Origin of the sequence: Bacteroides sp. ET71, assembly GCF_023336905.1 — a bacterium.
In the GTDB taxonomy this organism is placed as follows: Bacteria; Bacteroidota; Bacteroidia; order Bacteroidales; family Bacteroidaceae; genus Bacteroides.
On record NZ_JAMBLS010000006.1, the window covers coordinates 1 to 57671 of the forward strand.

At 48.9% G+C, this 57671-nt stretch carries 48 protein-coding genes and 2 pseudogenes (1 of these 50 running past the window's edge); 28 read left to right on the forward strand and 22 right to left on the reverse strand.

The features are described 5' to 3' along the window. Positions 1-173: pseudogene (locus M3090_RS05105) on the forward strand (IS256 family transposase); the annotation flags it as partial. Here M3090_RS05105 and M3090_RS05110 read toward each other — a convergent pair. The 9 genes and pseudogenes from M3090_RS05110 to M3090_RS05150 form a co-directional block, all read right to left on the reverse strand. After that, positions 172-841, reverse strand: a pseudogene (locus tag M3090_RS05110) (phage integrase SAM-like domain-containing protein); the annotation flags it as partial. The pseudogenes M3090_RS05105 and M3090_RS05110 sit on opposite strands and share 2 nt — an antisense overlap. A gap of 810 nt (positions 842-1651) precedes the next feature. Further along, positions 1652-2686, reverse strand: a complete 1035-nt coding sequence (galE, locus tag M3090_RS05115; RefSeq protein WP_249054333.1) for a UDP-glucose 4-epimerase GalE — start codon at positions 2684-2686, stop codon at positions 1652-1654. 97 nt (positions 2687-2783) lie between these two features. Next, positions 2784-3383, reverse strand: coding sequence for an electron transport complex subunit RsxA (rsxA, locus tag M3090_RS05120; protein WP_249054334.1), 600 nt, complete (start codon positions 3381-3383; stop codon positions 2784-2786). A gap of 78 nt (positions 3384-3461) precedes the next feature. Beyond that, positions 3462-4058, reverse strand: coding sequence for an electron transport complex subunit RsxE (gene rsxE, locus M3090_RS05125; protein WP_249054336.1), 597 nt, complete (start codon positions 4056-4058; stop codon positions 3462-3464). Between the two features lie 2 nt (positions 4059-4060). After that, positions 4061-4690, reverse strand: a complete 630-nt coding sequence (locus tag M3090_RS05130; RefSeq protein WP_249054339.1) for an RnfABCDGE type electron transport complex subunit G — start codon at positions 4688-4690, stop codon at positions 4061-4063. Continuing rightward, entirely contained in the window at positions 4687-5679 is a 993-nt protein-coding gene (locus tag M3090_RS05135) for an RnfABCDGE type electron transport complex subunit D (RefSeq protein ID WP_249054342.1), read from the reverse strand. Before M3090_RS05135 ends, M3090_RS05130 begins: the two co-directional genes overlap by 4 nt. Positions 5680-5845: 166 nt before the next feature. Next, the gene (gene rsxC, locus M3090_RS05140) at positions 5846-7180 is read right to left on the reverse strand and encodes an electron transport complex subunit RsxC (protein WP_249054343.1); all 1335 of its coding nucleotides are present in this window, start codon (positions 7178-7180) and stop codon (positions 5846-5848) included. A 37-nt stretch (positions 7181-7217) separates the two neighbouring features. Further along, the gene (locus M3090_RS05145; RefSeq protein WP_249054453.1) at positions 7218-8087 is read right to left on the reverse strand and encodes a Fe-S cluster domain-containing protein; all 870 of its coding nucleotides are present in this window, start codon (positions 8085-8087) and stop codon (positions 7218-7220) included. A gap of 76 nt (positions 8088-8163) precedes the next feature. After that, complete coding sequence (locus M3090_RS05150) at positions 8164-8586, reverse strand: SoxR reducing system RseC family protein (RefSeq protein ID WP_249054454.1); 423 nt, start codon at positions 8584-8586, stop codon at positions 8164-8166. A 148-nt stretch (positions 8587-8734) separates the two neighbouring features. Between M3090_RS05150 and M3090_RS05155 the strand changes: the two genes are divergently transcribed. Then, on the forward strand, positions 8735-11704 hold the full coding sequence (locus tag M3090_RS05155; protein WP_249054344.1) for an AsmA-like C-terminal region-containing protein: 2970 nt from the start codon (positions 8735-8737) through the stop codon (positions 11702-11704). Between the two features lie 125 nt (positions 11705-11829). Beyond that, a complete protein-coding gene (locus tag M3090_RS05160) occupies positions 11830-13011 on the forward strand; it encodes an iron-containing alcohol dehydrogenase (RefSeq protein WP_249054348.1) in 1182 nt (393 codons plus the stop codon). Positions 13012-13149: 138 nt separating this feature from the next. Here M3090_RS05160 and M3090_RS05165 read toward each other — a convergent pair whose 3' ends face one another. The 9 genes from M3090_RS05165 to M3090_RS05205 all read right to left on the reverse strand — a co-directional run bounded on the left by M3090_RS05165 (position 13150) and on the right by M3090_RS05205 (position 30007). Further along, a complete protein-coding gene (locus M3090_RS05165; RefSeq protein ID WP_249054349.1) occupies positions 13150-15888 on the reverse strand; it encodes a substrate-binding domain-containing protein in 2739 nt (912 codons plus the stop codon). Positions 15889-16014: 126 nt separating this feature from the next. Further along, entirely contained in the window at positions 16015-16896 is an 882-nt protein-coding gene (locus M3090_RS05170) for a carbohydrate kinase family protein (protein WP_249054350.1), read from the reverse strand. A 422-nt stretch (positions 16897-17318) separates the two neighbouring features. After that, on the reverse strand, positions 17319-18479 hold the full coding sequence (locus tag M3090_RS05175; RefSeq protein ID WP_249054352.1) for an MFS transporter: 1161 nt from the start codon (positions 18477-18479) through the stop codon (positions 17319-17321). Between the two features lie 162 nt (positions 18480-18641). Continuing rightward, entirely contained in the window at positions 18642-20468 is a 1827-nt protein-coding gene (locus M3090_RS05180; protein ID WP_249054353.1) for a GH32 C-terminal domain-containing protein, read from the reverse strand. Positions 20469-21115: 647 nt separating this feature from the next. Further along, positions 21116-21976 carry a DUF4469 domain-containing protein gene (locus tag M3090_RS05185; protein ID WP_249054354.1) on the reverse strand — a complete coding sequence of 287 codons (861 nt, stop codon included), beginning with the start codon at positions 21974-21976 and terminating at the stop codon, positions 21116-21118. Positions 21977-22103: 127 nt separating this feature from the next. Then, positions 22104-23687 carry a glycoside hydrolase family 32 protein gene (locus M3090_RS05190; protein ID WP_249054355.1) on the reverse strand — a complete coding sequence of 528 codons (1584 nt, stop codon included), beginning with the start codon at positions 23685-23687 and terminating at the stop codon, positions 22104-22106. A gap of 18 nt (positions 23688-23705) precedes the next feature. Next, complete coding sequence (locus M3090_RS05195) at positions 23706-25103, reverse strand: DUF4960 domain-containing protein (RefSeq protein WP_249054356.1); 1398 nt, start codon at positions 25101-25103, stop codon at positions 23706-23708. Positions 25104-25134: 31 nt separating this feature from the next. Beyond that, on the reverse strand, positions 25135-26871 hold the full coding sequence (locus tag M3090_RS05200; RefSeq protein WP_249054358.1) for a RagB/SusD family nutrient uptake outer membrane protein: 1737 nt from the start codon (positions 26869-26871) through the stop codon (positions 25135-25137). Between the two features lie 28 nt (positions 26872-26899). Further along, positions 26900-30007 (reverse strand): SusC/RagA family TonB-linked outer membrane protein, encoded by a 3108-nt coding sequence (locus tag M3090_RS05205; protein ID WP_249054456.1) that lies wholly within the window; start codon positions 30005-30007, stop codon positions 26900-26902. Between the two features lie 303 nt (positions 30008-30310). On the opposite strand from M3090_RS05205, the gene M3090_RS05210 reads away from it, so the two are divergent. The 10 genes from M3090_RS05210 to M3090_RS05255 all read left to right on the forward strand — a co-directional run bounded on the left by M3090_RS05210 (position 30311) and on the right by M3090_RS05255 (position 41079). After that, positions 30311-30559, forward strand: coding sequence for a surface protein (locus M3090_RS05210; protein ID WP_249054360.1), 249 nt, complete (start codon positions 30311-30313; stop codon positions 30557-30559). Continuing rightward, positions 30549-30890 carry a type II toxin-antitoxin system RelE/ParE family toxin gene (locus M3090_RS05215; RefSeq protein ID WP_249054361.1) on the forward strand — a complete coding sequence of 114 codons (342 nt, stop codon included), beginning with the start codon at positions 30549-30551 and terminating at the stop codon, positions 30888-30890. Before M3090_RS05210 ends, M3090_RS05215 begins: the two co-directional genes overlap by 11 nt. A 91-nt stretch (positions 30891-30981) precedes the next feature. After that, on the forward strand, positions 30982-32166 hold the full coding sequence (locus tag M3090_RS05220; RefSeq protein WP_249054457.1) for an aminopeptidase C: 1185 nt from the start codon (positions 30982-30984) through the stop codon (positions 32164-32166). Positions 32167-32254: 88 nt separating this feature from the next. Next, on the forward strand, positions 32255-34159 hold the full coding sequence (locus M3090_RS05225; RefSeq protein ID WP_249054362.1) for a fimbrillin family protein: 1905 nt from the start codon (positions 32255-32257) through the stop codon (positions 34157-34159). Between the two features lie 133 nt (positions 34160-34292). After that, complete coding sequence (locus M3090_RS05230; protein WP_249054363.1) at positions 34293-35186, forward strand: electron transfer flavoprotein subunit beta/FixA family protein; 894 nt, start codon at positions 34293-34295, stop codon at positions 35184-35186. Between the two features lie 111 nt (positions 35187-35297). Then, a complete protein-coding gene (locus M3090_RS05235; protein ID WP_249054364.1) occupies positions 35298-36317 on the forward strand; it encodes an electron transfer flavoprotein subunit alpha/FixB family protein in 1020 nt (339 codons plus the stop codon). A gap of 2 nt (positions 36318-36319) precedes the next feature. Beyond that, complete coding sequence (locus tag M3090_RS05240) at positions 36320-38026, forward strand: acyl-CoA dehydrogenase family protein (protein ID WP_249054365.1); 1707 nt, start codon at positions 36320-36322, stop codon at positions 38024-38026. A gap of 309 nt (positions 38027-38335) precedes the next feature. Next, complete coding sequence (locus M3090_RS05245) at positions 38336-39184, forward strand: aldo/keto reductase (protein ID WP_249054367.1); 849 nt, start codon at positions 38336-38338, stop codon at positions 39182-39184. 18 nt (positions 39185-39202) lie between these two features. Next, entirely contained in the window at positions 39203-40114 is a 912-nt protein-coding gene (locus M3090_RS05250; protein WP_249054368.1) for an EFR1 family ferrodoxin, read from the forward strand. A 17-nt stretch (positions 40115-40131) separates the two neighbouring features. Continuing rightward, positions 40132-41079, forward strand: coding sequence for an aldo/keto reductase (locus M3090_RS05255; RefSeq protein ID WP_249054369.1), 948 nt, complete (start codon positions 40132-40134; stop codon positions 41077-41079). Between the two features lie 122 nt (positions 41080-41201). Here M3090_RS05255 and M3090_RS05260 read toward each other — a convergent pair whose 3' ends face one another. Further along, positions 41202-41564: a winged helix-turn-helix transcriptional regulator gene (locus tag M3090_RS05260; RefSeq protein WP_249054370.1), complete on the reverse strand. Its 363-nt coding sequence runs from the start codon at positions 41562-41564 to the stop codon at positions 41202-41204. Between the two features lie 136 nt (positions 41565-41700). On the opposite strand from M3090_RS05260, the gene M3090_RS05265 reads away from it, so the two are divergent. Continuing rightward, positions 41701-42165, forward strand: coding sequence for a TIGR04076 family protein (locus tag M3090_RS05265; RefSeq protein ID WP_249054371.1), 465 nt, complete (start codon positions 41701-41703; stop codon positions 42163-42165). A gap of 48 nt (positions 42166-42213) precedes the next feature. On the opposite strand, the gene M3090_RS05270 is transcribed toward M3090_RS05265, so the two are convergent. Together M3090_RS05270 and M3090_RS05275 are read right to left on the reverse strand one after the other, a co-directional pair. Further along, the gene (locus M3090_RS05270; RefSeq protein ID WP_249054372.1) at positions 42214-42615 is read right to left on the reverse strand and encodes a hypothetical protein; all 402 of its coding nucleotides are present in this window, start codon (positions 42613-42615) and stop codon (positions 42214-42216) included. Positions 42616-42639: 24 nt separating this feature from the next. Further along, positions 42640-43539, reverse strand: a complete 900-nt coding sequence (locus M3090_RS05275; RefSeq protein WP_249054373.1) for a helix-turn-helix domain-containing protein — start codon at positions 43537-43539, stop codon at positions 42640-42642. Positions 43540-43671: 132 nt separating this feature from the next. On the opposite strand from M3090_RS05275, the gene M3090_RS05280 reads away from it, so the two are divergent. The 4 genes from M3090_RS05280 to M3090_RS05295 all read left to right on the forward strand — a co-directional run bounded on the left by M3090_RS05280 (position 43672) and on the right by M3090_RS05295 (position 46692). Then, complete coding sequence (locus M3090_RS05280; RefSeq protein ID WP_087331844.1) at positions 43672-44574, forward strand: SIR2 family NAD-dependent protein deacylase; 903 nt, start codon at positions 43672-43674, stop codon at positions 44572-44574. Positions 44575-44665: 91 nt separating this feature from the next. Beyond that, positions 44666-45433, forward strand: coding sequence for a hypothetical protein (locus M3090_RS05285; RefSeq protein ID WP_249054374.1), 768 nt, complete (start codon positions 44666-44668; stop codon positions 45431-45433). 13 nt (positions 45434-45446) lie between these two features. Then, the gene (locus M3090_RS05290) at positions 45447-46220 is read left to right on the forward strand and encodes an MBL fold metallo-hydrolase (protein WP_262918838.1); all 774 of its coding nucleotides are present in this window, start codon (positions 45447-45449) and stop codon (positions 46218-46220) included. A 22-nt stretch (positions 46221-46242) separates the two neighbouring features. Next, on the forward strand, positions 46243-46692 hold the full coding sequence (locus tag M3090_RS05295; RefSeq protein WP_249054377.1) for a cupin domain-containing protein: 450 nt from the start codon (positions 46243-46245) through the stop codon (positions 46690-46692). A 229-nt stretch (positions 46693-46921) separates the two neighbouring features. Here the strand turns inward: M3090_RS05295 and M3090_RS05300 are convergent, their stop codons facing one another. Further along, on the reverse strand, positions 46922-48334 hold the full coding sequence (locus M3090_RS05300; RefSeq protein ID WP_249054378.1) for a PLP-dependent aminotransferase family protein: 1413 nt from the start codon (positions 48332-48334) through the stop codon (positions 46922-46924). A gap of 90 nt (positions 48335-48424) precedes the next feature. Here M3090_RS05300 and M3090_RS05305 point away from each other — a divergent pair, with 90 nt between their 5' ends. The 10 genes from M3090_RS05305 to M3090_RS05350 form a co-directional block, all read left to right on the forward strand. Continuing rightward, the gene (locus tag M3090_RS05305; protein WP_087340542.1) at positions 48425-49558 is read left to right on the forward strand and encodes an aspartate aminotransferase family protein; all 1134 of its coding nucleotides are present in this window, start codon (positions 48425-48427) and stop codon (positions 49556-49558) included. Between the two features lie 24 nt (positions 49559-49582). Continuing rightward, positions 49583-50071 carry a pyridoxamine 5'-phosphate oxidase family protein gene (locus M3090_RS05310; protein ID WP_087340543.1) on the forward strand — a complete coding sequence of 163 codons (489 nt, stop codon included), beginning with the start codon at positions 49583-49585 and terminating at the stop codon, positions 50069-50071. Positions 50072-50073: 2 nt separating this feature from the next. Continuing rightward, positions 50074-50904, forward strand: coding sequence for a hydroxymethylpyrimidine/phosphomethylpyrimidine kinase (locus M3090_RS05315; RefSeq protein WP_249054380.1), 831 nt, complete (start codon positions 50074-50076; stop codon positions 50902-50904). Positions 50905-51164: 260 nt separating this feature from the next. Beyond that, on the forward strand, positions 51165-51632 hold the full coding sequence (locus M3090_RS05320; protein WP_249054382.1) for an HU family DNA-binding protein: 468 nt from the start codon (positions 51165-51167) through the stop codon (positions 51630-51632). Positions 51633-51869: 237 nt separating this feature from the next. Further along, on the forward strand, positions 51870-52904 hold the full coding sequence (pheS, locus tag M3090_RS05325) for a phenylalanine--tRNA ligase subunit alpha (protein ID WP_249054383.1): 1035 nt from the start codon (positions 51870-51872) through the stop codon (positions 52902-52904). Between the two features lie 118 nt (positions 52905-53022). After that, positions 53023-54219 carry an MFS transporter gene (locus tag M3090_RS05330; protein WP_249054384.1) on the forward strand — a complete coding sequence of 399 codons (1197 nt, stop codon included), beginning with the start codon at positions 53023-53025 and terminating at the stop codon, positions 54217-54219. Further along, positions 54216-54890 carry an endonuclease III gene (nth, locus tag M3090_RS05335; protein WP_249054385.1) on the forward strand — a complete coding sequence of 225 codons (675 nt, stop codon included), beginning with the start codon at positions 54216-54218 and terminating at the stop codon, positions 54888-54890. The genes M3090_RS05330 and nth overlap by 4 nt, the downstream gene beginning before the upstream one ends. Positions 54891-54992: 102 nt before the next feature. Continuing rightward, a complete protein-coding gene (locus tag M3090_RS05340) occupies positions 54993-56249 on the forward strand; it encodes a phosphoglycerate kinase (protein WP_249054386.1) in 1257 nt (418 codons plus the stop codon). A 75-nt stretch (positions 56250-56324) separates the two neighbouring features. Then, the gene (locus M3090_RS05345) at positions 56325-57362 is read left to right on the forward strand and encodes a porin (protein ID WP_249054387.1); all 1038 of its coding nucleotides are present in this window, start codon (positions 56325-56327) and stop codon (positions 57360-57362) included. A gap of 33 nt (positions 57363-57395) precedes the next feature. Beyond that, a protein-coding gene (locus M3090_RS05350; protein WP_249054459.1) for a tetratricopeptide repeat protein crosses the window boundary here: on the forward strand, positions 57396-57671 show its 5' end (the start). Its footprint extends 1920 nt past the window's final position; only the first 276 of its 2196 coding nucleotides appear in the window; it begins with the start codon at positions 57396-57398; the stop codon falls past the right edge of the window.

The window sequence follows — 57671 nt, forward strand, 5'->3', positions numbered from 1 at the left end:
AAATCAGAAAGTACACCAAATCAAAGCTTTCATTCCCCTCAGATGATGCCGTCAAAAAGACCGTGTATCTTTCACTTATGGAGATTGAGAAGAAATGGACGATGCCTATTTCAAACTGGGGATTGATTATGAACCAGTTTATGCTTATCTTTGAAAACAGAATACAGATATAAGAAACTCACGCTCCTTGACATTCGGGCTGATGTAAAACTGCGCAAACGGGCTTCTCGGTATCAGTCCGTTGAAGTGCACACGTATCACCACGCCTTTCAGCCACATGCACTTCTCCCATATCGTGCCGTTGCGCAATCCCGCTTCCGTGGAGAAATAAACCGCAAACTCCTTGATGAAGTCGGGCGTAAGCTCCAGCATCGACATGTCGCTGCGCTTGTAGAATGAGTTGATGAATGCCGCCACATAGCTCCTTGCCCTACTCTTGATTGATAGGTCGCCATCTTCCTGTCCTTGTCGACACGTTTCTTGAATACTTCCTCTCACGATCGAAGGCCTTGAGCAGCGTTTCATACTCGCCGCCTATGCCCTGATAGGCGTTGCGCACCATCTCTGCCGTCACAAACGCCTCACGGTCGGATATGCGTTGGTAGTGCTTGATGATTTGCGCCTTAATGTTGTCGAGCGCAAGGTTCGTTTCCCTCGCCTCCACGTTCTTGCTCTTGACACGGTTTCCCTTTGCGTCCCCATAATATCTTTGGGATGCCCACTTGCAACTGAACTGCGCCACCGTCCCGTTGATTGTAACCCGTCCCATGATGGGGACAATTCCGTTCTTTTCCTTGCTGCCGTTCGCATAGAACAGCACACGAAATGTGCTCCTTGCCATACTCGTTCTTTTTGGGTTGTAAAACTATAAATCAACGAGTTAAACCTTGATAAGTAAATCTACGCAGAGCACAGCAAATAAAACGGCGACTGTTAAATCTGCACTTTCGTCGGGTAATGACTTGGAAACCGTCTTTCTGCTTCAATCCGCTTAGAAACGGTTTTCACCCTTTTCCCAACTTCCGTAATTTTCTCCTAACTACTTAATTCACAGATCATATTGCGTTAATCTGCCATAATTCGTCGGATATTCCACAGATTCTCCGTAACTTTAGTCTCTGAGAACATAGTGGTAATCGCTTAAATGCTATAATTGGACAATATAAATTTAAAGATTTTATCGCTATGTTACTAATTCTCAAACGAATAATTTTAATCTTTATATCGAACTCACGTTAATTTGAAAGAAAAAATTATTTCTCCCTTTCCGTAAAAATGATTCTTTTCAATTTGTAGACTTAAATCTCAGAGAAGTTGCTAACAAGAAATTCTTCTTATTCCGTATTGCAAACTTATATGCTTATCCCCACTAAAAATCTACTGCCCCAGAATATCCGCTGCCCTCAAAAGGTTACGTTCAAACGAAAACAAAAAAAATAAGCTCTGTCTCTCGACAAAGCTTATTCACAACACAAACACAAAATAAAACACGACAAAACTACTATGCAAATTACCTGTTTTTGCCATGGGGCAAAATGCATGCAATGGATATTCACATAGGCATCGCACACTCAGGTTTGCATATAAACCAACAAATGCGGGGAAGCATTTGTTCGGTATTTCTTCTTATTTTACTAAAAATATTTTCCAATTACTGTATGCCTCTTTCACGAAGCTTCAGTTGCCACTTCCAAGCAGAGAGCAAAGTGTCTTCAATGCTCGTATCGGCTTTCCACCCCAGCTCTGTATTGGCCAGTGTAGGATCGGCCCAGACTTTTTCAATATCACCAGCACGACGGGGCGCCATCTGATAGTTCAGCTTTACACCTGTGGCTTTCTCGAAAGCCTGTACTAACTGAAGCACCGAAAGGCCATGACCCGTACCGATATTGAATACTTCTACCTTGGATTTTTGTTTCTTTTCCAAGATACGGGCAATGGCTACAACATGCGCCTTAGCCAAATCTACTACATTTATATAATCGCGGATACACGTTCCGTCCGGCGTATCATAGTCATTGCCGAATATGCTCAATTTCTCGCGGATACCGATAGCGGTCTGTACGATGTAAGGCACCAGATTTTGTGGCACTCCATTGGGCAGTTCTCCCAACAGAGCTGACGGATGTGCCCCTATCGGATTAAAATAGCGCAGCAGAATAGCACTGATAGGTGATCCGGAAGCAATGGTATCTTGTATAATCTCTTCATTAATCTGTTTCGTATTGCCATAAGGCGACTCTGCTTTCTTAATCGGCGCTTGTTCGGTAACCGGAAGTTTGTCCGGCTGACCGTAAACCGTACAAGACGAAGAGAACACAATGCCTTCTACTCCATATTTCGGCATCAATTCAAGCAGGTTGATCAACGAAACGATGTTATTACGGTAGTAAAGCAACGGTTTCTGTACAGATTCGCCCACAGCCTTGCTGGCAGCGAAATGAATGATGGCCTTGATTCCGGCATATTTGGCAAATACGCCTTCCAAACCTGCATAATCCAAGCAATCCAGTCTCTCGAAAGCGGGACGGATACCGGAAACGGCTTCTATATTATCAACCACATCTGCACTGGAATTGGACAAGTTATCAACGATAACCACCTCATAACCTGCATTCTGAAGTTCTACCACAGTGTGCGAACCTATATAGCCCGTACCCCCTGTAACCAAGATTCTTTCTTTCATACGCTATGTTATATCTTTTCTTTGTCTCAACGTATTGACGGCACAAATGTAAGGATTTAAATTCACAATCTATCTAAAATTTGAAAAAAATCGCGATTTATAAGCCAAACAAAGCCGATAATCCTTTATCCACTCCTGAAAAACCCATAAATGCCATGGCCAACAACCCGGCTGTCAGCAAGGCTATGGGAGTGCCTTGCATACTTTTTGGAATAGCGGAAAAGCGCATTTGTTCGCGCAGACCGGCAAAGAGTACCAACGCCAAGCCGAATCCCAGCGCCGTAGAAAAGGCGTAAATGACCCCTGTCAACAAATCGAAGTTTTTCTGAATGACAAGGATGGCCACACCCAAAATACAGCAATTGGTGGTAATCAGAGGCAGAAAGACGCCCAAAGCCCGATAAAGTGCCGGAGACACTTTCTTCAGGATAATCTCTACCAATTGTACCAGCCCCGCAATGACTAAAATAAAAGTAATGGTCTGCAAATAGGCAAGGCCAAAAGCATCCAACACAAATTTCTGGATGACGTATGTAACCAAGGTGGACAATGTAAGCACAAAGGCTACCGCAGCCGACATGCCCAAAGCCGTATCGATTTTCTTGGAAACTCCTAAAAACGGGCAGATGCCCAAGAACTGAGACAGAACTATGTTGTTGACAAAGATGGCCGAAATAAAGATTAATAGGTATTCCATAATATCATTTTTGTTTTTAACCGAAAATCAGAAAAGGCAAAATCCTGCACTCGCAAACGGCAAACAGTCATCTGCCATTTATCGCTTTGCTTCATTACGCTTAAGCTTATTGACAATAGCTATCAAATAGCCCAATGCAATGAAGGCACCCGGTGCCAGGATAAAGAACAAGACTCCATAATCTTCGGGGAAAAGGGTGAAACCAAAAACTTTGCCGGTGCCCAACAGCTCACGCACGCTGCCCAACAGGGTCAAAGCGATAGTAAATCCCAGCCCAATGCCCAAACCGTCGAAAAATGCAGGCAGAGGACTGTTTTTGGCTGCGAAGGCTTCGGCCCGCCCCAAAACAATGCAATTGACTACAATAAGGGGGATGAACAGTCCCAACGTTTTGTAGAGCGACGGCACATAAGCCTGCATCACCATCTGGAGCAGCGTGACGAAAGAGGCTATGACCACTATGTACGAAGGGATACGCACCATGTCCGGTATCAGGTTCTTGATGGCCGAGATGGCTACGTTGGAACATACCAGCACGAACATCGTGGCCAGTCCCATGCCCATGCCGTTGATGGCGGACGAAGTAGTGCCCAGCGTGGGACACATGCCCAACAAGAGCACAAAGGTGGGATTTTCACGTACAATCCCGTTTATCAGTACTTTCATGTTATTCATAATCAATCCTCCTCTGTATGATGTTCTACATGCTGCGAAGCCCCCGTGGCCCCGTCTGCCGTTTCTTGTCCCGCGTAAGCTGCATAGGCTGCATTAACGGCCGCCAGAAAGGCCCGCGTCGTGATGGTAGAAGCGGTAATGGCATCGACCTGCCCGCCATCTTTCGTGACAGCCAGCGGCGCATGCCCCGGGTTCATCCCGGTAATGTCTCCCTTGTGGCCGGTCTTGAACCAATCTGCCGCCTTCGAGCCCAGTCCTGGCGTTTCGGAATGTGACAAGAGTGAATAGTCCAAGATGTTTCCCTCGGCATCAAAACCTACCAAAACACGCAATTCTCCACCAAACCCCATTGCAGAAGCTTCTACAGCCGCACCTATATAGGTTTCTCCTTGCATGGCTGGATAGACTGCATATTCAACGCCGTCTACTGTCTGCACTTTCTTTTCGGCTATAGGGTCATTGTCGAAACCTGGAACTACTGCATTTACGGCGTCACTCAACGCCTGCGCCTCGGCCCGTGCGATAGGCCCGGCCGTAAGCTGGTTCACATAAGCCAACAGCGCCACGGACACGATGGTCACCCCTGTCAGCACCAGCAACATGTTCTTTAAAGACGATTCGAGTTTTTTCATCTTTTTTTCGCTACCTCCCCAAAGCGTTTTGGTTTTACATAGGTATTAATCAACGGAGTAAAAGCGTTCATGATAAGAATGGCGAACGACATGCCTTCCGGATAGGAGCCAAAAAGACGGATGACAACCGTCAGCAGGCCAATGCAGACGCCATACAACAACATGCCGCGATGATTCATGGGCGAAGTGACGTAGTCAGTAGCCATAAAAACGGCTCCCAACAACAAGCCTCCCGTCAAGAGGTGTGTGATGCCATCGGCATATTTCATCGGGTCGACCCAATGCATGGCTTGCGTCAATACAAACACCGTGACAAGGATGGAGACCGGAATATGCCACGTGATTATCTTCTTCCACAACAAATAGGCAAAACCCAATAAGAGAGCCAACGCACTGACCTCGCCGATGCAACCGGGATTGTTGCCCAAGAACAGGCCGAAAGAAGCCGGCAATTGGTCTAACGACATGCCGGGAACTCCGCCGGCAGCACCTTTCATCACAGCCAGAGGAGTAGCGGTTGTCACTGCATCGGCATAGGTCAGCCACTGTCCGGGAGCCGGCCAACTGGTCATCTGTGCCGGGAACGACAACAGCAGGAAGGCACGTCCGGCCAAGGCCGGATTAAACAAGTTACACCCCAATCCGCCAAACGACATCTTTACGACACCGATGGCAAACAGTGCCCCGACCATGACAATCCACACAGGCAGGTTGGAAGGCAGATTGAAAGCCAACAGCACACCCGTTATGATGGCAGACCCATCGGCTATGGTAGTATGCGCTTGTTTCAAAATGTATTTTCCTATGACCCATTCAAAAAACACACAAGCAGCTACCGAAGTAAGCGTTACGACAAGTGCCCCTATCCCGAAAAAAAGCAGCGATGCCAGGAATGCCGGCAACAAAGCCAACAGCACGCCATACATATTTCTCTTCACGCTGTCCTTTCCGTGAACATGAGGCGACAGGGATACAACAAACTTTTCCATATAAGACTTTGCATAATTAAGTTCAAACAAACGCGCAAACGCGATTTAATCCAAAAATCATTCCCGAAACACGGCCTCATTCCTCGACATCCGGTAAGTCCGCGGCCCGTGCCCGGGGAAAGCATCCTTCGTGTCCGAAAGAAAGACGGCCCTTGTCCGGAAGGCATCAGCCTTTTTTCCGAGCCCGTATCATGGCACCAACTTTTGCCTTGCCCAACCGGACATAATCCAAGATAGGACGATGGGAAGGGCAAGTGAACTGACACGAACCGCACTCGATGCACGACAGGATGTTTTCATTCTCCGCCCGCTCGAAATCGCCGTGAGCCGACACGGTTGCCAGCAAATAAGGTTCCAACCCCATCGGGCAAACGGCCACACATTTGGCACAACGGATGCAGGGCTGTACAGCCGACCGGCGGGCTTCCTGCCCACCCATCAACAAGATGCCCGAAGTGCCTTTGCTGACGGGAACATCCAGATTGACCAAAGCCTTTCCCATCATGGGGCCACCGCATATCACCTTGCACGTGTCTTCGGGCAGTCCCCCGCAGGTTTCCACCAACTGGCGAACCGGAGTGCCCATCCGTACACACAGGTTAGACGGATTGCTCAACCCATCGCCAGTGACTGTCACGACACGCTCGAACAAAGGCTTGTTTTTCTGCACAGCCTGATAGACAGCAAACACGGTAGATACATTTTGCACGACAGCCCCCACAGAAACCGGCAAGGCACCGGCCGGCACCTGCCTCCCCATGATGGCCTCAATCAACTGCTTTTCCCCGCCCTGCGGATATTTCATTTGCAACGGTACGATTTCAATGCCGACATAAGCAGCAGCCACCTTTTTCATCAGGCGGATGGCATCCGGCTTATTATTCTCGATGCCGACAAAAGCTTTGTTAACCCTTATTGCCTTCATCAAGATAAAGACACCCACCATAATTTCTTCGGCATGTTCCAACATCAACTGGTGATCGGCCGTCAGAAAAGGTTCGCACTCCACGCCATTGACAATAAGACATTCCGGACGACAAGTAGAAGGAGGGCATAGCTTGACATGAGTGGGGAAACAGGCTCCTCCCATGCCCACGATACCGGCATCGGCAATCTTCCCTACGATTTCATCTGCCGTAAGGTTACATTCTTTAACCAACGTATCGCTCCGGTCGATACCTTCTTCCCATTCGTCTCCCTCCACATCAATGAACACCGCAGGTTTGGGATAACCACTGGCATCGATCACAGCATCTATCTTGTTCACACAACCGCTGACCGACGAATGTATGGCGGCAGACACCACCCCCACCGGTTCGGCAATCTTGGTACCTACTTTCACCCTGTCGCCTTTGGACACCAAAGGTTTGGCAGGCGCCCCGATGTGCTGCCCCAACAAAATGGCCACTTGCCCGGAAGGCAACACAGGCATTATGGGACGGTCGGCTGAAAGTTTCTTTTCGTGTGGATGGATTCCACCGATTGAAAAAGTCTTCCACATATAGTTTATACTGATTCGTTTATTTCTTCTTTACGTCTCAAGCTTCCATTTCTGATAATTCCTTGGCCGGCTCCGCTTCTCTCGGTTTGCGCGGCGGGAAATGAAGGGCAGCAATGGCACCTTGTGGACAAACATCTTCGCATTTACGACACAGCTTACACTTGTGCGGGTCAATATAAGCCAGGTTATGCTCCATGCTGATAGCCTCAAACGGACAGGCCTTTACACATTTTCCACATCCGATGCAAGCCACCGCGCAAACTTTACGAGCCACACTCCCCTTGTCCTGATTAAGACAACGAACATAAACACGACGGTCATTCTTCCCGCGAGGACGAATTTCAATAATGTTACGCGGACAGGCCTTGGCACATGCTCCGCAAGCAGTACACACAGACTCGTCTACTTCGGGAAGCCCCGTGTCCGGATTCATGTGAAGCCCGCCAAAACTGCAGGCATCCACACAATCGCCACCCCCCAAACAACCATAACTGCATCCCGTCTCACCTTCGTACAAAGAGGACATGATGGCACAAGTGCGCGCTCCGTCGTAAACATTCAATTGCGAACGATTGGCACAAGTCCCATTGCAACGGACCACAGCCACCAGTGGTTCACTCTCCTCTGCCTTCAATCCCAGAATAGCAGCGACCTGGTCCATCACAGGCTGGCCACCGACCGGACATCGCTTTCCATCCAATGAAGCACCCTTTACACAAGCAGCAGCGAAACCGTTGCAACCGGGATAGCCACACCCCCCACAATTAGCTTGAGGCAACACCGCCGCTACCTGGGCTATACGAGGATCTTCGTACACAGCAAACTTTTTGGAAGCAACATACAATATTGCCCCCAGTATCATGGCTATAACGCCCAATGATATTACAGCTATCAGAATTGCATTCATCATGAATTTGAAGATTAAGATTCGAACAATGGATATCAGTAAAGGATAAGAAACGGGAGTACTCGGAATAGCAGAATCAAGGAGAAAAAGGCTGTATCGAGAAAGAGAACTGCCTTTCCAGCCGTTTTCGGAAAAGCCACATTATATAATAATATGGGACTAACAAAAGCAATGAAAATACGGCCGCCAACAACTCACCCCAATCCAACGACAAAAATAAACAAAGAGACAGTAATAAAATCAGGAACGGAAAAACAAAGGCCCACCAGACAGCACGCCTACCTACCGACATTTCGCACATCACCCACACCTCATCGCCCAAGCGGTAAGCAGAAGCATCAGAAGCCAGCACTTCCACTTGGTTCTCACGCACATCTGCCGACGAGCAATAGCCCTTTGCGCCACATCCCGCACAAGCAGACGTCTGCACAATCCGTACTGTTAGAAGATTGCCTTCTACGTTTTTCACGATACCTCGGTGTTTGATGACATTTGCCATTTTGCAAAGCATACATTACAATTCTTGGCAAATTTACACATTCATCCGGGATTGGCAAATCTTTTACAGAGATTTTCTTTAACGAAATGTTTTTTGCAAAAATAATCGCTACTTTTGCCTCACCAACTCGATTTAACTTTAAAAAGATATGAATACATCTATCAAAAAAACGCTCCGTATCGGTGCCGTCGTTATCGCTTCATTGATAATCCTATTAACCGGAAGCATCGCTCTTCTCATCAATTTCATATTTAGTCCGGAAAAACTAACCCCCATAGTGCTGAAAGCAGCCAACCAGAACATGAATGCACAGTTGGATATGGACGGTGTGGAACTGACCTTCTTTTCCACATTCCCTCGTTTTGGACTGAAACTGACTGACGGGACGTTGGTCTCGAAAGCCGTACGCGACACACTGTGGGAAAGGAGTGACACGTTGGTTTCTTTTAAGAAAGCAGTACTCGTCATCAACCCCATCGACTATTTGGAAAAGAAAAAGGTGACCGTCTATCGTCTCGCCCTGGACAGTGCCAAGCTTTATGCTTACAAGCATTATGACGGACGTACCAATTGGGATATCATAAAGACAGATACAACGGATACAGAGACTGACACTATAACCACAGACACCACCCGCCTCATCCGCGAAATAGACGTACGACGTATAGTAATCCGCCATGCCTCACTGACCTTTGATGACCGAGAAACCAACGTATTTGCCAACCTCTGGGACGTCAACCTGAATCTGAAAGCCCAATGGCAAGAAGGTCATTCAATGCTGGCAGTGGATTGGCGCAACAAGAATATACTTTTCTGGCAAAACGGCGAATTACTGGCCAACCGCATCGCCACCCACCTATACACCGATATTGAATTGAACAGAAGTGACCGGAGTTTATCACTACACGACACACGACTAAACATCAATGATGTAGAGCTGGACGTTAAAGGAACGTTGCAACGGGATACAACAGCCCGTGCCATCCATGTGGATCTGGCTTACAACCTGCACGCCCCTTCCATAGAAACTGTATTGCACATGATTCCCGAAAGCATCCTCAAGAAAGAAAAAGTTAAAGCTGGAGGAGAAGTCTTACTGGAAGGTACTTTAAAAGGATTGTACGGAAAACAAAAGATGCCGCTCGTTACGTTGAAAGTACAGATGAATAATGTAACAGCCCAATATGACCGGCTGCCTTATGGCGTAGACAATTTCAAAGCAGACTTTTACGGGCAACTGGACTTGATGCGCCAACAGCCGTCTTATGCAGACTTAAAAATCCTACAGTTCAAAGGAGCACACACAGACATACTGGCTGATGCAAAAATAACTGACTTGCTTCATGACCCAGTCATAGATTTCCACACCGAATCATCCATAGATCTCACAGCTTTGGCTCAAACCTTTCCCTTGCAAGAAGGCATCAGCATGGGCGGTAAACTGGACGCCAAGTTGCGCCTCCACACTCGCCTTTCTTCATTAAAGAAAAAAGACATTGGCCGCATCAAAGTTAAAGGAGATATAGCCATGACAGATTTGTTCCTACGAGATACAAATAAAGCATTTGACTTTACGTCGGATGCTTCGCTCAGTTTCATCGGCAACGAAGTTTTAGGAGCCAAGGCCGAAGTGAAGAACTTGACTTTACGTTCACGCCGTCTAAATTCTGACTTACAAAGTTTGAACGCAGTAGTAAAAACGACCAATCCACAAGATACAACCCGCATTGCCCACATGGAATGTAAGCTTGAAATGAACCGTCTGAAGGCATCAATGAGCGACTCGCTGAATGTATTCTGCGGGAAAAGCGCTGCTACCATAGAGCTGAAGCCGAGTAAACACAATCCCGAAAAGCCACAAATAGGACTGGCCCTGGAAGCTGATACTCTTTTTTGCCGCATGGGCACTACTCAAATGGGCATGGACAAAGCCGGCATTGGCATAACTGCAGAAAAGCTACGTGATTCGCTGTGGATACCGAAAGGCATTGTCGGTTTCAACCATCTGCTTGTCCGCACACCGATGTTTGCCTTGCCCGTACAAATGAAAAGGACGTCTCTCACAGTGGGAGACCGTGCTATCACCCTGCGTAATGCGACTTTACGCATCGGACGTTCGGACCTGACAGCCAGCGGCGCAGTCTATGATCTTTATGGTGCCATGAAACATCACAAGACTTTACGCGCCAAATTGTCGTTAAGCTCCCGCAATTTGAATTGCAACCAACTGATACGCTCCATGTCTTTCCCGCAAGACACACTGGTAGCCGAAACAGACACCTTACCTGCCGACCTGAAGCTGTTTGTCATCCCGAAAAACATTGACTTCGAGCTGCAAACCAATCTTCGCCGCGTACGCTACGGTAAAATGTTGTTTGAGAAAGTGCAGGGAAAAGTAGACATACGCGACCAAGCTGTACACCTGCAAGAACTAAGCATGCAAGGACTGGGAGCCACCATGAACACTACCCTGCTCTACCGAGCCCAACAAGCATCTGACGGCTACGCCGGTTTCGATTTTAAACTGCATCGGGTAAATATAGGAAAGTTGGTAGACTTCATCCCTTCATTGGACAGTATCGTGCCCATGTTGCGTTCGTTCGAAGGGGTAGTTGACTTCAACGTAGCAGCCGAAACGTATGTGGACTCTTGCCTGAATTTGAAAATACCGACACTACGCTCGGCCATTCACTTGGAAGGTGACAGTCTGGTATTGATGGATGGAGAGACTTTTGCTGAAATATCCAAGAAGTTCTTCTTTAAGAACAAAAAACGCAACCTGATAGACAGCATCGCCGTCAACATCAGTGTACAGAACGGAAACGTGACTGTTTATCCCTTTGTCGTACAAATAGACCGCTATCGGGCGGCCGTAGGTGGCACACAGGATTTGGACATGAATTTCGATTACCACATCTCTGTACTTAAATCACCTATTCCCATCAAATTCGGGCTAAATATCCGTGGCAATCTGGACGACATGAAATTCGGCATCGGAAAAGCGAAATATAAAAACGCGGTCACTCCTGTAGAAATCCACAAGGTAGACAGTACGATTGTCAACATGGGCCAACAAATCGTGCAAGACTTCCGCAAAGTTATCCGACGGCGGGAATGAGACAATGTGAAACCAAGAATCTGTAATTTGGTTACATTTATCCGTAAGTCAGTTATAGTCTTCGGAGAGAAATCAGACTACCTTTGCCGCAGAAAAAGGATGTATATACTTTTAAATCATCAAGTATGGAAACAAATCTTATTTACGACATGTATGTTCCGACCCGCCTGATGTTCGGGGCCGGTGTATTGAACCAACTGAACGAGCAACCGATGCCGGGCAAACGCGCCCTGATTGTCATCTCCAACGGCAAGTCGACCCGTGCAAACGGTTACTTGGCACGCACGGAAGAACAACTGCGCAAAGCAGGAGTAGAAACAACGATATTCGACGGTGTAGCGCCCAATCCGACCGTAAGCAATGTAAATGCGGGGGCAGAAGCTGCGCGTAAAAACGGTTGCGATTTCCTGGTAGCCCTGGGTGGGGGCAGTGTGATGGACTGTACGAAAGCCATCGCCGTCATGGCAACCAACGAGGGAGAGTTGTGGGATTATGTATCGGTAGGTTCGGGCAAAGGGAAACCTATTGCCGTAAAACCTCTGCCCATCATCGCCATCACGACAACGGCAGGAACCGGGTCAGAAACAGACAACGCGGGTGTCATTACCAAAGAAGACACGCATGAAAAGGCATTTGTCGGAGATGCAACGCTCTTCCCTATCCTGTCTCTTGTAGACCCCGAGCTGATGGCCAGCGTGCCTCCCACATTTACAGCCTACCAAGGTTTTGACGCCCTATTCCACAGCACCGAAGGCTACATCGCCAAAGGGGCTAACCTGATGAGCGACATGTATGCCCTGGAAGCTATCCGCAACATTGCCGAATATCTGCCGCGCGCTGTGAAAGACGGCCAGGACTTGGAAGCCCGCACACGGGTAGCTTTCGGCAACAGCCTGTCGGGAGCTGTCATGTGTCTGACGCTCATCACCAGCGAACATGCTTTGGAGCATGCCTTGTCGGCCTATCATCCGGCCTTGCCTCACGGTGCGGGGCTGATTATGGTCAGCAAAGCCTACTATAAGTACTTCATCGAACATCATGGATGCGACGAGCGCTTCGTCCGCATGGCGCAAGCGATGGGAATGCCCGAGGCGACGAAGCCTGAAGACTTCCTGACAGCGCTGACCCGTCTGCAAGAAGCCTGCGGCGTGGCAGACCTGAAAATGTCTGACTACGGCATAACGCCCGCCGAATTCGGCACCCTGATGCGCAATGCCCGTGAAGTGATGGGAATCATGTTCAGCAGCGACCGCGTGCAGATGACAGACGAAGACATTGTGAACGTATATGCCGAGTCGTACAAATAAACCCGGCCACGCATGCTCTTGAACAAGCAGGGATAAGACATCCGGCATCATACGGCTGGGCTTATCCCTGCTTCTTCTATCATGACAGACGTCAAGCCGCTGATACCGGGGTTGAAAATTAAATAGGAGTTCCTTCAACTACTTTTTCCGTTTCCCGGTCGGGTTCTCTCCGAACTCTTCTTTATAGCATTTCGTGAAATAAGAGGGCGAGGAGAAACCCACTTCATAGGCCACCTCAGATACGCTCATCTCTGTCGTCAGCAACAAAGAAGAAGCTTTCCGAAGACGTAGGCGGCGCAACAGTTCGTTAGGCGAAAAGTTAGTGAGCGACTTCAGCTTACGATAAAGTTGCACGCGGCTCATGCCCATTTCATGCCCCAATTCTTCCACGTTCAACGACGAATCCTTCATCCGCTCTTCCACCAACGCTTTAAAACGGGAAACAAAATCTCTGTCCATATCGTTCACATCTCCTCTCTCCGGCAACTGCCCGTCAGTGAAAAACTGCTTCATGCGACAACGGTTGTCCAACAGATTCCGTATCCGCGACAAGAGAAGCTGAGAATTAAAAGGCTTAGAAATATACGAATCAGCACCACCGTCATATCCTTGTATGCGCTGTTCGTCCAAAGAACAAGCTGTCAGTAAAATCACCGGAATATGGCAAGTTGTAACTTCTGCTTTCAAACGACGGCAACATTCGATGCCATCCATCTTCGGCATCATTACATCACAAATGACCACATCCGGCACGAAGCGTTGCGCCTGGCGTAGCCCCGTTTCTCCGTCAGAAGCCGTCAGCACGCGATAGTCCTTGGCCAGCAACGAGGAAACATAATTACGAATATCGGCATTATCGTCTATGACCAGGATGACAGGAGCATCCGGATTGGCCGGTTCTTCCTGCAAATCATCATCGTCCGTATCCATATCTGTGAAGGATGCAGATACAAGCTCGTGCGCTTCATCTTCCGTCGAGACAAGCAACGAGCGTTTGGGAAATGTGGCCACAAACGTAGTTCCTCTCTCGTCGCTGTTTGCCATGACATGGCCACCCTGCATCTCGACAAACGCATGTACTAGTGCCAATCCTATTCCCGTCCCGGCCAAACTGCCTTCTGCCTGATAGAAACGTTCGAAGATAGCCTCTGCTTCTTCCGGAGAAATGTAGCTGCCGGAATTGAATACTGAAAGTTCGTAACAGTCTTCCTTGTCGGTCAAATGTATCGTGATTTCTCCTTTCTCCGGTGTATATTTTACGGCATTAGACAAAAGATTGAAATAGATGCGCTCCATCTTCCCGGCATCAGCCATCGTACAGAAATCGTCATCTCCCACCACTTGAAATGAAAAATGGATGTGCTTCTTGTGCAAAGTAATGCGAAACGCTTCATTCCAAAGCAAGAAGTTCTTACGCAAATCAAACGGTGCCAAATGCAAATCCATACGTCCGTTCTCTACCTTACGGAAATCAAGTATCTGATTGACCAGATTCAACAGCACGCCCACATTCTTGCGAACCAGCTCCAGCATCCGACGGGGCTGTCCTTTGATCGAAGCATCACCCAGCAACTGCTCCACCGGGTCGGCAATGAGTGTCAACGGTGTCCGGAAATCATGAGAGACATTGGTAAAAAAGACCAGCTTGGCATGAGTCGCCGTTTCCAACTCATGCGACAGTTGTTCCAATTGGTCTTTCTGCTGCTGTAAAGTGCCTTTTTGCGCTTCCAAAGTCCGTGTTTGTTCCTCTAACATCCTTTTTTGGCGGGACAACTCTCTATTCAAACGGCTTTTAGCCCGCAAAGAGAGATAAACTACCAGCAACAACCCTATCAGCAACAGCAACCCAGCCAAACTGACTGACAAAATGATCTGCTGAGTAGCATACTGCTCCAAATAATGATTGATACGTCCGCTCAGCGTTTCGATTTTTTCGTCCAAGGCAGTGATATGTGCAGTCTGCAGTTGCATAATGGGAGCGTTGGTACTATCCACCACCGATGTGTTCATATTGGTCTCCCGCTCGAACGGACGGTTTGTCAAGATTTTTATGGCAGTTTCCACCACCTCGTCACCCCCTGTCGGATAAATGAACGTAGCGCTCAGCCTGCCGGCCAACACACTCTCCAATCCATAGCTTTCGCCCGAAAGAGCATCGGTCCCGATGAAACGAATGTTTTTCTCCCGCCCCCGGCTCAGAGCTGCCGCATATGCCCCGTCAGCCATGCGGTCGTTGTGTGCATAAAGCACATCAAACTGCGGATAGTCATCCAGCAGACTATCCATTTTCATTTCCGCCTTGTCGCGCAACCAGCCTCCGTCGGCCACGGCCAGCAGACGAATCTCCGGATAAGCGCTGATGGCTTTCATAAAACCGGCATGGCGGTCGATGGCAGGCGTGGAGCCGGACAATCCGGTAATCTCTATGACAGAACCTTTCCCTGAAAGAATGTTGGCTATGTAGTTGCCGATGGAATAACCGATGCCGTAATTATCGGCGCCAATATAAGCCGTGTATTTGTCAGAAAGAATCTTGCGGTCGACCACAATTACTGGGATGCCCCGGTCGTATGCTTCTTCCACAACAGGCGTGATAGGCTCTGCTTCGTTGGGTGAAACCACCAGCAGGTCAATCCCGTCGTGAATGAAACGGCGAATATCCTCGGCTTGCCGCTTGCTGTCGTCTTTGGCTGTGCGGATGACCACCTTCAGGTCTTTGTAGAAGCCCGCCTCACGCACGATTTCTGCGTTTTGCTGATGACGCCATTCATCGTCACTGCACTGAGATACACCAATGACGTAGCGTGGACGTTCTTGTCCGCAGGAAAAAAGCAGGAAGCAAAGGAAGAATATGAGAAAAGGAATCAGTCGTTTCATGATATTTATTCAAGCATTTGTCGCCCGCAAATGTAAAGAATAAAACCAAGAAAAGAAAGACGGAGAAGAAAAAAAGTGAGAGGGGAACCCATTTGACAGGTGGCACGCCCCTCCCCCTCTTTCATACTACATCTCTATCAACTCGGCGGGCAGCAGAGGCATGGCCCCATTCTGCGTGCAGACATAGGCGGACGTGCAGACTGCCAACCGATGGGCATCTTCGACAGGCGCCCCCTTCAGGATGGCTGAAACGAAAGCAGCGGTAAACGAGTCGCCCGCGCCGACGGTATCGGCCACCTCGACCTTGGGCGTTTCCTGGAAGTAGACCCTGCCGGGTGTGAAGACGTAGCTACCGTTGACGCCGCAGGTCAGGATGAGCATCTTCAGGTCGTACTTGCCCAGAAGTATCCAGCACTTGTCTTGCAGGTCGATGCCGGGATAACCGAACATGCGGCTGATGGTCACCAGCTCCTCGTCGTTAATCTTCAGCACGTTACACTTGCGCATCGACTGGCAAAGCACTTCCTTGGTGTAGAAATTCTGGCGCAGGTTGATGTCGAAGATTTTCAGTTGGCCCTCGCCGTCGGGCATGGTGTCGAGGAAGCGGTTGATGGTCTCGCGCGACACCACGCTGCGCTGAGCCAGCGAACCGAAACAGACGGCGCGTGTCTGCCGGGCCAAGCCGTCGAGCGATACGGTATAGGGGATGTTGTCCCAAGCCACGCCTTCCTTGATGTCGTAACACGGTACTCCGGCGTCGTCCAGCGTCACCTGCACGGTGCCTGTCGGATAAGGCACGACTTCCACCATGCCGTTCAGCCCCTTGTCGCGGAAGCTGTCCAGAATCTCTGTGCCGAGCTTGTCGTTGCCCACGGCACTGACCACACGGCTGTCGAGGCCGAATTGCGATACGTGATATGCAAAGTTGGCGGGTGCTCCGCCCAGTTTCTTTCCTTCGGGCAGCACATCCCAGAGTGCTTCGCCCATTCCTACTACGATATGGTTCATAATATATACGGTTTTAAAATGATTCATTTAGCGGGATTAACCACAGATGACACGGATGATACGGATTGGCACGGATTATTTAATAGGTGCCTGTCATGTCGAGCTTGTCGAGACATCTCAGGCAACGCATGAGGGAGCCTTATGTGAGCCCCCTCGACTATGCTCGGGGTGACAGATACATCTGTGGTCATCGGTGGTTATAAGTAATCATTCCTATTTAGTTTATACTATTTATACTAACGATGTATCTGTCATTCTGAGCGAAGCCCGTAGGGCGTAGTCGAAGAATCTCACTACATGCACTGCCCAAGGGAATCGTGTTTTTCGGGAGATGTTTCGACTTCGCTTCGCTACGCTCAACATGACAGGCACACAGCATATAAATTAATTTTCAACATCTACTTATCCGTGTAATCTGTGGTTTAAACTTTCTTCATGCGGGCGGCATAGACGATGAGGTAGAGCACGCCGACGGTCATCACCAGCACGGCACCCAGTTGGCCGATGGCATCGCTGGCGAAGCCCATCAGCAGGGGGAAGACGGTGCCGCCGAACAGGCCCATGATCATCAGGCCGGAAATCTCGTTCTTCTTCTGAGGCATGGCCAGCAGGGCTTGCGAGAAGATGATGGAGAAGACATTGCTATTGCCGTAGCCGATGAAGGCGATGCAGATATAGATAATGTAGTGCACGTCGGATACAGACAGCCCAATCATGGCTACCAGCATCATCAGCACGCTGACCCACAAGAAGGAGCGGGAGGAGCAGCGCGAGAGGATGAACGTGCCGCTCAGGCAACCCAGCGTACGGAAGATGAAGTAGAGCGACGTGGCCCACGAAGCTTCGTCGAGCGTCAGTTCCAGGCGTTCCATCAGCAGCTTGGGCGCGGTGGTGTTGGTACCGACGTCGATGCCCACGTGGCACATGATGCCGAGGAAGCACAGCAGGATAAACGGGTTGCCCAGCAGGCGGAGGCAGGCGACGAAGCCCGAAGCCCGGTCGGGCTGCTCCTCGGCGATGGGCGTGGCGCCGAGCCAGAGGATGGCGAGCACGGCAATCACCATGTAGATGGGGAAGAGCACGCGCCAGTCGAGCCCAAGGTCCGGTATGGCGTGCGTGGCACCCCACATGGCGATGTAGGGGGCGAGGAACGAGGCGATGGCCTTAACGAACTGGCCGAAGGTGAGGGACGACGCGAGCCGGTCACCGCTGATGATGGTAGACAGCAAGGGATTGAGCGACGTCTGCATGAGCGCGTTGCCGATGCCGAGGAGCGAGAATGAGGCGAGCATCAGCCCGTAGGAGTCGCCGAAGATGGGCAGCGCGAGCGACACGGCGGTGACCACGAGGCTAAGCAATACGGTGCGTTTGCGGCCGATACGGTTCATCAGTATGCCGGTGGGCACGCTGAAGATAAGGAACCAGAAGAAGACGAGCGAGGGGAAGATGTTGGCCTCGGAGTCGGTCAGGCCCAGGTCGGCTTTCACGTAGTTGGATGCGATGCCTACCAGGTCTACAAAGCCCATAGCGAAGAAGCAGAGCATGATGGGCAGAAGTTTGGATATATTGGTCTTGGTGTTCATAACGATAGAATGAGTGATTAGTGGATGTAGCACACAGATAACGCAGATGGAACAGATGTGCACAGATTTTTTTATAGCTGATGAACGGTGTCTGACCAGAAAGACAGAGACATCTGCGGTCATCTGCCATATCTGTGTCATCTGTGTGCCATAAATTCTTTGTTACTTGATGCGATAAATGTTTAGTTTGGTTACCTTGACGCTGCCGCGCCCGCAAGCGAACGCCAGGCGGTCGTAGGGTGCGGAGGGGAAGAGGCGGTTGGTCATGACGAACTCGCCGCCGTTGCCGAAGGCTTCGATGCTGGAGCGGTCGACAAAGAGGCGCAGGCGGATGGTGCCGTCGCACGAGGCGGGAGCCACGGTCATGGCGGGGAAGTCGGCGTTGAAGTCGACCAGGCCGCTGCGGCTGCGGTCCATGACGAACTGCGAGCGGGTGACGTCATAGTACATGAGCAATTCTTCCTCGCGGTCGTTGGAGAGGATGATGTCGATGCGTTCGGCACCGTTGCTGCGAAGCTCGAGCTCGATTTCATAGCTGCCGCGGTTGTCGTCGAGCAGGGAGGGAATGTCGTGCGTTTCGCGGAAGGTGAACGGGGGGAACCGACGGGCATCGCCGCGGGCTTGCTCCATCTCGCGCACGGGGGCACAGCGGAGCAGCAGTTCGCCGTTGCTGCGGTAGAGCGAGAGTTCACGTGCCAAGGTGTTGGCACCGCGGTATTGGCTGGTAGGCAGGACCGCCTGGTATTGCCAGTTGCTCATCCACCCGAGCGCGACGGTGCGCCCGTCGGGGGCGTTGCTGAAGGTCACCGTGGCGTAATGGTCTTTTCCCCAGTCCATCCACTTGGTACGGGTGGGAGACTCGTTCGTGAAGCGCTTGCCGTCGAACGTGCCGACGAAGTACTGGGTGGCGTTGCCGCCGAAGGGGCCGCCGGGGTTGATGTTGCAGATGAGCACCCATTTCTTTTCATTGGTGCCTTCTATGGGCAGTTCCACCAGGTCGGGACATTCCCACACACCGCCGTGCGCGCCATGTTTCAGGCCGAAGGAGCTTTCTTTCTTCCACTCACGGAGATTGGGGGACGAGTAGATTTCCATCTGTTGTCCCACGGCCAATATCATGCACCAATGCCGGGCGGGAGCATACCAGAAGACCTTGGGGTCGCGGAAGTCGGGGCGGTCGGAGGTGATGACGGGGTTGCCAGCATACTTGGTGAAGGTGCGCCCGCCGTCGGTGCTGTATGCCATGCTTTGCGACTGGCTGTCGCCCCAGGGCGTCGCTTTGGCCGAGGTATAGAACGCGATGATGGCGCCAGGGCCGAAGCCTGCGGTGTTATTGCTGTCGACCACGCACGAGCCGCTGAAGATGGAGCCGAGGGCGTCGGGCGCGATGGCGACGGGCTCGTGCTTCCAGTGCACGAGGTCGGTGCTGGTGCTGTGTCCCCACGTCATGTTGCCCCACGTGGAGCCGTACGGGTTGTATTGGAAATAGAGGTGCCACGTGCCGTCGAGGTAGAACATGCCGTTGGGGTCGTTCATCCATCCGTAGAGCGGCGTGTGGTGGTATAGGAGGCGGAAGTTTTCGCGGTTGGTGGTGTCGAAGGTATCGGACAGGCGGAGCGACTTCCAGCAACTGGAGTTGGCGGGCATGCCTTGCACGTCGACGGTGACGTTTGTGCCGAGAAAGGCCGAGAGGTCGAGGGGCACGTAGTAGTCGGTATGTTCACGCGCCAGGCGGACGTTGACCGTTTCGGTGGCCGCGCGGTTGTCGCTGCTGATGAGTGTCAGCTTGGCCTCGGGGGCGCTGTCTTGGACGGGCAGCAGGAGAAAAGTCGGGGCGTTGTGTATGCTGATGAGGTTGTGCTCGCGTGCCAAGTGGCGGACGGTGAGCTGTGGATGGTCGTCTGCCCAAGCTTGCGGAGCTTGACAGAACAGCAGGGCAAGGCAGATGGCTCTTGCGGTGCGTAGGAGATTGTTTTTAGATAAGTGCATGTTGGATTAAGTTAAGTTGTTAATATTAGTTTTCTATTATTAGTATTGGTTTGTATGCCTGCACCGCTTGTCACCCTGAGCGAAGTCGAAGGGTCTCACTATGCGTTAGGGAGATGTTTCGGCTTCGCTGCGCTACGCTCAACATGACAGAGAGGGCGGCAGGTAGTGAAAACCTGCACCGCTTGTCACCCTGAGCGAAGCCGAAGGGTCTCACTATGCGATAGGGAGATGTTTCGACTGCGCTGTGCTGCGCTCAACATGACAGGGAGGGCGGGCGGTAGTGAAAACCTGCACCGCTTGTCACCCTGAGCCTAGCCGAAGGGTCTCACTATGCGTTAGGGAGATGTTTCGACTGCGCTGCGCTACGCTCAACATGACAGGGAGGGCGGGCGGTAGTGAAAACCTGCACCGCTTGTCACCCTGAGCCTAGCCGAAGGGTCTCACTATGCGTTAGGGAGATGTTTCGACTGCGCTGCGTTGCGCTCAACATGACAGGGAGGGCGGGCTGGGATGGCATAATTTACGTAGCGGAGCGCGAAGGCTTCACTTCGCGGAGCGCGAAGGCTTCACTTCGCGGAGCGCGAAAGCCTCGCTTCGCGGGTCGCGAAGGCTACGCTTCGCGTCTCGCTACGTAAAGCAAGTAGTTGTCATCCGAAGGTGCCTTGACCACTATCGTCGTCATCGCTGCCGCCTGGAATATCCGTAGACTCCTCGCCGACAACAAAGTTGGTATCCATTACCACGACGCGTGGTTCTTTTAGCACGAAACTGCCATTATTAGAAAGCTGCGTACACAGCTTCACGCTCCACACACTCCCTTCGGGTGCGTCGGCGGGCAGCACGAAGCCCACTTGCGACTTGGTGTTGGGATAAAGCTTGTTTACGGGGAAGAAGTACGAAGTGCCGTCCGAGCCATCTACACGCGTGATGGTCACGCCGATGTCGTCGCCTTCGCCTCCCACCTTCAGGTTCTTGCCCTTGATGATGCAGGTTTGTCCGGCAGCAATGGGCACACCCTCTCCGCGGGTCACCGCTTCGGGGTTTTGCGCGTCTTGCGCACTGACTACGCTGTACAGTTGCGGACCGCTCGCCGACTTGAGGATTTCGACGTCAATCTCTGCATCGCTCAATGCTTCGCGCATCTCTTTGCTCATGCTATACGCCACACCCAGTGTCATCCGCTCACGGTCGGGTGCCGTGTTCAGCTCGCTTTCGATGAATACGCCCTGAACGGTGGGACGGAAGTAACCCACAGGCAGCGTGATGCTGTATCCGGACGACAAGTACCACATCATGCGTTGCAAGAGTTGGCGGCCCGTGCGGGCAATGTCTTCCGGGTCTTCCTGCCGCGTGCTGAGCGCGGCCACCTCGGCAGCCAGGTCGTCCAGCGTGAGGCACTTTTGCAGTTTGGGCCGGAGGTAATAATCTTTTGTCTCGTCGGTGGTGAATGACAGCGGCAATGCGCGCAAAGGCAGTTTCGCCTTCTGAGTCGGGTCTTTAGTTGCCATAGCAATTAAATTTTAAAGTGAATGAATATAACTTAATTTAATCCGTGGGGGAAGACTTGTCCTCCCCTCACGGCAAAAATAAGCATATTATCCTATAAAACAAACTTTTGTCCCGGAATATTTGACTTTAATAGCAACTCACCAGTATATCCGTCAGCCGGACAGAGCCGTTGTAGCAGTTGACCGACCAGCAGTTTTTCTGCGTACCATAGATGCGGTTCGTGTAGGCGACATTGTCGTTGACGTAGACCGTGCAGACGGAATTGTCGGTGTAGACCACGATATGATATACCCCGTCGGCGGGCGTGTTGAACGTATAGCTGTCAATTCCATTCACGAAGCCGATACCGCTGGGGCCTTCCTCTTCGAAGTTCAGCTTGCGCCGCGTATCGCTTTCGGGATTGACGATGATGCTATAATACTTTTCCGAATCAGTGCCGCGCGCCAGCGACAGGCCGAAGCGGTCGGTCTGCGATGCGGTGGTGACGGTAAACTCGATGCGGTTGTGTACATTCAGGCGGTTGAACAGTAGGTAAGCATTATCGGTCAGCGTATAACCTTCCGCGTCGCTGCTGACACCCTGCTCGCTCTGCGCCACGACCCGCACATCGACGGCAGTGCCATACTTGGCCTCTATGCCTCCGACGGCGCCCAGCGTCAGCGTACCGTCCTCGTGCTGCACGATGCGGTGCGCCACCAGGTTACCGGCCCACTGAGGCTCGTTGGGCGACGCGCCCACGGCCGTATTGTCACCCCCCTCGCGCGTAGGACACCAGCCCCAGATATAACGGTTCACGCCGTCCGAAGCCGTCTTTCCGGCATAGAAGCCGCGCGAGTCCAGAAAGCCCTCGTGGTCGTCGGGCCACAGCCCGGCATCGCCCGCAGTCGTCGCCTTCAGTTCGTCCAGCGTGCGCCCCTTCAAGTACTGCACGCGGCGGATGGCACTGTGCTTCTCCGAGTAGACCAGATACCACCACTCGCCCATGCGGAACAGGTCCGGGCACTCATAGAAGCGGTCCCACATCATCGTCATGAATACACCGGCGTGCTGCCACGTGCGGAGGTCGGACGAAGTGAACTCCGCCAGCGAGCCCTTGCCATCCTTGGTGGTCGACACCAGCATGTGCCACAATCCGTCTTCACCCTGGAACACGAAGGGGTCGCGGAAGTCGGTGCGGCTATATCCATAGTCAGTTCCCGCCAGGCGGAACGTGCGGTCTTTCGTCCAAGTGCGGAAGTCCTCGGACGTGGCATACATCACTACCTCCTGCGTGGCCGTGTGCCCCGTATAAAAAGTATAGTACTGTCCCTCGGCCTCGTTGTACACCGTACTTCCCGTTCCTATGGCAGCGTCAGCCTCGGCAGCCGTCCCCGTAGGGATAAGCTCGCCCATCGACGTGTAGTGAGCGGCATCATCGGTCTGCACACACCAGATGGGGTGGTACGTGCTTTCCTGATTAGGACGGTACTCCTGAAGGTACATCACCTTGAAGTCACCCTCCACCGGGTCGTAGAAAGGCATCGGGTCGCCCACGTAGCCCACGTAAGGTTTGTAATAAGTGCCGAACGTTGCTTCATCCGTCGGACTGAAATAAGTGCTCGTGCCGTCCCAATCGCGTTGCGTCAGGATAGGGTCGCCAAATTCGTTGCTGCAAGCGGAGACTGTGCTCAGCAAAGCTGTCATTGCAAGGGTAGATATCATTGTTTTCATTGTTATGCGTATTTAGAGTTATTCTTCAGATAAATAGTTAAGGGCATTTTGTGTCATCGTCGCCACATTGGCGTGGTACTGGTCGGCCGAGGCATCCACCCCGTAGGAATACCAGTCGTAAGCGCCCGAACCGATGCAGACGATGCGTCCGCCGGCAGCGTTCTCCGGATATTCCCAAACCACCACCGCGCCGTCGCCTCCATAGCCCAGGTCGAGGCCGCCGTGCAGGTTGCGCCAGTCGTCCAGCGTGGCATAGCCGCCCCAGTCAGCGCCGATGTGCCACTGGGCTGTGCTGTTGGTGATGCGGTAGCCGGCGTCGCAGGTATAGACACCGTTACGCCCGTCGATGCTGCTCACCACGCCTTGGAATACGGGGTGCGAGGCGTTGTCGTCCACGTAGAAGCTCCACGGTCCCTTGGTAATCTCACCGTTTTCTTCTACCTGCCCCCAGCAATTATTGGGATTGTTGCCGTCGGCGGTTGCTCCCATGTCCACCGCGTAGTAAGTGGCGTAGCGCGATAGCAGCAAGCTGCCTCCGGCCTCATAGAAGTCTCTCATGGCGGTCACGGCCTGTATGGCAGCCGGGGCAGACGATGTGAAACGGTCACGGTTGTCGATGCCGCCGTCGATGTGCAAGTGCCACCACATTACCCGACATTCGCTCAGGTCTACGCGGCCCGTGCGCACATCGTCAAAGGAGACGTACTGTGAGTTCGCAACGTTCTGCAACATCCAGTTGGCGGCTTCCTGTTCCTCCAGGTTCAGTTCAGAGATACTTGTGGCTAAGCCTACGTAGACAGCGCTCGGCGCGTCAGACTGCTCGACCGTCACAGTATAGGTCGCCGAGGCCGTTCGGTAAGTGACGGTATATTCCACCGGTTCCGTGAAGTCCTGCGCCTCACCCGATGCCGGAGTCACCGTCGCACCCTCGGACAAGCCGATGGCAGGCACCATGTTCGTCACATCTTCCGTGGTCGGCACGCGTACCAGGATAGTCCGGTTTGTCTGGTTGATTACCCCTATATAGCTCCCGTTCAATACAAAGGAGGTAATGCTGGCCGCGTCATGCTGCACACTGACCGTATAGTCCAGGTAAGCGTCGCCGTTGCGTACGGTGACCGATTGTGGATAGGTAAAGTTCAGCACATCTCCCACCCGCACCGAGGTCTCCGCTCCGGCAGAAGCGGTAATGGCGCTTACCGTCATGGCACTCACATCGTACGTCTCGGGCACGCCCACTACGACCGTCATGGCGTCGTTGTCAATCACACCTTCGTACTCATCCAGCGTGAGGCTCTCCAACCACGTGTCGCCATCCAGGCGCAGGTTGGACGTATTGTCGTCGTTACATCCGGCAACGGCCGTCAGCAAGGCCGTCGCTATGCAGAGTTGTTTGAAAAAGTTTATCGCTTTCATATCTTTCATCGTGATTAAGGGTTAAAACATATTACCAGTTACCGCAATTCTGCGTGTACAGCCCGTTGCTCGCACTGATTTGCGCGAAGGGGATGGGCAGGTACTCGTTCTTGTTGACGGTAAACGCAGCGTTCGTATAGATGGTGCAGTTGTCTGCCTCTTGCGCATAGTAACGCGTCAGTACCTCGGCAGCTTCGCCCCAGCGCACCAGGTCGAAGAAGCGGTCACATTCCATGGCCAGCTCCAGGCGGCGCTCGAACTTCAACAGCGTCAGTGCCTCAGCCTGCGTGTACGAGCCTGAATAGGGACGCACGTTGAAAGTGACGTTGTAATCCGCCGGATAGTTCGAAATCATCGTGGTGCTCTGACGGGCGCGGTTGCGCACTTCGTTAATCAGGTCTATCGCCTCCTGTATGCGCCCGTCGTTTAGCTGTATCAGTGCCTCGGCCCTCATCAGGAGCACGTCGGCATAACGCAGCACGATGTGGTTCATGGGACTGCCCCAGTATCCGTTCCCTCTCACTATGTAGTCACCGTCCGGGTCAACGTTCTGCTTCAACGTCACGTAGTATCCATATAGCCCGTTGCTACGACTCCATGTCGATGAACGGTCCATGATATAGTTAGCATTGAACTCATACGGCAGACCGGGCATGCCCACAGTCAGGAAAAGGCGTGGGTCCGCCGTCTCCGTCGTCATATCGTAATCGGAGTCGTTGAACGTATCGAAATACGGGTGGCCGTCGGCATCCGTGCGGAAAGCGTTCACCAAGTTCTGGCTGGGCTTGTAGAAATCACACCCTCCGTCGGTCACACCGGGAATGTTGGGGACAATCAGTCCGTAAGCCCAATTACAGTTACCATCGGTCGTCCCGTCATTCATCGAGTACTGCATGGCCCACACAGACTCGCATCCGTTCTCATACTGAGGTTCGGGGCGGAAGTTGTTATGAAAGTCCGCTTCCAGCGCATAACCGCCCGCGCTCATGATGGCGGGTTCTGTGTACTCTACCACACGCTGCAAGTCCTCCGTATTGATAGACGTCACTTCGTTAGTCTCCGGATTGTCCTGCCGGTATGCCTTATACAAGTATGTCTTGGCCAGGTAAGCGGCGGCTGCCCCCCGGGTCGGACGGCCTTTGTCGGCCTGCGTGTCGGGCAGGTTATTGTAGGCGAACTCGAAGTCGTTGGCTATCTGCTGCCAGCCTTCGTCGTTGGTATAAGTCGTGTTGGACAGATTGTTATATTCTTCCGGCGAAAGGTTCTCGTCGTTGGCAAACACAATCTTCTTGTAGAGCTGTTTCAGCAGGAAATGGCCGTGGCCGCGCAGGAAACGCATCTCGGCAATGCGCTGTCGCTTGAGCGGATAAATATCCTCGTCAAGCTGGTTCAACAACTGGAGAGCGGTATTGGCTCTCGAAATACAGTTGTACAAGCGTTGCCACATATCGCTGATGTTCCATGCCGTAGTCATGATACCCTGCGATATCTCCAGCGCGTGGAAGACGTCACCGTCCTCCGTGCCGTTTCCTCCCTTGTATGCGTCATCCGAACGCACGTCATAGTTCCACATGCTGAAAGAGGAGTTGATATCTTCTGCCGATATCCAGATAGCGTAGGCCGAAATGACCAGGTTGTCCACGTATTCAGGATTCTGCAACTGTTCGTTATCTATGGTGCCCTGCGGAACTTGCTCGTCCAGGAAATCAGAGCAACTGCCACACATGATAGCCAATCCCAATGCTGCTGTATAGAATATTTTTTTCATAAGTGATGTCTTTTTTTATCTGGAAATATTAGAAACCTACATTGATACCGAAAGTAATGTTCAAGGGAATGGGATAACCGTAGTTCGGATTCTCCGGATCGACTCCGGTAAAGTCCTTGCTCTTGATGGTCCACAAATTCTGGGCGCTTACATACAAGCGGAGACGGTCCATCTTCAACTTCCGCGCAAACGCTTGCGGCACGTTGTAACCCACTTGCAGGTTGCGCAGCTTCAGAAACGAACCGTTCTCTACGAAATACGTGGACACGCGCTTCTCGTTATTAACATCGTCGCGAGACACTGCCGGGATATCCGAGCCCGGATTGGTCGGCGACCACGCATCCAGCAAACGTTTCCCTTTGTTCAGGTAGCCGATGTTTAAACCGCTCCACAGGTCGGTTTCCTTCTTCAAATCACTGATGATGTCCACACCCTGTACACCCTGCCAGAACATGGTAAGGTCAAAGTTCTTGTACTCCAGGTAGATGTTCAAGCCATAGCTGAAGGCAGGAGTCGGATCATAAATCCACGTCTGGTCGGCTTCGCTGATAATGCCGTCGCCGTTCAAGTCGCGCCAACGTATACGTCCCAGACCGGCACCCTCTTGCGTGGCATGGTTATCAATCTCATCTTGCGACTTGAAGATGCCGTCGGCCACGTATCCCACTTGCGCTCCGTTCGGGTGCCCCACCACGCTCTCAACTCCGTTACCGCCGAATGTGCCATTGGCAGCAACGGTAGCAGGCAGTGCGGTAATCTTATTGCGATAAGTAGAGATGTTGGCATTCAAATCGTACTTCAAACCAAAAGCGGTTGTGTTCCGATAGCCAAGATTCACCTCGAAGCCTCTATTCTCCATTTCTCCGGCATTAATCCACTGGGTACTACCCTCACCCATCGCTGCAATGCCGGCCATCTGCACGAGGATATCGGTCGTCTTCTTGTAATACCAGTCAAAAGAGCCGTACAACGTTTGATGGAACAACGAGAAGTCGAAGCCCACGTTCGTCTGTGTGGTCGTTTCCCACTTGATATCGTCGTTTCCTATCTGGTCGCGCTTGAATCCAGACTGCAAGATACTACCGCCATTCGTACCGGCAATGTCGTAAGACGTGCCATAAGTCTGTCCGCCGAACGAAGATGTACCGTAGTTGGGTACGTAAATGGTATAGCGTGCAATGTTAGAAATTTCCTGGTTACCGGTCTGCCCCCAAGAGGCACGAATCTTCAAATCGTCCAGCCATGCAATATCTTTCATGAAACTTTCATTACTGATTCTCCAGCCAGCAGATACCGAAGGAAAAGTAGCATAACGATTATTTTTACCGAAGCGCGAAGAGCCATCACGGCGCAAGGTGAAAGAAAACAAATACTTCTCATCATACGTATAGTTCAACTTACCAAAGAAAGAGACCAACGAATAGCCTTCGCCCGAGCCGTAAGCTTGCGCGGTGCCGACGCCCGCATCTGGCCACATATAATCAGGATTCAGAATGGCAAAATCTTCTCGGTAACCGGAAAAGTTATTGTCATCCTCACGGTTCAACTCTATACCTACCATCGCGTCACCCCGATGTTTACCTATTTCAAGATTATATGTACCCACTAAGTTCCACATCCATTTCGTCCAATGTTCTTGCTTAGCCTCTACTGCATTCGTGCTATTGGCGACGTTGCCTTCTGTAATAGGATAAGTGAAAATACGTTGCTGCTTCTGCGCATAATCCAAGCCAAAGGTAGTGCGGACATTAAATCCCTTGAAAGGATTCAAGTTTAAATAAGCATCACCGAACATACGCCAGTAAGTATAACGGTTATCTGAATTTCTGTCCAAACGGGCTACCGGATTCTCACGGTCGGGATAACCTCCTACGGGACCTGCATATTCCCCGTCAATGGTATAAACAGGTAAGGAAGGATTAAATTGCAATACATTCTGCAAGAATCCACCAGGCGACTGCACCTCAGACGTGCGGTTTAACGTGAAATGCTCACCAATAGTCAGAATCTTATCTATTAGATGATACTCAGTATTCATACGAGCAGAGAAACGTTCAAAATCAGTCTGCTTAATAATACCCAAGTTTTTGTAATAACCCAAAGAAAAGAAAGAGGAACCTTTCTCCGAACCATTGCTCACAGACAAATTATACTGCTGGATAACACCTGTACGAGTAGTCTCATCGAACCAATCTGTATCGGCAGAAGGAGTCGTATTATCCGAATCGAGGAAACGGGACATGCTGATGCCGTTCAATTGAGGATAACCGTTAGTGTCATATCCCCAATCATATTTATAGCCCAACGGATTGGTATTCGGATCATAACCTCCATTGACATACGCTTGCCACATCACACGCCCGTATTCTTCAGCGTTCAGCACCTCCATCTTATTCGTATACATAGATGCAGAGACAGAAGCATCAAAATTAATCTTTAATTGTCCTTCCTTACCTTTCTTGGTAGTAATAATGATAACACCATTTGCTGCACGAGAACCGTAGATAGAAGCAGAAGCAGCGTCTTTCAACACTTGAATAGACTCTATATCATTGCCATTCAACTCATGCATACCACTTTTAGTCGGAACACCATCAATGATATAAAGCGGGTCATTATTGTTCAAAGTACCAATACCACGAATACGGACTGTCGTAGAACCGCTCGGATTACCATCAGCAGTAATATTCATACCCGGAACTCGCCCTTGCAACGCTTTAATCGGGTTGTTCTCATTCTGCTTGGCTATTTCATCTATATTAACTACAGAAATGGCTCCCGTCAAATCTGCTTTACGCTGAGTGGTATAACCCGTCACTACAACTTCTTCCAGCATCTCGTTGTCACCCTCCATTTCAATACGCAGAGAAGGCGCAGCCTTCACCGACACGGCCTTATACCCTATGTAAGTAATAGAAATGGAAGCACCGGTCGGCACAGAGAGAACAAAATTCCCGTCGATGTCCGTAACTGTCCCATTCCGGGTGCCCTCTTCCAATACGGAAGCCCCAATAACTGTTTCACCTGTCGCCTTGTCGACGACCGTTCCTTTCACTTGCATCTGCTGGGCAAAAACCGATAGCCCCGCAAACAACAGCACCACAAAGGTGCAAATCCTTAATTTGATGTTTCCCATCATATAAGCATTTTAAAGTTAATAATAAAGATTGATTCATTCTCGGTAACTTCATCGTCCCACTCCAGGAACGATTTCGTGAGCAAAAGTAAGAAGTTTGCGGTAATCGGGCTGTCACATTTGTTACAAAGGCTTGTAATCTGGTTACATGTAACAAAATTGACAGGTTTTGTAACCAAATTACCAGCCAAAATAGGCAATTGCGCCAATATAGCAGAGTTCAGAAACTTTTTCCGGCAGGCTTGACGGAGTTATTCCGAGACAATGCGTATCTTTGTACATGGAATCAAACTGAATAGAACGATGAAAGCAACTATTTCTTTAGACAGCCTGTGGCAAACCATCCAATCCCTATCGCTCAACAACCAAAAGTGGTTGTCCTGTAAACTGCAAGAGAACATCCGCAAGCAGGAAGAAACGGAGTATATCAGCAAGAAAGAAATCCTGGCCGGGATAGATGCCGGACTGAAGGAAGTGAAATTGATGAGAGAAGGCAAGCTAGACGTCATCTCTGCTGAAGATTTCTTAGAAGAATTGAGAAATGAAAAGTAAAATCAAACCCTTGCCAACGTTCATGCGTGAAGCCAAACGACTGAAAAAGCATTATGCCTCCTTCACGGATGATTACGCCCGATTGCTTGAAGAACTTCATGCCAATCCCACCCTCGGCACCGACCTCGGAGGCGGATTGCGCAAAATCCGCATGCGTATCGCTTCGAAAGGACAGGGCAAAAGCGGCGGAGCCAGAGTCATCTCTCTCACCGTGATTCTTTCTGTGGAAGAGACGGAAATAGATTTGCTCTACATCTATGACAAGGCCGAACGCGCCAGCATCTCTGCGGCAGAAATAGACGACCTGCTGAAAAAAAACGGACTAAAATAAGAAATGAGAACAAAAATGCGTTCTGCTCCCACATTTTTATATTACCTTTGCCCGAAAATACATTAATTAAACACAATAAACTTACCCAATGATGAGAAAATCCGTACTTATCGCCGCACTGGGACTGATGTCCCTCTCTGCGGTTGCACAAGACACCCCCAAAGAAGAGGGCTTCGTCTTCACCACTGTGAAAGAAAACCCCATCACCAGCATCAAGGATCAAAACCGTTCCAGCACATGCTGGAGTTTCTCCAGCCTGGGCTTTCTGGAGGCCGAACTGCTCCGCTTGAACAAAGGGACTTATGACCTCTCTGAAATGTTCGTCGTCCACCACACCATGGTAGACCGCGCTGTCAATTATGTACGCTACCATGGCGATGCCTCCTTCTCGCCGGGCGGTAGCTTCTACGACATCATGTATTGCATGAAACACTACGGATTAGTGCCCCAAGAAGCCATGCCGGGCATCATGTACGGTGATTCACTTCCCGTACACACCGAACTGGACGCTGTCGCAGAAGCCTACGTGAAAGCCATAGGCAAAGGACGCTTCAGCAAACTGACTCCGGTATGGAAAAATGGAATCAGCGCTATCTATGACACTTATCTGGGTAAATGCCCCGACACCTTCACCTATCAAGGTAAAGAATATACGCCGAAAAGCTTCGCCGAATCTCTGGGCATCAACCCGGATGATTACGTGTCACTCACTTCGTACACGCATCACCCCTTTTATACACAGTTTGCTATCGAAATACAAGACAACTGGCGCAACGGCTTGTCATATAACCTGCCCATCGATGAACTGATGGCCGTGATTGACAATGCCATCAAGACCGGCTATACCTTTGCCTGGGGAAGTGACGTCAGCGAACAAGGCTTCACCAGAGACGGCATAGCTGTCATGCCAGACGCAACCAAAGGTGCAGAACTGACCGGAAGTGACATGGCACGCTGGACTGGCCTGACCGCAGCAGACAAACGCCGTGAACTGACCTGCAAACCCATGCCGGAAATGGAAATCACTCAAGAAATGCGTCAAGAAGCTTTTGACAACTGGGAGACGACTGACGACCACGGCATGGTAATCTACGGCATTGCCAAAGACCAGAATGGCAAGGAATATTATATGGTAAAAAACTCTTGGGGCTTAAGCGGCAAATACAACGGCATCTGGTATGCGTCGAAAGCATTTGTTGCATACAAGACTATGAATATCTTAGTTCATAAAGATGCGCTCCCCAAAGACATCAAGAAAAAATTGGGAATTAAATAAAATAAAAAGTATACGCGAAAGGCCTTTTGAGGCGATGCAATCATCAGGCCTTTTGCGTATGTATCCAACCTTATTAATATCTGATATCATGAAACATCATTTTATCAAACGGGCATCCATATGGACGTCCACAAGCATTTTAGTGTTGTTTACCGCGTGTGTTAACCAGATTGAGTCGGAAACCGATATCAAAGAAGGCAATATTCCAATCAATTTCTCCATCAAAATAAAAGAGACAGCTACCAAAGTCAGTGAGAACGCATTTGAAGCAGGAGATGAGGTAGGAGTATATGGCATATTAACAGGAAACCAGATAAACGACGAACGTTATATTGACAATCTTTTGCTAAAGTGCACTACGGGAAATAACCTGATCCCGGAAAAGCCCGTCTTTTACCCGGAAGGAGACGCTACCCTTGATTTCATAGCATATCATCCATATCAGCCAAACGCTATATCCCCTAATAGTTCTACTATCCCCATTTCTATCCACTCCGATCAAAGCAACTCTTCTAATCGCTCTTCCAGCGATTTTATGACCGCAGTAACTGAAAAAGTAAGCAATTCGAACAGCAGCGTATCGTTGGAATTCCACCACCGACTGACTAAGTTGAAAATAAGTTTACTGCCAGGAGAAAACGAAGACATTGATGAAATGTTGGCTGCCAATCCACGTATTATAGCCTCCAATTTCTATACACAAGCGAATTATGACTTTACGACAGAAGAGTTCAGCCAATTCGACCACATAGCCGACATCATTTCCGCCGGAGAATGGAAAAAGACAGAAGGAAAATTGAGCGGCAAAGAGTTCATCTTTATCCCACAAGATATAGATAATACGCAAAGCTTTCAAATGGAATGGAACGGACGGATATATACATGCCCCATGCCACCCATAGACAGGTTGGAAAGCAATAAACAATATGAATTAGAAATCAATGCGGAAGAGACGGAAAGTCTGGAACTGGAAGGCGTAGTAGCCACCATCAAAGACTGGGAAGATGGGATTCCTTTAGAAAATGTAGAGAATGAATACACCAATCAAGCTTTGCACTTATCGGTACTTAGCTTCGAACCATCAAACATCTATCGGATATATATGAAAGGCAGAGAAGTAGCTGAAATATGCAAAGAATATCTGACCGGCGACCTTAACTCTACGGCTATCACAGCCTATCCCATACGCAACGGCATGCCCGATTTAACACAAGGTACCGTATTGCAGCTACTTGAGACGACCGAAAACATCAACGGAGGCACCATCAATTGGAATCTCGAAGAAAATACGTTTACTTATGAAGAAGGTAGTCTGCCTATCATTCGTCAAATATATTTTGATGAAACTGGTACCTTGCAAATAAAAAGCTCTACCCCACCAGCAAGCATCAACGTTGTGGCATATACATTAAGGGACATGCGAGATGTGACTGAAATCATTAACTATCCTATAGTAAAAGTGGGGACACAATACTGGATGCGAGAGAATCTGAGAGCAACCAGCTATGCTAATGGAACCTATATCGAACCGCAAGAAAAGCTAGATGGAACAGCGGGCTATTTCAACACGGGCGATATCTATTTCTACAACGGAGAGGCATTGGAAGCAGGAGAAATAAGTCCGGAAGGATGGCAACTGCCGACAGCAAAAGACTGGCAAACGTTGAGCAAATACGTAAACAAAGATGCATCCCTGCTGAAAGGAGGTGAATGGAGAATACTGAGCAGCGACCCCAATTCAGAGATAGGAAACCCAGTCAGCAACCTCACCATGTTTAGCATATTACCTTTAGGCCAATGGAGTCACAGTGGCGGTCATGTTAATCTAAACCAAGCTGCAGGCTTCTGGACCTGGGATTATGAGACAAATTCCATAGCAAAAGAAACTATATTCTTTAGTGGACAAAGCGACGAAATGCAGATAGCCTCCACGCAGGCAAGTGGTCAAAATTTCAGCAAAGCTCTCTCCGTCCGCTGTTTAAAACGTGAATAATCCTTTCACAAAACCTCTTTTCTCTTTTTTTTCGTATATTTGCGCGCTGACTCATGAATAACAGGGATGGAACAGACATCCCTATTATTCCTAACGAGAAATTAATCACTATAAACATATTAAAAGTAAAAACATGAGTTTGAAAATCGTAGTATTGGCAAAACAAGTTCCCGACACACGCAATGTCGGGAAAGATGCCATGAAAGCCGACGGAACCATCAACCGTGCGGCCCTTCCCGCTATCTTCAACCCTGAAGACCTTAATGCTTTGGAACAAGCTTTGCGGTTGAAAGAGACACATCCGGGTTCTACTGTAACCATGCTAACCATGGGACCTGGACGTGCAGCCGAAATCATTCGTGAAGGTTTATATCGTGGAGCAGACGATGGCTATCTGCTGACAGACAGGGCTTTTGCAGGTGCCGACACTCTGGCTACTAGTTATGCACTAGCTACAGCCATCCGTAAAATCGGTGAATATGACCTCATCATTGGAGGACGCCAAGCCATAGACGGTGACACCGCTCAAGTAGGTCCGCAAGTAGCTGAAAAATTAGGATTGGCTCAAGTAACATATGCTGAAGAAATCCTGAATGTAGATGAAAATGAGAAAAAAGTCACAATCAAGCGCCACATTGATGGTGGAGTAGAAACAGTAGAGGCACCATTGCCCTTAGTAATCACTGTCAACGGAAGCGCTGCTCCTTGCCGTCCTCGTAATGCCAAGTTAGTACAAAAATACAAACGTGCTTTAGGTGCCCAAGAAAAAGCAGCTTTAACCAAAGATGGCATCACTCTCCCTTATGCTGATTTATACGAGCAACGCCCTTATTTGAACATTGTAGAATGGAGTACAGCCGATGTCAATGCAGATCTTGTACAATGTGGCCTCAGCGGCTCTCCAACCAAAGTGAAAACAATCCAAAACATCTCTTTCCAAGCAAAAGAAAGCAAGACGTTAACTGGCAGCGACCAAGATGTGGAAAGTCTGATTGTAGAACTTTTAGAAAACCATACTATCGGATAATTCATCTTTGTCAGCTACAGCAACAAGTAACTACAGCAACAAGTAGCAAACGAGAAAGCAACAATAAAAACTTTACAGCATTTGCAACTTGCTGCTAAAAAACTAAAAGACATGAACAACGTATTTGTATATCTTGAAATAGAAGGCACCACCATTGCCGACGTCAGTTTAGAATTGCTGACCAAAGGCCGCAAATTGGCCAACCAATTAGGCTGCCAACTGGAAGCCATCGCAGCTGGCCATAATCTGGTAGGCATTGAAAAACAAGTAATGCCCTATGGTGTAGATAAATTACACATATTTGATGCTCCCGGGCTATTCCCCTACACTTCTTTACCCCACTCATCTATCCTGATTAATTTATTTAAAGAAGAGAAACCTCAAATTTGCCTGATGGGAGCTACTGTCATTGGGCGTGACTTAGGGCCTCGCGTATCTTCTGCACTGACCAGCGGTTTAACAGCAGATTGCACAGCCTTGGAAATCGGAAATCATGAAGATAAAAAAGAAGGTAAAATTTATGAGAATCTGCTTTACCAGATTCGCCCTGCTTTCGGAGGCAATATTGTAGCGACCATCGTCAACCCTGAACACCGCCCTCAAATGGCTACTGTTCGAGAAGGTGTGATGAAAAAAGAAATTCTAGATGAAAACTACCACGGCGAACTCATCAACCATGATGTGGCCAAATATGTTCATGAAACAGATTATGTAGTAAAAGTCATTGACCGTCATGTAGAAAAAGCGAAACATAACCTCAAGGGTGCTCCCATTATTGTAGCCGGAGGCTATGGCATGGGGTCAAAAGAAGGTTTTGACATGCTGTTCGAACTGGCCAAAGAATTACATGCTGAGGTGGGTGCCAGCCGTGCTGCTGTAGACGCAGGATTTGCTGACCATGACCGCCAGATTGGCCAAACAGGCGTAACAGTACGTCCAAAACTTTATATTGCCTGCGGCATTAGTGGACAAATCCAGCACATTGCCGGCATGCAAGAAAGCGGCATTATCATCTCAATCAATAATGATGAAAATGCACCTATCAATACAATAGCCGACTACGTCATTAATGGCACAGTGGAAGAGGTTATTCCCAAAATGATTAAATACTATAAATCCCACAGTAAATAAATATGGCTAATTTCTATACAGAACATCCTGAGCTGCGTTATCATCTGAATAATCCGATGATGGAACGCATCTGTGAACTTAAAGAACGGAATTATAGAGATAAAGAAGAATATGATTATGCTCCGCAAGATTATGCAGACGCAATAGATTCTTATGACAAAGTACTGGAAATAACGGGTGAAATTACAGGCGAGATTATTGCACTCAATGCCGAAGGTGTGGACGCCGAAGGTCCGCACTGTGCCAACGGTCGTGTGGAATATGCAAGCGGTACGAAACAGAATCTTGATGCCATGGTGAAAGCTGGGCTGAACGGCATGACAATGCCCCGTCGTTTCGGAGGATTGAATTTCCCGATCACCCCTTATACCATGTGCGCTGAAATCGTAGCTGCTGCTGACGCAGGCTTTGGCAACATCTGGTCTTTGCAAGATTGTATCGAAACCCTCTATGAATTTGGAAATGAAGACCAACACAGTCGTTTCATTCCTCGCATTTGTGCAGGAGAAACCATGTCTATGGATTTAACTGAACCAGATGCCGGCAGTGACCTGCAAAGCGTGATGCTGAAAGCCACTTATGATGAAACCAATAACTGCTGGCGCTTGAATGGCGTAAAACGCTTCATCACCAACGGTGACGCCGACCTACATCTAGTGTTGGCTCGTTCAGAAGAAGGAACCCGCGACGGACGTGGCTTATCCATGTTCATCTATGATAAAAGAGACGGAGGTGTAAACGTGCGCCGCATTGAAAACAAATTAGGTATCCACGGCTCTCCCACCTGTGAATTGGTATATAAGAATGCGCGTGCCGAATTGTGCGGTGACCGTAAATTAGGTCTTATCAAATATGTAATGGCTTTGATGAACGGCGCTCGTCTTGGCATTGCTGCCCAGTCTGTCGGCCTCAGCCAAGCAGCCTACAACGAAGCATTAGCTTACGCGAAAGACCGCAAACAATTTGGCAAAGCCATCATCGAGTTTCCTGCCGTGTACAACATGCTCAGTACCATCAAGGCAAAACTAGACGCAGGCCGCGCCCTACTCTACCAGACAGCCCGTTACGTAGACATCTACAAAGCATTGGATGACATCGCACGCGAACGCAAACTGACTCCAGAAGAACGTCAAGAGCAAAAAAAGTATGCTAAATTAGCTGATGCTTTCACGCCATTGGCCAAGGGTATGAACTCTGAATATGCCAACCAAAATGCTTATGATTGCATCCAAGTGCACGGTGGTTCCGGCTTCATGTTAGAATATGCTTGCCAACGTATTTACCGCGATGCGCGTATTACCAGCATCTATGAGGGTACCACACAGCTCCAAACGGTGGCTGCCATCCGTTATGTGACAAACGGGGCATATCTGGCCACACTGCGCGACTATGAACAAGTTCCTTGTTCGGAAGAAATGAAACCGATACTTGAACAAATAAAGGCTATGACGGATAAGTTTGAGGCTTGCACCAACGTGATAAAAGAATCACAAAACCAGGAATTACATGATTTCATGGCACGCCGCCTATACGAAATGGCTGCCGTGTGCATCATGTCGCACCTCATCATCCAAGATGCCACACGTGCACCGGAAATGTTTGCTGCTTCAGCTAAACAATATGTCCGTTATGCCGAAGCTGAAGTCGAAAAGCACAATGCTTTCATCCGGAATTTCAATAAAGAAGAATTAAGCGAATATCGGAAATAAAAGTAAACGGACTATTTTTATAAACTCTCAGACGGGCATATCGACAAAACGATATGCCCGCCTTTTTTCTTAAAACATACCCTTTAGCTCCAATTGCATTTTAGACAAACGGATTTCTACTAAATGCCCCTTTTTCCCATAACTACAACTATCTTTTCTACACAAAAAATTCCCTATTTACAGAAAAAGAAGATAACAATTTCAGCTCTCAAGTAAAATGGGTGCTACGTTCTGTAATCCGTGTATGGACGGACACGGCGGTTCGCCGTACCTTTGCATCTGCAGAAACCAATCAAAATAGAAACATATATGGAAACAGTACGATTAAGAAACGGCGTAGAAATGCCGCAGTTGGGTTATGGAGTCTATCAGGTGTCTCCTTCAGAGTGCGAACGGTGCGTAACAGATGCCATCAGCGTAGGTTACCGTCTGATTGACACGGCGCAGGCCTACTTTAATGAGCAGAACGTGGGCAATGCCATCCGCAAGTGTGGCGTGCCACGGAGTGAACTGTTCATCGTCACCAAGGTATGGATTTCCAATGCCGGCTACGAGCGGGCTAAGGCCAGCATCGACGAGTCGCTCCGCAAGCTCCAGACCGACTACATCGACCTGCTATTGATTCACCAGCCCTTCAATGACTACTACGGCACGTGGCGGGCCATGGAGGAAGCGTATAAGGCAGGCAAGCTCCGCGCCATCGGCGTGTCGAACTTCTATCCCGACCGCTTCATCGACCTGGCGGAGTTCAGCGAAATTCCCCCGATGGTCAACCAGGTGGAAACACATGTGTTCAACCAGCAGATAGAGGCACAGCAGATTATGCAGCAGTACGGCACGCACATCATGGCGTGGGGACCGTTTGCCGAGGGGCGCAACAACTTCTTCGGCAACGAAACACTGATTGCCATCGGCGCCAAGTATAACAAGAGCGCGGCACAGACCGCCCTGCGCTACCTCCTCCAGCGCGGCGTCATCGTCATCCCGAAGTCTGTCCGCAAGGAACGCATGGAGCAGAACATCCATGTGTTCGACTTTAGCCTGAGCGACGAGGACATGCAGCGCATCCGCCAGTTGGACTTGCGCCACAGCCTGTTCTTCTCGCACTACGACCCGCAGACGGTGAAGTGGCTTTGCGATTATGGAAAGAGCAAATAAAGTTAGAATCTGGATAATATGGATAAAGACAACAACAATGGCATCTCCCGTCGCTCCGCCCTCAAACGGATGGGGCTGCTCGTTGCAGGAGCCGCCTGCATGGGTATGCCGGCACTTACCGCGTGCAGCAACGACGCCAAGAAGCGCATTATCCTCTATTTCACCGGAACAGGCAACTGCCTCTATGTGGCACGCGAACTGGCAGACGAACACACCGAACTGCTCAGCATCCCGCAACTGGTGAAGCAAGGCCGCTATACGTTCGAGGCGGACGAAATCGGCATCGTCTATCCCGTCTACGGACACATGCCGCCCAATATGGTGCGGGAGTTTATCAAGAAAGCGCAGTTGAAAGCCGGATACAAGTTTGCCGTGCTTACTTACGGCAACCGCAAATGCAGTTCCGTCGAGATATGGGACGACGTTTCCCGGAAGGCAGGCTGTCCCTTCGACTACATCACCACGATGATTATGGTGGACAACTGGCTGCCTAACTTCGATATGAACGAGCAAATCAAGATAGACAAGCACATCCCCGAAAGCCTGCAACGCATCCGTACCGACCTGACTGCACAGCGCCGCTGGCACGAGCCGGTCACCGAAGAAGAGCGGCGGCAGCACGCCGGATTCATACAGTTCTCGGGTGTAAATCCGGGAACCGGTTTCCTGATGCACAGCCAAGATGCCTTTACCGTGACGAATGCCTGCATCGGCTGCGGTATCTGTACCGAGGTCTGTCCGCGCGGTAACAACAAACTGACCTCCACAGGCGTAAAGACCGAGGGCGATTGCGAGTTCTGCTTTGCCTGCATCCACAACTGCCCGCAGAAAGCCATCCTTTTCAAGCAGATGAAGGAAGTGAACCCCAACGCCCGCTACCGCAACGAACATGTGTCGCTGTGGAGCATCAAGGAAGCAAATCGACAATAAATAATATATAATTCAGTATGAAGACATTCAAACAAATCCTGCTTGCCGCCGCTTTGTTGATAGGCGGCACATGTGCAACCTATGCGCAAGAGAAAACGACGACGGCAGGCGTGCCCGTAGTCAAGTTGAACAACGGCGTAGAGATGCCCCGCTTCGGCATCGGCACCTTCCTCCAGCCCAGCGATGAAGTGTGCGAACAGTCGTGCCTCACCGCCCTGAAAGCCGGTTATCGCCACATCGACACCGCCCATGCCTATCAGGACGAGGCCGGTGTAGGCCGTGCCGTCAAGGAGAGCGGCATCCCCCGCGAGGAGATATGGATTACCAGCAAGCTCTGGCCCACGGAATACGGCGAGGGCAAGACACTGAAAGCCATCGACGAGATGCTGAAGCGGATGCAACTGAACTACATCGACCTGCTCTACGTTCATCAGCCCGTGGGCGATTTCGTGGGGGCATGGAAGGACATGGAGAAGGCGGTGAAGATGGGCAAGGTGCGCGCCCTCGGCATCAGCAACTTCGACGCCAACGATGAAGTATGGAACACGATTATGAAGGAGGTGACCATCAAGCCCGCCGTGCTCCAGATGGAGTGCCACCCCTACGCCCAGCGTGTGGAGATGCGCAAGAAGGCCGCCAAGGGAGGCATCCAAGTGGAATGTTGGTTCCCGCTGGGAGGCGCGATGTCCAACGGTGCCCTGTTCAAAGACCCCGTGATAAAGAAGATTGCCACCGCACACGGCAAGACTCCGGCACAGGTCATCCTGCGCTGGCACATCCAGGAAGGCTTCTCCGTCATCCCCGGTGCATCGAATCCCGACTACATCAAAGAGAACATCCAAATCTTCGACTTCGCCCTGACTGATGCGGAGATGCAGCAGATGCGCTCGCTCAACAAGGAACAACGCTTCTTCAACGCCACGCTGGAAGATGTGGAACGGATGGTTTGGGGAGCGAAGCTGTAAATAACCCTGATTACATAACAAAAAGCAGTCCTGCGGAAACGCAGAAAACAGTCCCCTGTCGCCGACGTGTGGCAGGGGATTTTTGTGTCCAAGTCTTATTCGGCTGAGCTCTTATTCAAAAACTATTCTGTCATTTCCGCTTTCTCCAATATCCGCACCATTTTCGGGCGGAAATCATTTCCCCATTGTTCCAGCATCCGGATAATGGGCATAAGGCTCCGTCCGTCGTCCGTGATGGAATATTCCACATGGGGCGGAAGTTCGGGATAAATCGTTTTCTCAATCATGCCGTGCATTTCCAGTTCTTTCAACTGCTGGTTGATGACACGGGGGCTGGTATCCTCAAAATGCCGGTGCAGTTCACTGGGACGTTTGCAGCCTCTCTCCAGTTCGTAGAGGATGCACGATTTCCACTTGCCACCCATGACTTCCATGGCTATGGCCACACCGCAATCCAGGTCTAAGGGTATTTTCTTCTTATACATATATTTGATGTTGTCAATTCGCAGGACAAAAATAGTGATTTTATGACGAGAAACGGATATAGGGGCAAATTTATCTATATATGAATAATTTGCCCGTACTTGCGTAATGCTATCTTCGCACACAAAAAAGGGTAAAATGGACAGACGTAAGTTTTTCAAGCAAGCCGGTATATCGGCTTTGGCAGTGGCAATGAGCGGCAATGTGCTGCCAGCCCAAGGTGAAGAGTTGTTTTATAATCATCCTAATGTGAACAATAATATGAACAAGCGTATGAAACACAAATGTAAGATTACCATCCTGAAACGGGAGTGTTACAAGGATTTGCAGGCGGAATATCTGGCAGACCCCAAGTCGGGACCCTGCCCCTATTTCCACGAAGGGCAGGAAATCATGGTGGACAGCGACAATTTCTTCCGCATGTTAAACGGGACATTCTGTGCCGAGGCATGGGACTGCATCAGCCGCTACGTCTATGCGGCATTGCAGGGCGGTTCCATTATGCAGGGCTGGACGAACGACGAAAAGGTGATGATAACCTGCTGCAACGATGGCACGCGCCCAGTCATCTTTAAGTTGGAGCGGATAGATGAAGAGGTTTAGAATATGAACTGATAAAGATTCAAATTTCATGTTTACCCCGTCTTCCTGTCAAGAATTATCCAAGCAACAACCTGCTCGCAGACACCCCGTTTTCCCGTCGGGGACACATGACCTCCTCGTCGGGGGCAAAGATGATGTATTGCCTAATGTAGTTGCTTGCCGTGTCATTGATGGTCTTTCTAACCAGATCGCTGAAATAATTGGGTAACAGACACAGCTTATCGGCAAAAATAGCGTGCCGCCCCGATAGTCGTATTTGCCGCAACCGTATTTCAGTTCCACGTCAATGTATCTCAGCATGAACAGCGCATAGACTTCGTAGTTGTTCAGGCTGCTCCTGACGGGCGACACGTCCGCATACTCCACCACGCTGACCAGCGGATGCTTGTCTTTCAGCCCCACATAACGGCTGTAGTCGTTGGCATTTTTTATTTTCAGTATTTTGGGCATAACTACTATAAATATTAATAGGTCCTATTCATATATTCCGTTCCGGTAATCCTGCAAATATTGCGTGAACGTCTTCCCTGTCTGCTGTTTGAAGAAGCGCATTAAGTGGCTGGGGTCGGAGAAATGGAAATCGTCCGCCAGTTCGCTGACGGTGCGGTTGGAGAAGAGCAGTTCGTTCTTCAGTTCTTCCAGCAGGCGTTGTTTCAGCAGATGGGCGGCTGATACGCCAAACTGCGCCATGACCGAAGTATTCAGCGTGATGCGGCTGATGTGAAGCTTGTCGGCATACTCCTGCACCCGCTGCATGGTGCGGATGTTCTGTTCCAGCAAATCCTTGTATTGGAAGGCATAATTGTTCTTCGCGATTTCTACGGGCAGGCGGTATGCGGCGGCATACGCACGGTTGATAATCAGCAGCAGGTAATAGAGCACGGACACAATGAGGTTGTACGTGTCCGCCACGGGATGCAGCAATTCCTGTTTGATTTTGCCGAGCAGGCGCATGTATTCCGCCAGTTCTTCGGGCGAGGCATACAGGTAGGGCGGCGTATCAGTCTGATAATAGTACAGCAAACGATAGACAAAGAACTTGTCGGCAATGAACGTGCGCATGAAGTCTTCGCGGAAGATGAGGAACGTATAATCCAATGCCGCCTCGTCCACATGCCACTCCTGTTGCTGGTGGGGCGAAAGGAGCAGCACCATGCCGTCGTGCAACTCTATCTTGCGGAAGTTCAGCAGCAGGAAGCCGTTTGCCTTCCGAAGAAAATAAAAACTGAAGAAGTCCGTCTTGAACCGCTTGTATTCGGTCAGTACGGGACCGATGTCCCTGTTCGTGGCGGTATTGATGTAGAAGTCCACGCCGCAATCCGTCTTGCTGAACGGCACGCTGACCAATCGTTCGGGGTTGATTATCTCTTTCATACGCTTGTCGTTTTCGCAAAGGTAATGCTTTCTTTTATCAAAATGGCATAAATCCGTCTATTTTAGGCATAACACTATCGGAGGGTATTACTGACCTTTGCAACCGGGAAAAAACAGGAAGATACATATATTATGGTAGCAAAAGAAAAGATAGACTTGTTAAGAAAGAAGATTGACGAGGCCGATGCCATTGTCGTGGGCGGCGCGTCGGGGATGTCCGCCGCTTCTGGATTCGTGTTTTACTATCAGGACGATGAAGTATTCCGCAAACTGGCAGGCGGGTTAGCGAGGAAATACGGGATACACAACATGTTCGATGCCTTTTACGACCGTCGCCTCACACGGGGCGAGCATTGGGCCGTGGTGTTGCGCACCATTAAATACATCTATGATTGCCACACGGGCGATACGTATACGGACTTGGCGGAACTGTTGGAAGGCAAGGATTACTACATCGTCACCACCAATCAGGACGCGCAGTTCTATCGCGTGTTCCCTGCCAACCGCATTACGCGTATACAGGGCGACTGGCGTTACTGGCAGTGTTCGCAACCCTGCCACGACAATATCTATGACAATCACACCGAGGTGATGTGGCTCTGCGACGCCATCCAGCAGGATGCCTTGCCCGACAAGCTGATACCCCGTTGCCCGCATTGCGGCCGCCCCATGGCACCTTGGGTGCGTTCACGCGAGTTCCTGCAAGGCACGTTCTACCACCGCGAGATGAAGCGTTATATGAACTTCCTGCAACGTAATGCCAACCGCAAGACGCTTTTCTTGGAGTTGGGCGTAGGCATGATGACCCCGATGTTCATCAAGGAACCGTTTATGAACATGGTGTATCAATGGCCGAATGCCTTTTACGCCACGCTCAATCCGCAGCATGCTCTTGTGCCGAAAGAGATTGCAAAGAAAAGCCTCGCCATTAGCGACGACATTGCCATTATCTTGAAACAACTGCTCAGCAAGTCCACCGCCGGAATGAAGGAGTTTAATGTAAAGGAAGCGTTTAACCCTGCAAGAGTATATTGAACTGGCCGTTTGCCTTGGCTGGACGGAGGCATTGCCTTGGCTGGATGGAGGCAAAAGCTTGATTCAAGCCTGATATTTTTAACAATTAACTATGACGACAATGAATGAAATACAACGGGCTGCCCAAGCCATAGCCCAAGCTGATGCCCTGCTGATAGGAGCCAGCAACGGGCTTTCCATCGCCGAAGGCTACCACGTGTTCGCCAATAACGAAATGTTCCGTCGCCAGTTCGGCGACTTTGGACAGAAGTACGGTATACGGAATGTCATCGAGGGGTGCTTCTTCCGATACCCGACGGAATGGGAAAGGACAGAGTTCCTGCAACGCCTCGTGCAATGCTGGGTGAAGGAGTATCGTCCCTCGCAGGTGATGAAAGATTTGCTCGCCACCGTGGGCGGCAAAGATTACTTCGTCCTCACCTCGAATGCCGACACGCATCTGGAATTGTCCGGATTCGAAGCGGAAAAGGTCTTCGAAGTGGAAGGCACTTTTGAGGATATGCTGGAGCACCGCACACCCACGGACAAAAGCCGTCAGGCAAATGAGTTCCTCCGGCGTTACAGCGGCAAGTACATCGTCATCCTGGAATTGGGCATCGGTAAGCACAATCGCTTCATCAAGCAGCCCTTGATGCAACTGGCAACCCACGAACCACACGCCGTTTACATCACGCTGAACCTGACACCGGAACTGTACATTCCCGATGCCATCGCCCACAAATCCGTTGGACTGGCAGGCGATATCGCCGTCACACTCAACAGACTGAAGAACGAACTTTATCAAAATGGCATTTATTCCCCTGTTTTAGGCATAGAGGTACGGGAAGATTCTACCGAACTTCGCAACCGTAAACATTAAAACATAGAAGATAATGGAAACAACAACTATCCGTTTGGTGCGCAATGCCACCTTGAGAATCAATTATGCAGGACACAACATCCTTGTTGACCCGTTCTTTGCCGACAAGGGAACCATCCAGTCGGCACTTGGCGTGTATAAAAGCCCCCGTGTGCACCTGACCATGCCTATCTGTGAAGTGACAGAAGGGTTGGACATGGTGTTGCAGACCCACATCCATCCCGACCACTACGATGAAACGGTAAAGCAACATCTGCCGAAGGACATCCTTTATTATACCCAACCGCAGGATAAGGCGACGGTGGAACAGGATGGCTTCACTCGAGTGGAAGTAATCGAAGACAAGATGACAATGGGGGACATGACCATCTATCGTGTGAGCGGCCATCACGGTTTCGGCAGGATTGGCGAGATAATGGGACCCGTATCGGGCTATGTCTTGACGGCAGAAGGATGCCCAACGGTCTATCTCATGGGAGATTGCAAATGGGAGGACTGCATCCGCGAAATGGCGGAACGGTTCAAGCCCGACTACATCGTGGTGAACAGCGGCGGAGCGGTTTTTCCGGAGTTTTCCAAGGTGGACGGCTGCATCATCCCCGATGAAGCCGAGGTAATGCAAATGCTGGACGAACTGCCTGCACATATCAAGCTGATAGCCGTCCACATGGATGCCATTGACCATTGCCAGACCACTCGTGAAATCTTGCGCAATGAGGCTTGGCATCACGGTGCGGACATGAACCGCCTGATTATCCCGGAAGATGGAGAAACCATTAACTTATAAACCCTATAAAAAGAATACAGAAATGAAAGAAATTAAGAATGTGGCAGCAGCCGAAAACTTCAGCGCAATAAGCGTTGGCAAACTGAATGAACTGAGTGACTATGTGATAGAACTTTCTCCCGAAGTGAAGATTCCGGGAAAGGTGTTTGGAGGTGCGGCACTTCAAGCTACCGGCAGCGAGTTCTCCTTCCAGATGTTCCAGCCCGGCACGGAAACGGGATTCCTCCACACCCACAAGAAGCACGAGGAGCTTTACTTCTTCCTTGCAGGAAAGGGCGAGTTCCAAGTGGACGGACAAGTGTTCCCCGTTGAAGAAGGCAGCGTGGTGCGCGTGTCTCCCAACGGAAAGCGCAGTGTGCGCAACAACGGGACAACTCCGCTCGTGATGCTCTGCGTACAGTATCGGGGCGATACGTTCACGGCAGAAGACGCAACCGACGGCGTGATTCTGAATGAACCGGTGAAGTGGTGAGAAACAAAATATGTAAAGGCAAAACAATTTTAAGTTTAACCCGTCTTTCTGTCAAGAATTATCCAATCGACAACCTGCCCGCAGACACCCCAATTTCCCGTCAGGGACACACGGGGTGCTCGTGGGAAAAGTAAGATTGTATAGCTATATGACCTTTCTATATCCTGTTTGAATAATGCGAATCAATAGTATTCCGGGAGAGCTTGACAGACAGATATTATATAATCAATTAATGAAGTAAAGTAGAAAATATCATTCCAAGTTCTTTAACTAATTTTTCCAATTCTTCTTCCGAAAGCGAAGCGTAGCCTATCCGCATCCCGGTTCTTCCACAGCTATCGCAAAATACTGGGATGGAAAGGTGATGCTTTTCCAATGTATCTAGAAGCTGGTCTGGACTGATTGGTTGCAAAGGAATAATCCACAATGCCAATCCACCTTGCGGAATGGAGAAAGTCGCATAATCTATCAGATGTCGTTCCAACAGTTCGATGAAATACATGCGTTTCTGCTTGTAATATTTGGTGGACTTATTGATATGCCGATGGATGACTCCGTCTTCTATCAATTCAAGAATAGCAGCTTCCATCACCATATCACCCTGTATGTCAATAATCCTACGAAGATTACCAAGGGCTGAAACATTTGCTTCTGAAGTAGCAATATAGCCTACACGGATGGCTGGGGCTATGATTTTGCTGAACGTACCAATATAAACGTATAAATCAGAAGGAAGCATGGCACTCAAGGGCATGATGGGAGTAGGCCGGAAACTAAAATCGCAATCATAGTCGTCTTCTATCATTAATAAGTGATAACTCATTGCCAATTCAATTAATTGCCTGCGGCGTTCGGTTGAAAGTTCCACCATGGTAGGATATTGATGGCGGGGAGTCAGATAAACAGCCTTGACATTTTCAAAAAGATGTGGCAGCATGTCATTTACTATGATTCCATTTTCATCCACATCAATGGGAATCACTTTAATTCCGGCTTGTAAAAAAACCTCGTAAGCTTTTTCATAACAAGGTTGCTCCATAATTAAACAGTCATCTGGTCTCAATAGAGCATGTGCCACCAGATAAAGCCCCATCTGACTGCCGCGTGTGATAAATATTTCTTCGGTCCGTGTGCGCATCCCCCTTTCGTGATTCAACATAATGGATACAGCTCTACGGAACCTGAAAATACCGTTCGGATCGTTGTAACCCAGCACGTTGTGTCTGCCTTTCATACGGAGTAAACGGCGATAAGCCCGTGCCAATTCATTCACTGGAGCAATACGTGTGTCTGGTGCGCCATCGTCCACTCTTAATATAAGGGACGATGGTTTGATGTCCTCTACTTCTTCTGCTCGTATCACCTGTTTGTCGTCATGGAATACAGGAATAGCCACATATAACCCTGATCGTTCTTTGTTGACTAACCAACCGGACAAGATCAACAAATCCATTGCATTGACAACACTCTTTCGGCTCACACCAAGTTCTGTTGCCAATACTCGACTGCCGGGTAAAGCATCACCGGGTTTCAGACCACCGGACATAATCTGTGCTTGTATCTTTTGTGCAATCTGTTTATAGAGAGGAATCTGTTTATTCTCTTTGTCCAACTCTATCGCAAAATACCATGGTCGTATCATCTGGACTCCTTATTTATAATAGTTCTGGATATAATCTGGAGGCCAAATATACACTACTTTTGCAACATAATAAAGGCAAAACAGAAGAATATGAAGCTATTTGAAGTTTATTCCCTATATGACATCAACCTGACACATGCCAAAGGATGCTATGTGTATGATGCCTGCGGACAAGAATACTTAGACTTATATTGTGGGCATGGAGTAATTTCTGTCGGTCACACGCATCCTTATTACGTTAATAAGCTGACAGAACAGTTGAACAGAATAGGGTTCTATTCCAATGCTGTAATCAATGGATGTCAGCGTGATTTCGCAATAAAACTTGGAGAAATTACAGGTTATAAGGACTATGCGTTATTCTTATCAAACAGTGGAGCGGAAGCTAACGAAAATGCCATAAAGCTGGCCTCTTTTTCCAATAAGCGGAAAAAGGTACTTAGTTTCAACGGAGCTTTTCATGGACGTACTGCCGCCGCTGTTATGGCAACGGACAATCCAACTATTGTTGCGCCAGCAAACCAAAGCAGCCACTTCACCAAGATATCTCTGAATGATATCACCTCGTTAAAGAGAGAACTGCGGACCGAGGAATATTGTGCTGTCATCATGGAAGGCATACAAGGGGTGAATGGCGTAAGATTCCCTTCGGCAGAATTTGCAAAGGAGGTGCAAGATAGTTGTGCGGAAACTGGAACCGTCTTTATTATGGATGAAATCCAGTCCGGCTGTGGACGGACCGGGCGTTACTTCGCCCATCAGCATTGGAATATCAGGCCGGACATCATTACGATGGCTAAAGGCATAGGAAATGGCTTCCCTCTTGCAGCTACAGCTATTAGCCCCATGTTTACCCCTGTAATCGGGCAACTGGGAACGACTTTCGGAGGGAATCATTTAGCTTGCGTGGCTGGTTCTGCCGTTATCGACATCATGCTTCGAGAACATTTGATGGATAATGCCAAGACAACGGGAGAATATTTGTTAGAAGAACTTGGGAAACTACCTTACATAAGTGAAGTGCGGGGAAAAGGGTTGATGATAGGAATAGATTTTACTTTGCCTGCCTCAAAAGTACGGAATGCATTGATAACAAAAGAACATGTCTTGACTGGCATATCGGGACAGAACACTCTTCGCTTACTTCCTCCTTTATGCCTTTCTATGGAAGATGCGGACTTATTCATTCATAAATTGGCTCATTGCCTTTCTAAGATTCATTGATAGACAAACAAAAAACAGAGAACGATGATTTACGATAATTCAAATGTAAGAAGGCAAAACCGTCTTATGCCTGAAGATAAGGCTTACCAACTTTTGCAAGAAGGGGAATACGGAGTTATGTCAATGATTACTCCGGAGGGTATGCCCTACGGTATTCCGATTAATTATGTATGGGATGGAAATGATAGCCTGTATATCCATTGTGCTCCAGAAGGAAAGAAATTACGTTGCTTACAGTCTTCGCCACAAGTATCCTTTGCCATTGTAGGCCATACGCATGTCATTTCCGGGAAATTCACGACCAATTACGAAAGTATTATTCTCACTTGCCATGCCCAAATAGGATTGACTCCGGAGGAACGTATGGAAGCCCTACGTCTGTTGGTCAGGAAGTATGCGCCTTCGTTTCAGGAATTGGGAGAGAAATATGCACATGGTTCTTTCCATCGCACGGAGATTATAAAACTAAGCATACTGTCGTTTAGTGGTAAATGTAAAAACATCCCAGAATAAGTATGGAAAAGACATTGCACATACCTAAAATTCTGCTGATAGGAGGCAGCGAACCGCTTGGATGCGCAGGTATTCAAGCGGACTTAAAAGCAGTGTGTGCTTGTGGCGGATATGGAGCCGCAGCCCTTAGTTGCATAGTGGATGAGGATACACATCGAGTAAAAAGTATTCATCCACTTCCCGCACAACTAATTGTCGAACAATGCATCTCTTGTCTGCAAAGCATGGATGTAGATTGCATAAAGACAGGATTGCTTTATTCCGCAGAGACCGTCAGGACCATAGGGGAAATCTTACATCGCTTCAACAATATTCCGTTAATCATTGACCCGGTATTTGTAGGCTATGCCAAGACGCTATTGATAACACCAGATGTAATCGAAGCTTATCAGAAATATTTGTTCCCTTTGGCCGCCCTTATCACACCTAATGCGACCGAATGTGAAATCTTACTGCAAAGGTCTCTTAAGACAGATAACGTCCAAAGCGAATTGAAAGAATTATGCCAATGGGGAAATTACAGTATAATAATGAAATCAGTCTTTATGGAGGGGAAGGTCTGTGATTATTTTTATGAAAGTAAAACAGATTCCCTGAAAGCTTATTCCAAAGTTCCTATTAGAAAAAAAGATGAAGGAATCAGAGGTGCAGGCGACAGTTTTGCATCATCTATTGCAACTTATTTGGGGAAACAATATCCACTATCAGATGCCATATGGAGAGCCGAATTTTTCATAGACAATTCCATTCAGTTTGGCCATAAAATAGACTTCTCCTCAAAGTTCAACGTGGTACATTCATTCGGAAGCGATGATTTCAAAAAGATAAATTAGCCAACAATCAACTTTATGTTTAACCCGTCTTTCTGTCAAGAATTATCCAATCAACAACCTGCCCGCAGACACCCCAATTTCCCGTCAGGGACACACGACATCCTCGTCGGGGACAAACGGGGTGCTCGTCAGGGACAAACGAGGTCCTCGTGGGGGACAAACGAGAGGCTCGTGGGGGACAAACGACAACCGCTTGTCAGTCAGTCTGTTGAAAAGGCGTTTGGTAAAGAAGGACAGAAGACACTAAAAAATGAATTTGTATGATATTCTGGAAACGAGTAAAGCAAGCTATCAACGACCTGTGGTATCCCCGCAGCGTCACCGTGGGCAAACCTGTCGAGACGCAGGAACTTGCCAACCGCATCGCCCGTGAGTCGACCGTGTCGCCCGCCGACACTCACGCCGTACTCCGTGCCCTGCCCAACATTATGGCGGATTTCATGAAAGAAAGCCGTGCCGTGCATTTTGAAGGACTGGGCTGGTTCCGCTACACCACCGTTTCGGCAGGCAACGGCGTTGCCACGAAAGAGGAAGTAAGCAGCGACCAGATTACCGGCCTGCGTGTGCAGTTCACGCCCGACCGTACCCGTAACATGAGCGGTGGCTACACCCGTGCCCTCATTGCCGACGAAGGCATCACCTTCATGGAATGGCTGGGTAAGGAAAGCGATGAGACGCAGGTGCCGGACGACACGGACGACGACAGCGGACAAGGGACTTTCGGATAACATCTTAGGCCCTGCGCATGAGATTTCCCGCAACGATGTCCCCGCGTTGCGGGATTTTTCATACCGCTCCCCTTCACCCCGGCAAGGCGGCCATGAGCGCGCAGCCGTCCCGATTCAGGCCCCATGCAAACAGAAAGTATGGAAATGAAAAAAGAAATCACCACACCATCTGACAATGAATAAGAAGAAAATCGTATCTTTGCACCGCTTAACCAATGACAATAAACACATAAAGATATGATAGAGAAAATCGAACAACTGCTGCAAGAAGTAGACCACCTGCAAGCCTCCAACACCGAGGAATTGGAAGCCCTCCGCATCAAATACCTCAGCAAGAAGGGTGCCATCAACGCGCTGATGGCCGACTTCCGCCATGTGCCCGCCGACCAGAAAAAGGCCGTCGGCATGCGTCTGAACGAGCTGAAAGACAAAGCCCAAGAAAAGATTGCAGCCCTCAAAGAACAATTTGAAGCCCAAGACACCGGTTTGGATGACATTGACCTGACCCGTACCGCTTACCCCGTCGGACTGGGCACACGCCATCCACTCAGCATTGTCAAAAACGAAATCATCGACATCTTCGCCCGCATGGGTTTTAACATAGCCAATGGCCCTGAAGTGGAAGATGACCTGCATGTGTACACCAAGCTGAATTTCGCCGCCGACCATCCGGCCCGCGACATGCAAGACACGTTCTTCGTCAATGTCAACCCGAACGACGTAACCAAGAACATCATCCTTCGCTCACACACCAGTAGCGTACAGGTACGCACCATGGAACAAGCCCAACCACCCATCCGCGTCATCTGCCCGGGACGCGTCTATCGCAACGAAGCTATCAGCTATCGTGCCCATTGCTTTTTCCATCAGGTAGAAGGTTTGTACATAGATAAAGGTGTGACGTTTACTGATTTGAAGCAAGTCTTACTGCTCTTTGCACAAGAAATGTTCGGAAGCGACACCAAGATTCGCCTTCGTCCTTCCTACTTCCCATTCACCGAACCAAGTGCAGAAATGGACATCAGTTGCAACATCTGCGGTGGCACAGGCTGCCCGTTCTGTAAGCAGACAGGCTGGGTAGAAATATTGGGCTGTGGCATGGTAGACCCCAACGTGCTGGAAGCCTGCGGCATAGACAGCAATGTGTACAGCGGATACGCCTTCGGCATGGGCATCGAACGCATCACGAATCTAAAATATCAAGTAAAAGACCTGCGCATGTTCTCGGAAAATGACACCCGCTTCCTCCGCGAATTTGAAGCGGCATACTGATTTAATTAATAATTGAGAATTGAGAATTAAGAAATAAGTACGAAGGAAGCCTGCCCCATGCAGCAGCGATGTTTCCTCCACTCCTATTTCTTAATTCTCAATTCTCAATTCTCAATTTATGAAAGACAAACTTATCACCCCCAGCTATTGCTTCATTTTAGCAGCCAATTTTCTACTCTATTTCGGATTTTGGCTAATGATGCCGGTGCTCCCATTTTATTTGGCTGAGGTTTTTCAAGCAGACAAAGCGACCATTGGTATTGTCTTGTCGTGCTATACCATTGCTGCACTATGCATCCGCCCTTTTTCCGGTTATTTGCTGGACACATTTTCCCGCAAACCACTCTACTTGGCAGCCTATTTCATTTTTACAGCAGTCTTCGGAGGTTACTTAATAGCAAGCACATTAACCCTATTCATACTTTTCCGCATTATTCATGGCCTCTCATTCGGCACAGTGACAGTGGGCGGTAATACGATTGTCATCGACATCATGCCCTCTTCACGACGAGGAGAAGGATTAGGCTATTATGGCTTGGCCAATAACACAGCCATGTCCATCGGCCCCATGGTAGGTTTGTTCATGCACGATGCAGGAGTCGGATACCCCGTTATATTTTGTTGCTCATTGGGTTCCTGCCTGTTAGGCATGTTATGCGCCTTACTGGTTAAGACACCTTACAAACCTTCTGTCAAACGAGATCCAATCTCATTAGACCGTTTTATCCTGGTGAAAGGACTTCCTGCCGGCCTTAGCCTGTTACTATTGTCCATACCCTATGGCATGACTACCAACTACGTAGCCATGTACGCCCGGCAAATTAACTTAGATGTGTCCACAGGATTCTTCTTTACATTTATGGCAGTAGGCATGGCCATATCCCGCCTTTTCTCAGGACGTTTGGTGGACCAAGGCAAAATAACCCAAGTCATTGGTGCCGGTCTCTACCTTGTCATCATCAGTTTTTTTGTATTAGCAGGATGTGTCTATATTATCCATTGGAACGCAGAACTTTGCAGTTTATTATTTTTCGGCATTGCATTAATGCTTGGCGTAGGCTTCGGCATTATGTTCCCGGCATACAATACATTATTTGTCAATCTTGCCCCGAATAAGCAACGTGGAACAGCAACCTCTACCTACTTGACATCATGGGACGTTGGCATCGGTATCGGTATGTTAACAGGAGGATATATCGCAGAAATCAGCAGCTTCGACAAAGCTTATCTATTTGGTGCATGCCTCACCATTGTGTCCACTTTCTATTTTCACTTGAAGGTATCCCCTCATTATCATAAATATAAAATAAGATGAGAAAAAAAGAAAGATACGAAAAGATATTGGCTTGGTTCCGAGAACATATGCCTATTGCCGAAACAGAATTGCATTACGACAATCCTTTTCAATTGTTAATTGCTGTTATCCTTTCCGCACAATGCACAGACAAACGAGTAAATATGGTTACGCCAGCCCTTTTCAAAACTTTTCCTACACCAGAAGCGCTGGCAGTTGCAACACCTGAAGCTGTATTCGAATACATTCATAGTGTTTCCTACCCCAACAACAAAGCCAAGCACTTGGTCGGCATGGCTCGCATGCTGCTACAAGATTTCGATGGACAGGTACCTGAACAGATGGAAGACCTATTAAGACTGCCCGGAGTAGGACGAAAGACAGCCAATGTTATTCAATCTGTTGCTTTCAACAAGGCTGCAATGGCTGTAGATACCCATGTATTCCGTGTCAGCCACCGTTTAGGCTTAGTTTCTGCTCAATGCACAACTCCTTTGAGCGTAGAAAAAGAACTGGTAAAAAATATTCCTGAAACAGAAATTCCTATTGCCCACCATTGGCTTATCCTGCACGGACGTTACATCTGTCAAGCCAGAACACCTCAATGTGATAAGTGCGAACTTAAGTTCCTATGCAAATATTACAGTCAAAAGTATAAAGTAAAAGAAGGGACCAATAAAGAAAGCGAATAAATAAGATTTTTTTATATTGAAACAAAGAAAAAATGCTAACTTTGCGGCAATGAAAGAAGTAAAAGAATTAAAACAACACTTTTAAACTAAAAATATAAGGTTATGACAATTGATCAATTCAACTTTGCCGGTAAAAAGGCATTCGTCCGTGTAGATTTTAATGTACCTTTGGACGAAAACTTCAACATCACAGATGATACGCGTATGCGCGCTGCCCTGCCTACGCTGAAGAAAATCTTAGCCGACGGCGGTAGTATCATCATCGGTTCACACCTTGGCCGCCCGAAAGGCGTAACTGATAAGTTCTCCTTGAAACATATTTTGAAACATCTGAATGAGCTGCTGGGCGTTGAAGTACAATTTGCCAACGACTGTATGAGCGAAGAAGCCGCAGTAAAAGCTGCAGCTTTGAAACCAGGTGAAGTTCTGTTGCTGGAAAACCTCCGTTTCTATGCAGAAGAAGAAGGTAAACCTCGTGGTTTAGCAGAAGATGCTACTGATGAAGAAAAAGCTGCTGCCAAGAAAGCAGTGAAAGAAAGCCAAAAAGAATTTACCAAAAAACTGGCTTCTTATGCAGACTGTTATGTAAATGACGCCTTCGGTACTGCTCATCGTGCACACGCTTCTACGGCTTTAATTGCCAAATATTTCGACAAAGACAACAAGATGTTTGGTTATTTGATGGAAAAAGAAGTAAAAGCCGTTGATAAAGTATTGAACGACATTCATCGTCCATTCACTGCTATCATGGGCGGTTCTAAAGTATCTTCTAAGATTGAAATTATTGAAAACTTACTGAACAAGGTTGACAACCTTATTATTGCAGGTGGCATGACATACACCTTTACCAAAGCTATGGGTGGAAACATTGGCCTTTCAATCTGTGAAGACGATAAATTAGATCTGGCTCTTGACTTGATGAAGAAAGCCAAAGATAAAGGCGTAAATCTTGTTTTAGCCGTAGACGCTAAAGTAGCTGACTCGTTCTCAAACGACGCCAACACGAAATACTGCAATGTAAACGAAATCCCTGATGGTTGGGAAGGCCTTGACATAGGCCCGAAGACAGAAGAACTCTTCGCCAATGTTATCAAAGGTTCCAAAACTATTTTGTGGAACGGTCCTACGGGCGTATTTGAATTCGAAAACTTCACTCACGGCTCTCGCGCAGTTGCAGACGCCATTGTTGAAGCAACAAAGAACGGAGCTTTCTCACTGGTAGGTGGAGGTGACTCTGTAGCTTGCATCAACAAGTTTGGCTTGGCTGACCAAGTTTCTTATGTTTCTACGGGTGGTGGTGCATTACTTGAAGCCATAGAAGGAAAGATTCTTCCCGGCATAGCAGCCATCAACGAATAAACATTAATAACATTTAGCCTCAAGGCAATCCGACGGAAACGTACGGGTTGCCTTTGTTTTTGCATTTCCACTCTTATGAAAAAAAAACTGATTATATGGCTACTGATATCCATAAACATAGGTAGCACATTATTCGCTCAGGAAACCACAAACAATTCCCAAAACTTAGTAAATACGCTGAAAGACAGGTTAACTGTGGAAGGCTATGCTCAAATGGCATATACATACGACGACACAGAGGGAGCCAAAGCCAACACATTTGAAGTTAAAAGGGCCATTCTAATGGTACGTGGTAGAATCACAGATCAGTGGTCATGCTACTTTTCTTACAATTTCGCCAACACTAGCAAGATTCTGGAAGTATATACTGAATATAAATTTCTACCTGAGCTCACAGTACGATTGGGAGAATTTAAAACGATGTTCACTTTTGAAAATCCTATGTCGCCATGCAACATGGAACTTATCAACGTTTATTCACAAGCGACAAATTATTTGGCAGGGTATGACAGCAGTGACCCTTTGTACGGTTCTAATGCTGGGCGTGACATAGGATTGCTGATATACGGAGACTTATTCGGAAAACTGTTTAATTATAAGTTGGCAGTGATGAACGGGCAAGGCATTAACAAGAAAGACGGCAATAACCAAAAAGATATTGTAGGAACCTTGATTGCGAATCCTACAAAATGGCTGTCTGTCGGAGGAACTTTTATCAAAGGAACAGGATGCGCCGTAGGTACTTCGGCTATAAACCCAGATATTGCTATCGGCGACAACTATGAGCGCAATCGTTGGTCTGCTGGAGCAATGCTAAAATTCAAGCAATTAGATGTCCGTAGCGAATATCTGCATGGTAAAGACGGCCGGGTACGTAGCGATGGATATTATGCAGTAGCCTCTATACATGTACTTCCGCGCATAGATGTAATAGCTGCGGTTGACTATTTTAATCGTAATAAAGCCTTACGGGACCGACAGACAAATTATGTGGGCGGATTGCAATGGTGGTTTTACCCCAAGTGCCGTTTGCAAGTGCAATACACCTATCGAGATCCACATCTACGAGAAGCTTCAAACCTTCTGCAAGCACAAGTCCAAGTACGATTCTGAGCCCACTTCCTTTATTTTACCATCATTATGAGCATAAACGAGACATCCATCAATAAGCAGTACCAAAACATTATTGATTTGCTGAGGCAAAAACGTTTAAAAGAAGCGTTGAGGCAGACAGAAACACTCATAACGCAAGGGAATGTCAACCCAGCCTTGACCAACAGACTGGAACAGGACAAAACTTCTTATGAATATATGTTGCAATACATGCGCCAAGGAATGGAAGATCCACAACGCAAAGGCATGTATCAGCAATTGTGCGCAGGAGCATGGAACTTAGCAGACTTAATAAGATTAAACCTGTTA

Coding starts and splice junctions, on each gene's coding strand:
- M3090_RS05190 (WP_249054355.1), bottom strand. CDS start 23,687: ATGAAAACAATGATATCTACCCTTGCAATGACAGCTTTGCTGAGCACA.
- M3090_RS05300 (WP_249054378.1), bottom strand. CDS start 48,334: ATGATACGACCATGGTATTTTGCGATAGAGTTGGACAAAGAGAATAAA.
- M3090_RS05170 (WP_249054350.1), bottom strand. CDS start 16,896: ATGAACCATATCGTAGTAGGAATGGGCGAAGCACTCTGGGATGTGCTG.
- M3090_RS05340 (WP_249054386.1), top strand. CDS start 54,993: ATGACAATTGATCAATTCAACTTTGCCGGTAAAAAGGCATTCGTCCGT.
- M3090_RS05270 (WP_249054372.1), bottom strand. CDS start 42,615: ATGCCCAAAATACTGAAAATAAAAAATGCCAACGACTACAGCCGTTAT.
- M3090_RS05255 (WP_249054369.1), top strand. CDS start 40,132: ATGAAGACATTCAAACAAATCCTGCTTGCCGCCGCTTTGTTGATAGGC.
- M3090_RS05330 (WP_249054384.1), top strand. CDS start 53,023: ATGAAAGACAAACTTATCACCCCCAGCTATTGCTTCATTTTAGCAGCC.
- M3090_RS05305 (WP_087340542.1), top strand. CDS start 48,425: ATGAAGCTATTTGAAGTTTATTCCCTATATGACATCAACCTGACACAT.
- M3090_RS05225 (WP_249054362.1), top strand. CDS start 32,255: ATGAAACATCATTTTATCAAACGGGCATCCATATGGACGTCCACAAGC.
- M3090_RS05215 (WP_249054361.1), top strand. CDS start 30,549: ATGAAAAGTAAAATCAAACCCTTGCCAACGTTCATGCGTGAAGCCAAA.
- M3090_RS05200 (WP_249054358.1), bottom strand. CDS start 26,871: ATGAAAAAAATATTCTATACAGCAGCATTGGGATTGGCTATCATGTGT.
- M3090_RS05230 (WP_249054363.1), top strand. CDS start 34,293: ATGAGTTTGAAAATCGTAGTATTGGCAAAACAAGTTCCCGACACACGC.
- M3090_RS05345 (WP_249054387.1), top strand. CDS start 56,325: ATGAAAAAAAAACTGATTATATGGCTACTGATATCCATAAACATAGGT.
- M3090_RS05155 (WP_249054344.1), top strand. CDS start 8,735: ATGAATACATCTATCAAAAAAACGCTCCGTATCGGTGCCGTCGTTATC.
- M3090_RS05180 (WP_249054353.1), bottom strand. CDS start 20,468: ATGCACTTATCTAAAAACAATCTCCTACGCACCGCAAGAGCCATCTGC.
- M3090_RS05245 (WP_249054367.1), top strand. CDS start 38,336: ATGGAAACAGTACGATTAAGAAACGGCGTAGAAATGCCGCAGTTGGGT.
- rsxC (WP_249054343.1), bottom strand. CDS start 7,180: ATGTGGAAGACTTTTTCAATCGGTGGAATCCATCCACACGAAAAGAAA.
- M3090_RS05175 (WP_249054352.1), bottom strand. CDS start 18,479: ATGAACACCAAGACCAATATATCCAAACTTCTGCCCATCATGCTCTGC.
- pheS (WP_249054383.1), top strand. CDS start 51,870: ATGATAGAGAAAATCGAACAACTGCTGCAAGAAGTAGACCACCTGCAA.
- M3090_RS05240 (WP_249054365.1), top strand. CDS start 36,320: ATGGCTAATTTCTATACAGAACATCCTGAGCTGCGTTATCATCTGAAT.
- M3090_RS05150 (WP_249054454.1), bottom strand. CDS start 8,586: ATGGCAAATGTCATCAAACACCGAGGTATCGTGAAAAACGTAGAAGGC.
- M3090_RS05195 (WP_249054356.1), bottom strand. CDS start 25,103: ATGAAAGCGATAAACTTTTTCAAACAACTCTGCATAGCGACGGCCTTG.
- M3090_RS05135 (WP_249054342.1), bottom strand. CDS start 5,679: ATGGAAAAGTTTGTTGTATCCCTGTCGCCTCATGTTCACGGAAAGGAC.
- M3090_RS05320 (WP_249054382.1), top strand. CDS start 51,165: ATGATATTCTGGAAACGAGTAAAGCAAGCTATCAACGACCTGTGGTAT.
- M3090_RS05275 (WP_249054373.1), bottom strand. CDS start 43,539: ATGAAAGAGATAATCAACCCCGAACGATTGGTCAGCGTGCCGTTCAGC.
- M3090_RS05295 (WP_249054377.1), top strand. CDS start 46,243: ATGAAAGAAATTAAGAATGTGGCAGCAGCCGAAAACTTCAGCGCAATA.
- M3090_RS05160 (WP_249054348.1), top strand. CDS start 11,830: ATGGAAACAAATCTTATTTACGACATGTATGTTCCGACCCGCCTGATG.
- M3090_RS05265 (WP_249054371.1), top strand. CDS start 41,701: ATGGACAGACGTAAGTTTTTCAAGCAAGCCGGTATATCGGCTTTGGCA.
- M3090_RS05185 (WP_249054354.1), bottom strand. CDS start 21,976: ATGGCAACTAAAGACCCGACTCAGAAGGCGAAACTGCCTTTGCGCGCA.
- M3090_RS05235 (WP_249054364.1), top strand. CDS start 35,298: ATGAACAACGTATTTGTATATCTTGAAATAGAAGGCACCACCATTGCC.
- M3090_RS05145 (WP_249054453.1), bottom strand. CDS start 8,087: ATGAATGCAATTCTGATAGCTGTAATATCATTGGGCGTTATAGCCATG.
- M3090_RS05220 (WP_249054457.1), top strand. CDS start 30,982: ATGAGAAAATCCGTACTTATCGCCGCACTGGGACTGATGTCCCTCTCT.
- M3090_RS05315 (WP_249054380.1), top strand. CDS start 50,074: ATGGAAAAGACATTGCACATACCTAAAATTCTGCTGATAGGAGGCAGC.
- M3090_RS05290 (WP_262918838.1), top strand. CDS start 45,447: ATGGAAACAACAACTATCCGTTTGGTGCGCAATGCCACCTTGAGAATC.
- M3090_RS05260 (WP_249054370.1), bottom strand. CDS start 41,564: ATGTATAAGAAGAAAATACCCTTAGACCTGGATTGCGGTGTGGCCATA.
- M3090_RS05285 (WP_249054374.1), top strand. CDS start 44,666: ATGACGACAATGAATGAAATACAACGGGCTGCCCAAGCCATAGCCCAA.
- M3090_RS05205 (WP_249054456.1), bottom strand. CDS start 30,007: ATGGGAAACATCAAATTAAGGATTTGCACCTTTGTGGTGCTGTTGTTT.
- M3090_RS05310 (WP_087340543.1), top strand. CDS start 49,583: ATGATTTACGATAATTCAAATGTAAGAAGGCAAAACCGTCTTATGCCT.
- rsxE (WP_249054336.1), bottom strand. CDS start 4,058: ATGAATAACATGAAAGTACTGATAAACGGGATTGTACGTGAAAATCCC.
- M3090_RS05210 (WP_249054360.1), top strand. CDS start 30,311: ATGAAAGCAACTATTTCTTTAGACAGCCTGTGGCAAACCATCCAATCC.
- M3090_RS05280 (WP_087331844.1), top strand. CDS start 43,672: ATGGTAGCAAAAGAAAAGATAGACTTGTTAAGAAAGAAGATTGACGAG.
- galE (WP_249054333.1), bottom strand. CDS start 2,686: ATGAAAGAAAGAATCTTGGTTACAGGGGGTACGGGCTATATAGGTTCG.
- M3090_RS05165 (WP_249054349.1), bottom strand. CDS start 15,888: ATGAAACGACTGATTCCTTTTCTCATATTCTTCCTTTGCTTCCTGCTT.
- rsxA (WP_249054334.1), bottom strand. CDS start 3,383: ATGGAATACCTATTAATCTTTATTTCGGCCATCTTTGTCAACAACATA.
- M3090_RS05250 (WP_249054368.1), top strand. CDS start 39,203: ATGGATAAAGACAACAACAATGGCATCTCCCGTCGCTCCGCCCTCAAA.
- M3090_RS05130 (WP_249054339.1), bottom strand. CDS start 4,690: ATGAAAAAACTCGAATCGTCTTTAAAGAACATGTTGCTGGTGCTGACA.
- nth (WP_249054385.1), top strand. CDS start 54,216: ATGAGAAAAAAAGAAAGATACGAAAAGATATTGGCTTGGTTCCGAGAA.